We start from the raw sequence: 55,793 nt of genomic DNA on the forward strand, positions 1-55,793 counted from the left end.
CCATTTGACGCAATCGAATTTTGGGCTGAACTGGAGCGGGTAGACGGAATCGAACCGACATAATCTGCTTGGAAGGCAGGGGCTTTACCATTAAGCTATACCCGCTCAGCGTCTGGGCTGATTATTCCATGCGCGTTCGGGCGTCAAGAACGGAAATTCGGTTCTTGCCGCCTTTTCGACCCCGCCGCACACCGGGGCGGCAGTCAGGCGCCTTTTATGCTATGATCCGCACATCCAATTGCCGCCGTGGGCGTCACCGCGCGGCAATTGGTGCATTTTTTACATACGGGGGAAATTCACGATGACGGAATTTGACCTGGGTACCTATTCCCGCAATATCACAACATCCTCATCCGGGGCGAAAAAGGCGTTTGATCAGGGGCTCGTCTGGCTTTTCGGGTTCAACCACGAAGCCGCTGCGGATTGTTTCGAGAAGGCGATTGAACTGGATGCCAATTGCGGCATGGCGCATTGGGGCGTCGCCTTTGCAATCGCCCCCAACTACAACAAACCGTGGGAGTTCTTTGAGCCCGAAGAAAAAGTTTCAATGCTGCAACGTGCCCACCGGTCCGTCACAGATGCCATGGCGTTGCGCGATGCGGTGACACCCCTTGAGGCCGCGTTGATCGAGGCCCTGTCCCACCGCTTCCCAACAGACCCGGAAATCGAAGACTACGGGCCATGGAACGATGCATTCTCCGAATCCATGCGCAAGGTCTATGCCGAACACTCTGCGGATCTGGACGTGGCCTCGATCTTTGCCGAGGCGTTGATGAACCGAACGCCATGGCAACTCTGGGATCTGAAACAGGGCAAACCCGCCGAAGGTGCTTCGACCGAAGAAGCTCAGACCGTTCTGGAAACGGCATTCGATACATTACCGGGTGCCTGGGATCATCCCGGTCTGCTGCACATGTACATTCACCTGATGGAGATGTCGCCCACACCCGAAAAGGCGCTGCGTCATGGCGACCGGCTGGTCGATTTGGTGCCGGACAGTGGCCACCTTGTGCATATGGCGACCCATATCGACGTATTGTGCGGCGACTACCAAAACGTCGTCTGGCGCAATCATCGCGCCGCACAGGTGGACCGGAAATACGAGGCGATGGCGGGTGGTGAGAATTTCTATACCGTCTACCGCGTTCACAACGTGCATTTCGAAGCCTATGGGGCCATGTTCCTTGGCCAGCCGGAAAAGGCCCTTGCCGCGTCCGAGGAACTGATGCGCATGTTGCCCGACAACGTGATCCGCTTTTTCCCGGATCTGTTCGAGTCGTTTTACGGCAAGAAAATCCACGTGATGGTCCGTTTCGGACAATGGGATGAAATCCTGAACGAACCGTTCCCGGAAGATCGCGAACTTTACAGCTATACGTTTGCCGCCATGCGTCAGGCCCGCGCCGTTGCGCTGGCCAATCTGGGTCGCATGGACGAGGCCCACAAAGAACGCGAACTAGCCGTCGAGGCGCGAAAGGCCGTTCCCGAAAGCCGTCTGGTCTTCAACAACACTGCCGAGGACGTGCTGATGATCGGCGAGGCCATGATGGACGGAGAGATCGCGTTTAAATCCGGCGACCGTCAAGGCGGGCTTGGACATCTGCACCGCTCGGTCGAGCTGGATGACAATCTGGTCTATGACGAGCCATGGGGCTGGATGCAGCCGACGCGCCACGCCCTTGGGGCGTTGCTGATGGAAGACCAGCGATTTGACGAGGCCGAGGCGGTCTATCGCGCCGATCTTGGGCTGGACGACACCCTCGCGCGCGCCTGTCAGCATCCGCGCAATATCTGGAGTTTGCACGGCCTGCACGAATGCCTTGTCAGACGAGGTGAGCAAACCGAGGCAAGGCACATCAAGCTGCAGCTGGATCAGGCAGCAGCGCGTGCGACCGTACCGATTCACGCATCGTGCTATTGCCGAAGCAAGGCTAAGGCCGCCTGACGAAACCAACGCTCTGACTCGGGGCGGCCACAGGTCGGATGGCGCTGTGGCCGCGCCCATGTGCATGACGCTTTCGCTAAAAAGTGATTTTGCGGGACTTGCCCCCTGTACTTGTTCCAACTGTCAATTACCTGTCACAAACGCATTCTACACCCTGACAGCACGTTGATTCAGACAGCCAGGAGCCATCCATGAAAGACGCCGACCCCACCAATCTATCCGCAGACGATTGGGACGAGCTGCATTTCCCCCGCCCCGAAGAAAACGACTTTGACCGCGTCGTCGAAAGCGCGATATCGCGTCGTGGATTTCTCGGTGGCGTCCTCGCCTTCGGGTCCGGCGCAGCGGCAATGGGTGCAGGGTTGCTGAGTTCGGGCCCAGCCCAGGCGATCGAAGGCAGGCGCTTTGCCTTCACTCCGATCGCCGCGCAAACCGATGGCACCGTTCATGTTCCCGAAGGGTATTCCTGGAACATGCTGATGCGCTGGGGCGATCCGCTGTTCTCGGATGCTGACGGCTATGACATTACCGATGGCGGTCCCGTCGAAAATTCGGACAAGGTGTTCGGCGAGAACACAGATGGCATGGAGACCTTTTCCTATCAGGGCCACGAACTGATCGCCATCAACCACGAATACCCCAACCGCAAGATCAACCTGCCTGCCGCGCAGGAAGGCAAGCCCGCCAGCGCCGATGACGTGCGCAAGTTCCAGAACATTCAGGGCGTGACTGTGATGGAAATCACCGAAGGTCCCGAAGGCTGGTCGGTGGTGAAGGACAGCCCCTTCAACCGCCGCATCCACCACAACACGCCGATGAAAATCGTCGGCCCCGCTGCCGGTCACGACCTGCTGAAAACCAAGGCCGACCCGACCGGGACAACCTCGCTGGGTACGCTGAACAACTGCGGCGCGGGCAAGACGCCATGGGGCACCTACCTAACCTGCGAAGAAAACTTCAATGGCTATTTCGGCTCGACCGACGAAGGCGCGACCTATGACCAGAAGGTTGCCGACGGCATGAAACGCTATGGTGTGAAAGCCGAAAGCTGGAATGGTTACGAACTGTTCGACCCGCGTTTCGACACCTCGAAAAACCCGAACGAGCCGCACCGCGCGGGCTGGATTGTGGAAATCGATCCGACCAAGCCCGACAGCACCCCGGTCAAACACACCGGTCTGGGCCGCTTCAAGCACGAGAATGCCGAGGTCGCGCTGGCCAGGGACGGTCGCGTGGTTGTCTATATGGGTGACGACGAACGCGGCGAATACCTCTATCGGTTCGTCTCGAACGGCACCTACCAGCCCGGTGGCGAAACCGAAAACCTGCTGAACGACGGCACGCTTTATGTCGCCAAATTCAACGATGACATGACCGGTGAATGGCTGCCGTTGACGCAGGAAACCACCGGCATGGACGCGGCTGAAATCCTGATCTTCACCCGCATGGCGGCCTCGGCCGCGGGCGGCACCACCATGGACCGCCCCGAATGGGTCGCCTCCAGCCCGGTCGCGATCGAGGCGTATTGCTGCCTCACCAACAACAAGAACCGCGGTGTCAAACCGAATGCCGGTGGCGACGACACCCCGGCCAACGGCCCCAACCCGCGCGAGGCCAACAAGTACGGCCAGATCGTCCGCTGGCGCCCGGCAGACGAGGATCACGCCGCCAACGGGTTCGACTGGGATCTTTACGTGATGGCGGGCAACCCGACCGTCCACGACGACGCGCGCGCCGGTTCGGACAACATGAACGAAGGCAACCTTTTTAACTCGCCCGACGGCATGGCAATCGACTCGACCGGTCTGGTCTGGATTCAAACCGACGGCAATGACGACAACGAAGATGACTTTGCTGGCAACGGCAACAACCAGATGCTGGTTGGTGACCCGGTGACTGGCGAGGTTGTGCGGTTCATGACCGGGCCAAATGGCTGCGAAGTTACCGGTCTAGCGTGGTCCAGCGACCTGCGCACCATGTTTGTCGGCATCCAGCACCCCGGCAGCAACTGGCCCGACGGCGGCACCCCGCGTTCGGCGGTTATCACCATCAAGCGTGACGACAACGGACTTGTCGGCTGATCGGAATGACAATCTTCAAACGCCCTCAGGCTGATTGCTTGGGGGCGTTTTTTTGTTCAAGGTTCAGATATCCTCGCCGGGTGGTTCCAGCAAACCACCGGGTTTCAGTAGTTGCCTTTCAGGAAGCCACGGGTTCAGCACAAGTGCATCGGCCAGAGCTGCACGCGCCTCTTCCATCCGCTTCAGCCCCAACAACGAAAGGGCACGACCACTCATCGCCGCGACATGGTTCGGCGACAACTCAAGCGCCCGGTCCAGATCATTCAGGGCCGCCGGGAAATCATGTCTCAGATAATTGACGAAAGCGCGCTGATTGTACCCTTCGGCATAGTCCGGGCAGTATTCGACCAGCGCATTGAACTCCTCAAGCGCGCCGAGCAAATCCCACCCTTCACGCCGTGACATGCCCCGATCCAGAAGGGCCTGTGACCTTGTGTCGGGGGCGTCCATCCACAACTCCCACATGCGCCCTGAAATTCCCCGAGCCTCAACCTCGGTCTCTGCCGACTGAATCTCCCGGATAAGCGCATCCACCCCAGCGATATGATCCGGGGCATCGGGACAGGCCCCGGCCGTACCGGCACCTGCAATCAACACAACGCTTATGGCTATGGCTTTTTTCATACCCCACAAGTGGCGCAATCCCCTGTCCGGTCAACCGAAGTCTTCACCCGGGTTCAGCAGACCGGTCTCTTTCACCGCCTCCATCGCCACAAATGTCGATGTATTCGCCACATGCGGCAGCGAAGAAATCTTCTCGGCTAGAACCGCACGGTATTCTGACATTGAGCGGGTCCGAACCTTGAGGAGATAGTCGAAATTGCTGGCGATCATATGCGCCTGCTCAATCTCGGCGATCCTGCGCACGGCGGCGTTGAATTCCGCCAATGCCTTCTCGCGCGTGTCGGTCAGCCGCACCTCGACAAAGGCCACATGGTCCAGCCCCAGCCGGATCGGGTCTACCATCGCGCGATACCCGGTGATGACGCCTTCGGCCTCAAGCCGTTTCAGGCGGGCCTGCGTCGGCGATTTCGACAACCCGATGCGCCGCGACAGATCGGCAACCGAAATCCGCCCATCCTCGGCGATGACCCTCAGAATGGCCTGATCGAACCGGTCCAGATCAGGAAAGTCCATTTGCATCGTATTTACCCTAATATTTAGTCCATATGCACTTATTACACAAAAATTCAGGAGTTTGTCCTGCATTATTACCACTATGCTAGACAAAAAGCTCGGAGAGACCATGACACACGCCCTGCGCACACTCATCGACAACCAGACCTATGCCGATCAGTCCGCGATCCTTGACGCCCTGACTGCACAGGCCGCGCTGTCCCCTTCGGATCGTCAGGCGATTTGCAATGCAGCCGCCCAGCTGGTGCGCGATATCAGATCCAGCACGTCACCCGGCCTGATGGAGGTGTTTCTGGCTGAATACGGCCTTTCCACCGATGAAGGAGTGGCGCTTATGTGCCTGGCCGAAGCGTTGTTGCGTGTACCCGATGCCGACACGATCGACGCCCTGATCGAGGACAAGATCGCCCCATCCGACTGGGGCAAACACCTTGGGCATTCATCCTCGTCTCTGGTGAACGCTTCAACCTGGGCGCTGATGCTGACCGGCAAGGTTCTGGACGAAGGCAAATCATCCCCCGTAAGCGCCCTGCGCGGCGCGATAAAGCGACTGGGCGAACCGGTGATCCGCACCGCCGTCGGCCGCGCCATGAAAGAGATGGGTCGCCAATTCGTTCTGGGCGAAACCATTCAATCCGCCATGGACCGCGCCAAAGGGATGGAGAGCAAGGGATACACCTACTCCTACGACATGCTGGGTGAAGCCGCCCGGACCGAGGCCGACGCCGCGCGCTATCACCTGTCGTATTCCCGTGCCATCGCAGCCATTGCCGAGGCCTGCACGCATGACGACATTCGTGCCAATCCGGGCATCTCGGTCAAGCTGTCCGCCCTGCACCCGCGCTACGAACTGGCGCAGGAAGAACGGGTCATGGACGAACTGGTTCCGCGTCTGCGCGCGCTGGCCTTGCTGGCCAAGGCGGCGGGCATGGGCCTGAATGTGGACGCAGAAGAGGCTGACCGCCTGTCCCTGTCGCTACAGGTTATCGAGGCCGTCATGGCCGAACCGGCCCTGTCCGGCTGGGACGGTTTCGGTATCGTCGTGCAGGCTTATGGCCCGCGCGCCGGTCTGGTGCTGGACACGCTGTATGACATGGCCCAGCGCCACGATCGCAAGCTGATGGTCCGGCTGGTCAAGGGCGCGTACTGGGATACCGAGATCAAGCGCGCTCAGGTCGAAGGCGTCGATGGGTTTCCCGTTTTCACCAAAAAGGCCGCAACCGACGTCTCGTACATCGCCAATGCCCGCAAGCTGCTGGGCATGACCGACCGGATCTACCCGCAATTTGCCACCCACAACGCCCATACGGTCAGTGCGATCCTGCACATGGCCGATGATCAGCCGTTCGAATTCCAGCGGCTGCATGGCATGGGCGAGACCTTGCACCAGCTGGTGATGGACGGTCAGAAATCACGCTGCCGCATCTATGCCCCGGTCGGGGCCCACCGTGACCTGCTGGCCTATCTGGTGCGCCGCCTTCTGGAAAACGGCGCCAACAGTTCCTTCGTCAACCAGATCGTGGACGAAAATGTACCGCCCGAAGACGTTGCCGCCGATCCGTTCGAAACCGTTCAGGAACCGGCACCGGCCTTGCCGACAGGACCGGAATTGTTTGCACCCGAACGCCCAAATTCGCGTGGCTTCGACCTCAGGCACACGCCGACGCTCGACACCATCGACGCCCAGCGCGATACGTTCCGCGCCTATCACTGGTATGCCCGCCCGCTTTTGTCCGAAGATGCACAACCCGAAGCCGACGAAATGGTCGCCAACCCGGCGCATCCACAGGACAAGCCCGGATCGGTCGCACCCTCAAGTGCTGCGGATGTTGAACTGGCGCTGGCATCGGCATCCATCTGGCGGGCATCTCCGGAAGAAAGGGCTGGAATTCTGAACGCAGCCGCCGACCTTTATGAGGCCAACTACGGCGAACTCTTTGCCCTGCTCGCACGTGAGGCAGGCAAATCCCTGATGGACGCGGTCGCCGAACTGCGCGAGGCGGTGGATTTCCTGCGCTATTACGCGGCCAACATTCCAGACGCCAAACCCGCAGGTACATTCACCTGCATCAGTCCCTGGAATTTCCCGCTGGCAATTTTCACCGGGCAGATATCGGCAGCTTTGGCCACCGGCAACGCGGTGCTGGCCAAACCCGCGCCACAAACCCCGCTGATCGCACACCGCGCCGTTCAGCTGTTGCACGAAGCCGGGGTCCCGCGCGACGTGCTGCAACTGTTGCCCGGCGGTCCGGCGGTCGGCGCCGCGCTGACATCGGACTCGCGGGTTTCGGGCGTAGCCTTCACCGGCTCAACCGCAACCGCGCTCAAAATTCGGGCCGCAATGGCCGAAAACCTGCGCCCGGGCACGCCCCTGATCGCCGAAACCGGTGGCCTGAACGCGATGATCGTAGACAGCACCGCCCTGCCCGAACAGGCCGTGCAATCCGTTGTCGAAAGCGCGTTCCAGTCAGCGGGCCAGCGTTGCTCGGCGCTGCGCTGTCTCTATCTTCAGGAAGATATCGCCGATGACGTTCTGACCATGCTCAAAGGTGCGATGGACGCACTGAGTATCGGCGATCCGTGGCTGATCTCGACCGACAGCGGGCCTGTTATAGACGATCAGGCAAGACAGGGAATTGCCGATCACGTGGCCAAGGCCCGGGCCGAAGGGCGTGTCCTCAAGGAACTCACCCCCCCGCCCGAGGGCACGTTCATCGCGCCCACTCTGATCGAAATCCCGGGCATCGCCGCGCTGGAGCGCGAGATTTTCGGCCCTGTCCTGCATGTCGCCCGCTTCAAATCACAGGAAATCGATCAGGTGATCGCCGACATAAACGCTACGGGCTATGGCCTGACATTTGGCCTGCACACCCGGATCGACGACCGCGTGCAACACGTGACCGAGGCAGTCCATGCGGGCAACATCTATGTCAACCGCAACCAGATCGGAGCCATTGTCGGCTCGCAGCCGTTCGGGGGCGAGGGCTTGTCCGGCACAGGGCCCAAGGCGGGCGGTCCAAACTATATGGCCCGCTTTTGCGTCCCGGACCGGCAGACAAGTCAGGACACTTGGGACACGGTGATGACCGGCCTTCCCGCCAGCGAAGGTGACCCGGCCCCGGCGCAAACCCACTCCCTGCCCGGCCCGACCGGCGAATCCAACCGTCTCAGCGAAATTCCCCGCGCGCCGCTGCTGTGCATGGGTCCGGGCGACCAGGCCGCAGGCGCGCAGGCCGACGCGGTGAAGGCACTGGGTGGAACCGCAATCCGGGCAACCGGAAATCTGGATCTGCACCGGCTTGAGAACATCGAAGGCATTTCCGGCGTTCTGTGGTGGGGGGACGAAGAGACCGCCCGCGAAATCGAACGTCACCTTGCACGGCGCTCCGGGCCGATCGCACCGATGATCCCCGGTCGACCGGACCGTGCAAGGGTGCTGGGTGAACGCCATGTCTGCGTCGATACCACTGCCGCCGGCGGCAACGCGGCCCTGCTGGGTGGTGCGGCATAAGTGACCTTGACGCTGGGCGCGCAAAAGCCCAGCGTCGCCCCATGTTTCCGATACGCGATCACAACCCGTCGGGCCGCACGCCCTACGTCGTCTATGCCCTGATAGCCGCCAATATCCTGATTTTCCTGAGCTATGTGGGGATCATGGAGGATGCGCGCCTGATCAACCGGTTCTTTTTCGACTACGCCGTCATCCCGGCGCGGATCTCGGACGGGTTCGGGTTCGAAACGCTGGTGACGTCGATGTTCCTGCATGGTGGCTGGATGCATCTGGCCGGGAACATGCTGTTCCTGTGGATCTTCGGCGACAACCTCGAAGATGAGATGGGCCATCTGCCGTTTCTGCTGTTTTATCTGGTCAGCGGCATCGGCGCGGGGCTGATCCATGTCGCCACTGCCCCGGGTTCGGTCGTGCCCACCGTGGGCGCATCCGGGGCCATCGCGGGTGTCATGGGTGGCTATCTGTTGATGTTTCCCAAGGCGCGCGTCGATATCCTGCTGATCCTGATCGTCTATTTCCGGGTCTTTTCCGTTTCCGCCTTCATCATGCTGGGCGTCTGGCTGGGAATGCAGTTCCTTGGCAGCTTCAGCGCCAATCCCGACGAAGGCGGCGTTGCCTATTGGGCCCATACCGGCGGGTTCTTTGTGGGGTTGATACTGTGCATACCCCTTTGGCTGAAACGCGGCGGCCCGCAATTCTGGAATCGCACACACGGGCACCCGCCGCATCCCGAACACAAATACAAACTCTCTCAATCCCGCATTCCAAGGGTTCCGCGCAAATGAACCGTATGAAAGCCACCTGCCACTGCGGCGCGGTCGAGATCGAGGCCGATTTTCCACAGGGCCTCGCCTCGGCTGCGCGCTGTGATTGTTCGTTCTGCATCCGCCATGGCGCGGCTGCCGTCACGGCCACGACAGCCTCACTGAAAGTCCTGAAAGGGGCAGACAACCTTGGCCTCTACAGCTGGGGCACAAAAACGGCCAAACACTATTTCTGCAGGACTTGCGGGATTTATGTCTATCACCAGCGCCGCTCGGACCCGGCGGAATGCGGCGTCAATCTAGGCTGCATCGAAGGCGGCAATCCGCGAACCCATGGGGACATCCCGTGGAACGACGGCGTCAATCACCCATCTGACAGGTCCGGCACCTGACCGCCGCTCAGGCGCGTGATCTCCAAAGCGGCTTCTGATACCAGATTGCCAAGCTCTGCTGCGCGCGCATCACCGAACCTTACCGTCGGTCCGGAAACCGATATCCCGGCACAGGGTTCGCGCCGCTCGTTAAAGATGACCGCACCAATGCAGGACATACCCACGTATCGTTCCTCGCGGTCATGAGACCAGCCGCGTTCCCGCGTCTCCGCCAAATCCGCCAGCAACCTGTTTTCGGGCAACAGGGTGCAATCCGTAAAGCCCTCTAACTCTGTCGCTGCCAGCACCTTTTGCAGCGCCTCCTCAGACATCGCCGCCAGTATCGCTTTGCCCGTGCCCGAGGCATACATCGGCGTACGTGCACCCGGCGGGAAAAACGCCCGGATCGGATTTGCGGTTTCGACCTGACCGACAAACACGACCTCGTTGCCATCCGGAACCGCCAGATTGGCCGTTTCCCCACTCTCCTGCATCAACCGCCGCAGTATTGGGCGTCCAATTTCCAGCACACTATTGCGTTTGAGAAAGGACGCACCGGTCCGATACGCCTCGATCCCGATCATCCATTCCTGCCGCTCGTCGTCGAATGCCACGTATCCATGCTTTTGCATCGTGGTCAGAATGCGATGCGTCGTGGCCGTGGGTACCCCAACCTCACGCGACAGATCGCTGAGGGTCGAGCGTTCGTAACGCGCCACAGAAGTCAAAACGCCAAGCGCCCGATCCAGCGACTGCATGGTTCCTGCTGAGCTTTCCTTGAACAGGGACTTGGGCCTGCCGCGCGGTCGTTTCTGAGTCTCCATTCCGTCAAACTCCTGCTGTCCGAGGCCCTACTTCGAATAATTAATTTGGCCCCGGTTTCATTTCCACCAAAATCAATAAAATGAAAATCCATTAATTATAATGCGTTATGTATTTTATGACAAAAATGAAAATGCTTTTCAAGAAAATTGCACCCGTTGCTGTTTTTCGCAAGAATTTCCTTCAAAGCGGAGGACACAGCGATGTCAAACCAGAACCCGGTCTTTATTCCCGGACCCACAAACATCCCGGATCGGCTTCGCCTTGCGATGCAGGTTCAGACACAGGATCACCGCGCGCCAGATTTCGTGGAAACCTTTGCGCCGGTTCTTGAGGACACCAAAAAGGTATTCGGCACCACACAGGGTCAGGTCGTGACCTTTCCGGCCAGCGGCACCGGCGGCTGGGAGGCCGCGATCACCAACACACTCAGCCCCGGCGACAAGATCCTCGTCGCGCGTTACGGCGTGTTCAGCCATCGCTGGATCGACCTGTGCCAGCGTCATGGGCTGGATGTGCAGATTATCGACTGCCCGTGGGGCAGCGGTGCGCCAGCGGACAGGTTTCAGGAAATCCTGTCATCGGACAAGACCCATGAAATCCGCGCCGTTCTGGCCACGCACAATGAAACGGCAACCGGCGTGCGCTCGGACATCGCGGCGCTGCGCCGCGCGATGGATGCGGCCGATCACCCGGCCATGCTGTTCGTGGATTGCGTCAGCTCACTGGCTTCCATGGATTTCCAGTTCGACCGTTGGGGCGTGGATATCGCCGTATCGGGCTCGCAAAAGGGGTTCATGCTGGCAACGGGCATGGCGATCCTGTGTGTCAGCCCCAAGGCACTGGACGCGATGGGTTCGGCAAGGCTGCCGCGCACCTTCTTCGATTTCCGCGACATGATGGATGCAAATGCGTCCGGCGGATTTCCGTACACGCCACCACTTCAACTGATCTATGGCATGCGGGAAAGCCTGAAGATGCTGTTCGAAGAGGGGCTGGAGAACGTCTATGCCCGCCACTTCCGGCTGGCCGAGGGCGTGCGCCGCGCTGTCGATGCATGGGGGCTGAAACTTGTCGCCCAATCCCCAGATCTGTATTCTGACACGGTCAGTGCGATTTACGTCCCGGACGGCTTCGACAGCAATGCCCTGACGGATCACGCCTTCAACGCCTATGGTGTTTCATTCGGGATCGGCCTTGGGCAGATGAACGGCAAAGCCTTCCGTATTGGCCATCTGGGCAGCCTGACGGATGTGATGGTGTTGTCGGGTCTGGCCACCATCGAAATGGCCATGGCTGACCTGAACTATCCGATCAAACTTGGCAGCGGCGTGGCTGCGGCGCAGGACTATTTCCGTGCCACCCACGCAGGCAGTGCCAAAGCAGCCGCATGAGGAGGCCCGCAATGCTGGATCAAATAACGGCGGCAGAACTGACAATCGACGATATGCGCGCGGCCCACGCACGGATCAAACCGCATATCCGGCGCACGCCAGTCATGACCTCGGACTATCTGAACGAGGTGTCCGGTGCCGAGCTGTTCTTCAAATGTGAGAACTTTCAGGAGGCCGGCGCCTTCAAAGTGCGCGGTGCGTGCAACGCGGTCTTTGGACTCAGCGATGAGATGGCCGAAAAAGGTGTCTGCACGCACTCGTCGGGCAACCATGCCCTGTCGCTGTCCTACGCGGCGGGCCGTCGGGGCATTCCCTGCAATGTCGTGATGCCCCGTACCGCGCCTCAGGCCAAAAAGGACGCGGTGCGCCGCTATGGTGGCACAATCACCGAATGCGAGCCCTCAACCTCGTCCCGCGAGGCCACTTTTGCAGAGGTTCAGGCACGCACAGGCGGCGAGTTCGTGCACCCCTACAACGACCTGCGTGTGATCGCCGGTCAGGCCACTTGTTCAGCAGAACTGCTGGAACAGACCGATGGGTTGGATGCCGTCGTGGCTCCGATCGGCGGCGGCGGGATGATCTCGGGCACTTGCCTGACCGTTTCGAACCTCGCCCCGGAAACAGGCATCTACGCCGCCGAGCCCGAGCAGGCCGACGACGCCTACCGTTCATTCAAGGCTGGTCACATCATCGCCGATGATGCACCCAAAACGGTCGCCGACGGCCTTTTGGTTCCACTCAAGGAAAACACCTGGCACTTCGTCTCGAACCACGTGACCGACATCTTCACTGCGTCCGAGCAAGAGATCATCGATGCGATGAAACTCACCTGGAAATACCTGCGCGTGGTGATGGAGCCATCTTCGGCCGTGCCGCTCGCGACCATTCTGAAAAACCCGGACACGTTCAAAGGCAAGCGCGTTGGCGTGATCGTCACCGGCGGCAACGTGGATCTGGACAAACTGCCCTGGCTCAAAGGGTAAGAGAGGAAGAACAATGAACAAACCCGTCAACATCGAAGAACTGGATGTCGGCTTTGATATCCCGGCCGCAATCGGCATGGATGAAAGCGAAATTCAGACACCCTGCCTGATCCTCGATCTGGACGCGCTTGAGCGCAACATTAAGAAGATGGGCGACTATGCCAAGGCGCACGGAATGCGCCACCGCGTTCACGGCAAGATGCACAAATCCGTGGACGTGGCGAAGCTGCAGGAACAACTGGGCGGCGCCGTGGGCGTCTGCTGCCAGAAAGTCTCCGAGGCCGAGGTTTTTGCCCGCGGCGGCATCAAGGATGTCCTCGTCTCGAACCAGGTGCGCGACCCGGCCAAGATCGACCGTCTGGCGCAACTGCCCAACTTTGGCGCCCGGACCATCGTGTGCGTGGACGACATCGACAACGTTGCAGACCTGTCGGCAGCCGCGCAAAAACACGGCACAACGCTGGAGGTGTTTGTCGAAATCGATTGCGGCGCAGGCCGCTGCGGAGTCGGCTCGACCGAGGATGTGATTGCCATCGCCAAGGCCGTTCAGGCAGCCCCAAACCTGAAATTCACCGGTATTCAGGCCTATCAGGGCGCGATGCAGCATCTGGACACTTACGAGGCGCGCAAAGAAAAACTCGATATCGCCATAGCCATGGTCAGGGACGCTGTGGACGGCCTCAAGGCTGAAGGGATCGAGTGTGAACTCGTCTCGGGCGGCGGAACCGGCTCGTATTACTTCGAAGCGAACTCGGGTGTTTATAACGAGCTGCAATGCGGCTCCTACGCCTTCATGGATGCCGATTACGGGCGCATTCTGGACAAGGATGGCAACCGCATCGATCAGGGCGAATGGGAAAATGCGCTGTTCCTTCTGACCAGCGTCATGAGCCACGCCAAGACGGACAAGGCGATCTGCGACGCGGGCCTCAAGGCGCAGTCCGTCGACAGCGGCCTGCCCTTCATCTACGGGCGCGACGATGTGGAATACCTGAAATGTTCGGATGAACACGGCGTGATCGGTGATCCCGACGGTGTGCTCAAGGTGAACGATAAACTGCGTCTCGTCCCCGGTCACTGTGATCCGACCTGCAATGTGCATGACTGGTATGTCGGCGTCCGCGACGGCAAGGTCGAAGCGCTGTGGCCGGTTTCTGCCCGCGGCAAGGCGTACTGAGATGCGGGACGGAGAAATCATGAACACCACGACTGACGGTCTGCTGATCATTAACGAGGATCTCTGCGAGAAACTTGTCGGGCGCAAGGAAGCCTTCGACGCGGTTGAGGCGGTTTTTGCCGCCATGGCCCGCAAGGACGCCTATAATTTCCCGGTCATCCGCGAGGCGATCGGCCATGCCGATGCACTTTACGGTTTCAAATCCGGTTTCGACCGGGCCGGAAAGGTGCTGGGCGTCAAATCGGGCGGATACTGGCCGGGAAATGCAGACAAGGGTCTGACCAACCACCAATCCACGGTCTTTCTGTTCGACCCGGACACCGGCAAGTTGTCCGCCCTCGTGGGCGGCAACTACCTGACTGCGGTTCGCACGGCCGCGTCCTCGGCAGTCTCCATCGCCCATCTGGCAAGACAGGATGCAAAAGTTCTGGGCATGGTGGGCGCTGGCCACCAGTCCGCCTTTCAGTTGCGGGCCGCAGCCGAGCAGCGCAGTTTCGAAAAGGTCGTGGCCTGGAACCCGCACCCGGAAATGCTGCCGCGGCTGGCCAAAGTGGCCGAGGAACTGGGGTTGGAGTTCCAGCCCGTGTCGCAACAGGAACTGGGCGCGCAGGCGGATGTCATCATCACCATCACTTCGGCTTTTGAACCGCTGCTGATGAAAGACTGGATCAAACCCGGCACCCATCTGGCCTGCATGGGCACCGACACCAAAGGCAAACAGGAAGTGGACGCCGATCTTGTCGCCACCGCCACCGTATTCACGGACGAAGTTGCCCAGTCCGTTTCAATCGGCGAGGCACAGCATGCGGTGGCCTCCGGTGCTCTGGCGGAAACGGCAATCACACCGATTGGTGCGGTCATCAACGGTGATCATGCCGGACGCAGCAGCGACAGCGAAATCACCCTGTTTGACGGAACCGGGGTCGGGCTTCAGGATCTGGCCGTCGCTTCAGTGGCCGCGCGACTGGCGGATGAGGCCGGGCTGGCGCAACGCGCCGCGCTCTGATCCAACCAAGCAAAACAAAGCCCGGCTGAGTTTGGCACAGCCGGGCAACTTCTTCTTGTGACAAATACGGCCGCCGGAGGCTCCGGCGCTTTGCGCCGGATTGGGGCTCAGCCTCGGATGACCTTGGCGAAATTGTCAAAGATCGGTTCGTTGGCGCAGACCACTTCGCCATCTGACAGCACACTGCCCTCAGGGTTCAGCGGCTGCACAAAGCCGCCCGCCTCTTTCACGATAATGATCCCGGCCGCAACATCCCACGCGTTCAGGCGCCGTTCCCAGAACCCTTCGTAACGGCCAGCAGCAACGTAGGCCATATCAAGCGCTGCGGATCCCCAGCGACGCACACCCGCACACATCGGCATCAGACGCGCCAGATCCTGCAGGGTGGCGGGCAGGTCGGACCGGCCGCCAAAGGGCAGCCCGGTGGCGAAAATCGACTCGATCATCCGGTGACGTCCCGAAACGCGGATGCGGGTATCGTTCATCCACGCGCCTTCACCTTTTTCGGCAAAGAACATCTCGTCCTTGGCGGCGTCATAGATCACGCCCGCAACGATCTTGCCCTTATGCTCCAGCGCGATCGAGACCGCCCAGTGCGGCAGCCCGTGCAGAAAGTTCGTCGTTCCGTCCAGCGGATCGACGATCCAACGGCGGGTGGGGTCCTCACCGTCGATCGCGCCGCCTTCTTCCGCCAGCCAGCCATAGGTCGGGCGCGCGCCCAGCAGTTCCTCTTTCAGGATCGCCTCGGCAGCGATGTCGGCCTTGGACACAAAGTCGCCCGCCCCCTTCATCGATACCTGCAGGTTCTCGACCTCACGAAAATCCTTGACCAGAGAACGCCCCGCCTTGCGCGCGGCCTTGATCATGATGTTGAGATTTGCACTGCCAACCATTGTCAAAAGGCTCCTGTCCGGTCAAACCGCGCGTATACTGGCGCAAGGCGACATTGCCAAGAGGAATGATGCGCATAGCAGCCTTCCTCTCAGCGCCGGGTCAGATTTCATTGCGCCTGCAACTTCTTGGCCTCGACGCGCGCCAGCTTGACCAGTTCCTGAACGAACGGTTTTTCCAGATCCTCTGACCGGACAGCGGCATAAAGCCGGCGCGTGATACCCGCCTGCGTCAATGGCCGCGTTACATAGTCCGAGTTGTATTTGACCTCGCGCACAACCCAGTCCGGCAACACCGAAACGCCGCGGTTCGAGGCGACCAGCAACAGGATCACTGCCGTCAGTTCCACCTGACGGATCGCCGCCGGTTCCACGCGCGCGGGGATCAGCAACTGGCTGAACACATCCAGCCGCGTCCGTTCCACCGGGTACGTGATCAGAGTCTGCCCCCGGAAATCCTCGGCTTCGATAAAATCCTTCTGCGCCAGCGGATGCGAAGACGCCGCGACAAACACTGCGTTATAATCGAAAAGCTCGACAAATTCGACGCCCGGCAGGTCTTCTGGGTCTGATGAGACTACCAGATCGACCTCCTCCTTTTGCAAGGCAGGCAGGGCATCAAATGCCAGCCCCGGCCGGATATCGACATCCACATCCGGCCACGACTTGCGGAACGATTCCAGCACCGGAAACAGCCACTCAAAACAGGCATGGCACTCAATGGCGATATGCATCCGCCCGGTGCGTCCCTCCCTGAGAGAGGTAAATTCGGCCTGCATCGCCTCGACCTGGGGCAGAATCTGTTCGGCCAGCCGCAACAGGCGCAACCCTGCTGCCGACAGCTTCATCGGCTTGGACCGGCGCAGAAACAGTTCGACCCCTGCCTGATCCTCCAACCCCTTGATCTGATGGCTAAGAGCGGATTGCGTGATGTTCAGCTGATCCGCCGCGCGGGCCAGCCCCCCGCATTCATGGATTGCCTTAATGGTGCGCAGGTGGCGAAACTCGATATGCATCCGCAAATACCGCTCATGTTGTTCTTGAGAATTATGAGTTTGTCTCACAATTCCTAAAATGTAACAAGAGGGCAGAAAAAGTGAGATGACAGCCGATGAACACGCCAGAAGTATCCTTTGAGTTCTTTCCGCCACAGAACCTTGAGGCGTCGTTCCGTCTTTGGGACACGGTGCATACGCTAACGCCCCTTGCCCCACGTTTTGTATCGGTCACTTACGGTGCGGGCGGCACGACTCGCGAACTGACCCGCGAAGCCGTGGCAACGCTTCATAAAACCTCGGGCTTGAATGTCGCGGCGCATCTGACCTGTGTGCAGGCAACCCGCGAAGAAACGCTTGCCATCGCAGACACCTTTGCCGATGCCGGCGTGAGCGAGATTGTGGCCCTGCGCGGCGATCCACCCAAGGGACAAGGCCGGTTTCAGCCCCACCCCGGCGGATTCGCGAACTCCGTCGAGCTGATCGAGGCGCTTTCTGATACGGGCAAGTTCACCATTCGTGTGGGCGCCTATCCCGACATTCACCCCGAGGCGCCCAATTCCGCCTCGGATGTCGACTGGCTCAAGGCCAAGCTGGACGCTGGAGCCGACGAAGCGCTGACACAGTTCTTTTTCGAGGCCGAGACGTTTTTCCGCTTCCGCGACGCCTGCGAAAAGGCCGGGATAGACAAACCGATCACGCCCGGAATTCTGCCAATCGAGAACTGGAAGGGCGCGCGCAACTTTGCCAGACGCTGCGGCACACACATCCCCGATTGGGTCGAAAACGCATTCTCAAAAGCGCAGCGTGACGACCGCGAAGATCTGCTTGCCACCGCTCTTTGCACCGAGCTTTGCACGGATCTGATTGAGGGCGGTGTCGACAAGCTGCATTTCTATACGCTCAACCGGCCGGAACTGACGCGCGACGTCTGTTTTGCGCTGGGGGTCACGCCAAAGGTCGATCTGCAGAACGTCGCCTGACACCTGCCCCTTGTTTAATGCGCGATAACGCGTTGCCGATGCCCGCGAATCCCGGTCACGGGCTATGACAGCCCCGGCAAACCCCTGACGGTGAAATTTCACGCCTCCGACATGGATTGAACCAAGCCACGGGAACAAAACCGGCGGCACCCATGGATTGTTTGCCCCACAGGTTCAAAAACCCTTCAAATTTGACAAAACCATGGCGGGGGCCAAGGGTAATAACTGTAAGTGTTTAAAGAGTATTTTGGTATGGAGCCAGTTGACAGAATCCAAGCCCGGGCGGCTGCGCTCAGGGATCTTGGTGTCGCACAAACTGCAAGTTCAGACGAAATCCGCGAGGCGTGGAGGCGAGTGGCATTTCGGGCGCACCCGGATCATGCCGGTGGTGACCACGTTGATTTTGCCCGTGCGAAAGCAGCCTTTGATCTGTTGCGCGAGGACGGCCTGACGAAAAACGGCCGGTCCGACCCGGAGGGGCCGCCAAAGCCGCGGCGACCAAAACTCAGATCGCGCATTGTAGACCTGAGCCCGCAAGAGGTTGAGGCCTGCCGAGGCCAGCTTGCCGCAGATATGGACGACGCAACCCCGGACAAACCCGCGGAACACATTCCTGACGCCGTGGGCTGCCATGGCCGTCATCTGACTTATTTTGTCACCACGTCGGTCTGCGAAGGCGGCAACCGGGTGGCGTTGCCGACGTCTATTCTGGATGCGTCCCGCAGATTGACGACCGAGGTGCTGTCCTTTCAGTCAAAAAGCGCAGGCGCAGGCGAAATCATCGTCCCCGACGGGATTCGCGAACGCAAGTTTCCTGGCGCCAAAAGCGTGAAGGTCCGGTTCCAAGCCAGCCACGAGAACCGCCGCGAATTCATGACCTGACACATTAAGTGTGTTCATGAAAAAAACCCGGGTCACTGGTGACCCGGGCAATATTCAATTTCAGCGAACCGATCAGTTGGAAACCGGGCCTTCCGATGTCCATTTCGGGATGACGCTGGTCGATGCGTCGTCCGGCTCGATGCCCGGCCAGTTGCCGCCCGCCAGATCGATATTACCGGGAACATCCTCTTCCCAGAAGCCGACAACCACATCCGTGATGTTCAGATACAGCTTGTCATCCACAATCCGCCACAGGTTCGGATTGGCAGGTACCTTGCCGCCACGCGAAACGCCATAAGCACAGTGACCGTCGAATTGCGGCGCATAATATTCCGGGTTTTCGAGAAACTTGTCGCGATTTTCCTCGGTCGCGAACGCCCAGGTCGATCCGTTATACTCAGCCGTGATGTCGGCGCGACCGCGAACACCTTCGGGCTGGGTCTGCCCTACTGGCACCTGATCCAGACTGCGATAGGCAACGACATCATAGCCGGACACGGCAAAGCCGGTGCCGTCGACATATTGAGGCCCGGCAAATGCCGGGACGGCCATAACCATGGCTGCAGCAAAGCTAAAAGCAAATCGTTTCATTAGGCGGTTCCTTTTCGGATCGACAGTTTCTCAGATGCCTGTTCGGCGGGACTGACCAGACAATAGGCGATTCTGAAATCTTGCGAAGACCTGCTCGCGCCCCTGTGACGATCCACGAGGATATGTGAGGTGATTTCCGGAAATGTTTCAGTACCGATCCGAATTCCGGGGGTTGGACTTTGCCGTTTGCAACATTAGCTCTGGTCACGGGTGCCTAACCCGCATGTGACCAGAAAGGCGTGATATGAGCGAACAATCCACCTATTACCCACCCAAGGTCTGGACCTGGGACAGCGAAAGCGGCGGCCGCTTCGCAAATATCAACAGGCCCATTGCCGGGGCGACACACGACCGTGATCTGCCGATCGGCAAGCACCCGCTGCAGCTGTATTCGCTGGCCACCCCCAACGGGGTGAAGGTCACCATCATGCTCGAAGAGCTTCTGGCGCTGGGACACGTAGGCGCGGAATATAATGCCTGGCTGGTCAATATCGGTGAAGGCGACCAGTTTTCGTCCGGTTTTGTTGAGGCCAACCCCAACTCGAAAATCCCCGCGCTGTGGGACCGGTCGGGGGACGAACCGGTTCGCATCTTTGAAAGCGCTTCGATCCTGTTCCACCTGGCCGAAAAGTTCGATGCGTTCCTGCCCGGCGAAGGCCCGGCGCGGACCGAGGTCATGAACTGGGTGTTCTGGCAAATGGGCAGCGCCCCCTATCTGGGTGGCGGCTTTGGCCATTTCTACGCCTACGCCCCGGAAAAGTGGCAGTACCCCATTGACCGCTTTGCCATGGAAGCCAAGCGCCAACTGGACGTGTTGGACAGAGAACTGGCAGACAAGACCTATATCGCGGGCGAAGAGTACACGATCGCGGACATGGCGATCTGGCCTTGGTATGGCCAACTGGTGCTGGGCCGTCTTTATGACGCTGCCGAGTTTCTGGATGTGACGTCCTACAAGAACGTCCTGCGTTGGGCCAAGGCCATCGACGAACGCCCCGCCGTCAGCCGCGGCCGCATGGTCAACCGCGCATTTGGCGAACTGCATACGCAACTGCACGAACGCCACGACGCAAGCGATTTCGAAACACGCACGCAGGACAAACTGGAACCCGCCGCCGAATAACCCGGCACCACCAGATCGGGCCACGGATGCGGTGAACGGGCCGCTCCGTGGCCTTTGCTATTTCAGAATCGGCGGCTTTTCCGGATCACTTCCCGGTGCGGCCCGCACGATGTCCGGTTGTTCAGGCTGGGGCAGATCGAACCGCAACCCGACCCTGGCCATCATCGCGGCGGCAGGATCATCCGCTGAAAAGAAACCCACATCCATCTCTCCGGCCTCAATGCCCGAGAATGTCAGCGCCTCGGACGCAGCCTTGGCCAGCGCGCCTTCGGCCCCGGCGACGGCATCGACAAAACCCAGCATGTGCCCCTGCCCGCCCCGGTCGTCCCGGGTACCGACCAGATAAGCGGTTTGCGCCAGTCCGCCTGCCGTAGCCAGCTTGGCGTCCAGCGCCGTCAGCAAGCGTTCCGGCAAACCTTCGGGCGGCCGAAACTCTGCCAGCGCCGCCTGAACTTCCTGCGGGGCATGATCCAGCGTCTCATGCAGCCATGCCAAAGCCTCGGCCGGGATCAGAAACGACGACGGAGCAACCTCGAGGTTCAGACCAAGACCGATCCCCTGCCCGGACAGCATCGACGCCAGAACCCGCCCCGACAAAGCGGCGTAGGGCGCCGGATGCCCCGTGAACCGGGCCAACCGTTCCTCGCGGTCAAAGGCCAGAACAAACCTGCCATCCGCCACATCGAACACTTCCGGAGACAGGTTTTCGTCCCGCGCCTCTTCAGTCAGCAGCAGGAACAACTCGCTATCCGCCAGACGTTCGAAAAACCGCAATCGGGCGGCGTCGTCATGCGGTGCGGCCTGCATCGCACCATGGGCATCGTCCAGCGCCGTCGCTTCAGTCATTCAACACCTCTTGCACCCGCGCGCGCAGCACCGGCAAAAGCTCGGCCTCGAACCACGGGTTCTTCTTCAGCCATCCCGTATTGCGCCACGACGGATGAGGCAAGGCAAAGACCCGCGGCGCATGGTCCCGCCAGCTGCGCACCGTTTCGGTGACAGGTGTCTGCGCGCCAAGATGGTATTTATGCGCATGCCCCCCGACAAGAACCGTCAGGGGGACCTCTCCCAGTTCCTGCATCACCCTGCCATGCCATGTCCGCCCGCAGATCGGCGGCGGCGGCAGATCGGCCTTGCGATCGTTGTAGCCCGGAAAGCAAAAAGCCATCGGAACCACGGCAACACGGCTCAGATCGTAAAATGTGCTCTCGTCGATGCCCAGCCATGCGCGCAGTCGGTCACCGGACGGATCGGTAAACGGCCGCCCCGAGGCATGCACCCGCGCGCCCGGTGCCTGCCCTGCGATCAAAAGGCGCGCACCGGGGCGGAACCAGACAACCGGTCTTGGTTCGTGCGCAGTCGCCGTATCTGCGAATTTCTCAGCGCACAACCGGCACCCCCGTATTTCATCTGCGAGAGAGGTCATCGGCGCGCAAAGTTCCGTCTGCTGGGGTTGAACAGGCCATCCCGGAAAGATAGGCATCACGGGCCCGGCGTCCAGATGTACCTGCCCGCGCTTGGTGCCGGCATGTCACCACCAAAAAATCCTAATCGCGGACGCATTGAACATTTGTTTCATATTTCGACATAATGTGGCCAACATGGACCGGTATCAGGCACAACCCTTTCAAACCGGGACAGACACATCGGGACCCGCCCTTCACAAGTGTAAGGCAGCACATGCTGGAGTTTGAAAATGTCAGCAAATCCTTCTGGACCGGGACGCGCCGCAAGGTGATCCTGGACCGGGTCTCGTTCCGCGTTGAACTCGGCACTTCGCTTGGGGTTCTTGCCCCGAACGGCACCGGGAAAACCACGCTTATCAACATGATGGCGGGGCTTGAAAAACCGGACGAGGGCGTGATCCGCCGCGACTGCAAGGTTTCGTTCCCCATGGGGTTCACCGGCGGCGTATCAAACAAACTCTCGGCTCTGGAAAACTCGCGCTACATCGCCAAGATTTACGGGCTGGACCCGGATTATGTCGAAGCCTACTGCATGTGGCTGTGTAATCTGGGCGAATACTTCAATCAGCCGCTGGCCACCTATTCCTCGGGCATGAGGGCGCGATTCACCTTTGCTCTCATGCTGGCGCTCGATTTCGACATGTACCTGATCGACGAAGGAATGCCGGCGACGACGGATGTTGAATTCAACAGGAAAGCAGGCTCGATCCTGCAGGAGCGGTTGCGGACAACCACACTTGTCATCGTTTCCCATAACCCTGCAACACTGGAAAAATTTGCGCGCAAGGCGGCTGTCCTGATGGATGGGCAGCTTTATATGTTTGAATCCTTGGAAGAGGCGAAGCAGTTGTATGACTACCAAACCCAGGGCTAGGAAATACCGGGTTCCCCAACCCGATGGTGCGAAAGGCGACGGTGACGGCCTGTCACGTTCACAGGCCATCGAAACCATTCGCCGTGCGACCCAACCGCAGAACCCCGAAGAAAACCAGACGGCGGCAGGCACTGAACTGGACGCGATCAAACGCGAGGGGCTGACAGGACGACAGTTGCGGATGGCGCGCCGCCTTGCCCAAAAGCACAATCTGGCCGCAACCTCGGACTATGACGCGGTGCGGCTGCTGCGGCAGTCCGGAATCGATCCGTTTCAGAAATCGAACCTGCTTGATCTGGTGGCATCAGAAAATACCGGCGACGGACAGAACGCCGATGGGCAGGACCCAAAGAAAGTCCAGCTGCCGCAAACCCTCAAAGCAAAGGGTGAGTCGCTACCTTCGCCAGAGCTGAACCCGTCCCAGCGTCGCGACATCGAAATCGGCCAGATTCAGAAAGACATCGCAAAACGCCGCCGCCGCAAGCTCATGGGGTTGTTTGCACGGCTGGCCGTATTCGTGCTGCTGCCGACAATCATTGTCGGGTATTACTTCTACCGCATCGCGACCCCGCTTTATGCCAGTAATTCAGAGTTTCTGATCCTGCAGGCCGATGGCGGGCCGGGCAGCATCGGCGGTTTGTTCGCCGGAACTCAGTTCGCGACAACCCAGGATTCCATAGCAGCGCAATCCTATCTCGAGTCGAAGGAAATCATGCTGAAACTCGACCAAGAGACAGGTTTTGCCGACCATTTCAAACAGGACTGGATCGACCCCATATTGCGCCTGGCTCCGGACGCGACGACCGAAGACATCTACAAGGTTTACAAGCGTGTTGTCACAATCGGCTATGACCCGACAGAGGGTGTGATCCGCATGGAGGTCGTGGCCGCAGATCCGGAAACCTCAACAGTCTTTTCAGAGAAACTGATCGAATATTCTGAGGATCGCATTAACAACCTGTCCGAGCAAAAGCGCGAGGATCAGATGCGCGAAGCCCTCCAAAGCTTTGAAAATGCGCAGCAAGAGCGTCGCAATGCGCAGGAAAATCTGGTGGACCTGCAGCTAAAAGGCGCCGTTCTTGATCCCGAAGGCGTCATTGCCAGCCTGCGGGCGCGGATCAATCAGGTTGAAGTCCAGTTGCAGGAAAAAGAGCTTCAGCTTGCGGCACTGCTGGATAACGCACGCCCCAACAAAGCAAAGGTCGAGGGTGCGCGCAGCGATATCGAACGGCTAGAGGCGGTGCTGGCCGACCTCAATAATGAGATGGTCGATGCATCCAACGGCGAAAACTCGCTGGCCCGGCTGAGTGTCAGGATTCAGATGGCTCAGGCAGACCTCGTGACACGGGACATGATGTTGCAGACGGCCTTGCAGCAAATGGAAACGACCCGGCTGGAGGCGAACCGTCAGGTCCGTTATCTGACCGTATCCGTGAACCCCGTGCCCAGCCAGGAACCAAGCTATCCGCGCAAGTTCGAAAATACGATTTTGGCTTTCCTGCTTTTTGCTGGTATCTACCTCATGATCTCGCTTACCGCGTCGGTCCTTCGTGAACAGGTATCTTCATAAGTCCCATGAAACATATAAAAATCGCCGATCTGACGGTCGGCAACGACCTTCCGCTTACCATCATCGCCGGCCCCTGCCAGCTTGAAACCGCCGATCACGCCCAGATGATCGCCGGTGTCATGAAAGAGGCCTGCGAAGCAGTGGGCGCGCAATACGTTTTCAAAGCCTCCTACGACAAGGCCAACCGCACATCGCTAAGCGGCGCGCGCGGGATGGGAATTGACGCCGGTCTCAAGGTGCTGGACGACATCCGCAAGACTATGGGTGTGCCTGTCCTGACCGATGTGCATTCCGAGGCGCAGTGCGCCATCGCTGCCGAGGCGGTGGATGTGCTGCAAATCCCCGCTTTCCTGTGCCGCCAGACCGACATGCTGCTGGCCGCGGGGAACACCGGTGCGGTGCTCAACGTCAAAAAGGGGCAGTTCCTCGCCCCGTGGGAAATGCAGAATATCGTCACCAAGATCGAAAGCACCGGAAACCACAACATCCTGCTGACCGAACGTGGTGCCTCTTTCGGTTACAACACCCTTGTCGCCGACATGCGTTCCCTGCCGATCATGGCACAGACGGGATACCCCGTGGTGATGGATGCCACCCACTCGGTGCAGCAGCCCGGCGGTCGTGGCGGCTCGTCCGGCGGCCAGCGGGAATTCGCTCCAGTCATGGCGCGCGCGGCGGTTGCCGTGGGAACTGCGGCGGTGTTCATGGAAACCCATCAGGACCCGGACAATGCCCCCTGTGACGGCCCGAACATGATCTACCTCGATCAGATGCCCAAACTGATCGAAACCCTGATGCGCCTTGACGAGCTGGCGAAGGCCAACCCAATTCAGATTTGAACCAACGGAATTTGACATGACCAAACCCCTTGCCGAGGTGACCCCGAACACCTGGAGTTTTCTGCGCGACGCGATGATCAAGCCCACGGGCTTTCGCGAGTATGACGCACGCTGGAAGTACCCCGACGAGATCAATCTGCCGGGCATGACCGCCCTTGGGCTTGGTCTGGGCACCCAGATGCACAAGCGCGGGATCGAACCCGTTATCGCGGTCGGCAACGACTATCGCGACTATTCTCTGGCGATCAAGAACGCGCTGATCCTCGGTCTCATGCAGGCCGGTATTCAGGTCAAGGATATCGGCCCCGCGCTTAGCCCGATGGCCTATTTCGCCCAGTTCCACCTTGATGTGCCCGCGGTTGCGATGGTCACAGCCAGCCACAATCCCAACGGTTGGACCGGCGTCAAGATGGGCTTTGACCGCCCCCTGACCCATGGCCCCGACGAAATGGCCGAACTGCGCGATATCGTTCTGAACGGTGAAGGCGTGGCGCGGCCCGGCGGGTCCTATGAATTCGTCGATGGCGTGAAAGAAGCCTATATCGACGATCTGGTGGGTGATTTCAGAATGTCCCGCCCGCTCAAGGTTGTCTGCGCCACCGGCAACGGCACCGCTTCGGCCTTTGCGCCCGAGATTTTCGAACGCATGGGGGTCGAGGTCGTGCCCAGCCATAACCGGCTGGATTACACCTTCCCCAACTACAACCCCAACCCTGAAGCGATGGAGATGCTGCACGACATGGCCGACACGGTCAGGTCCAGCGGTGCCGATCTGGCGCTGGGTTTTGACGGCGACGGCGACCGCTGCGGCGTTGTCGATGATGAGGGCGAGGAAATCTTTGCCGACAAGGTCGGCGTCATCATGGCGCGCGATCTGGCCAAACTGTACCCCGGCGCGACCTTTGTGGCCGACGTGAAGTCCACCGGCCTGTTCGCCAGCGATCCTGAACTCCAGGCCCACGGTGTCAAAGCCGACTACTGGAAGACCGGCCACAGCCACATGAAGCGCCGCGTCAAGGAAATCGACGCACTGGCGGGGTTCGAAAAGTCGGGTCACTACTTCCTCGCCGAACCCATCGGTCGCGGTTACGACTGCGGGATGCGGGTCGCTGTGGAAATCTGCAAGCTGATGGACCGCAATCCGGACAAAAGCATGTCGGACCTGCGCAAGGCTCTGCCGAAAACCTGGTCGACACCGACCATGTCACCCTACGCGTCGGACACGGAAAAATACGAAATCCTGTCCCGACTGGTGGACAAGCTGGTTGCCAAAGCCGAAGCGTCGGAACCCCTTGCGGGCCGCGCGATCAAAGAGGTCGTCACCGTCAACGGCGCACGGGTCATTCTGGACAACGGCAGCTGGGGACTGGTGCGCGCCTCGTCCAATACGCCCAATCTGGTTGTCGTCTGCGAAAGCAGCGAAAGCGAGGATGAGATGCGGGCGATCTTCCGGGACATCGACGCCGTCATTCAGACCGAGCCGGGCGTCGGAGAATACGATCAGACCATCTAATCCGGACCAGAACGCCGCAAGGTTCAGCCCCTTACAGTAAGTGGTACAGGTGAATGATAGTGAGGCTCGGAACTTAATGTCTGTTCCGAGCCCAAAGTAACAGGTGCTGCGGTCTGCACGAAGGTCCTAAATCTCAAACTTTGGGGCTATATGGGATGCGCCCCGTCTTCCCATGCAGACAAGCCCGCGCGAGCAACTTGTTCTCCGTTGGTCTCCTGAACGAAGTGACCTGCGTCTGGCAGCATCAGTGGCGGGCGAACTACGCCCAATATTTCGTGCATGCGTTTCATCAGCCTCGGAGGGATCAGAACATCTGCTTCTCCAATCGCCATGAAGCTGTCGCCAGACCAGTCAGTTTTCCACCATGCCGCTGCGCGTCGCGACACATCAACGCCCTCCATGTCGGGTTCAGTCATCACCAGCGACGGGAACTTCCGCACCCCGCCCCGATAACGCGCGTCCGGGAAAGGGGCGGCGTAAGCAGCCGCAACTTCATCGCTCATGCCGGGCACGTACTTTTGAAACAATGCGGCCACGTCATAGTCCGGGTGGGTTCGGTGGAACTCCCGCCAGGCATCGAATCCTTCGCTGCTACCGCCACCCAAGCCGAGAACCGTGTTCATAACCAATAGCCGATTGAAGCGATCAGGCATGTCCGGTGGAATAGTAAGACCAAGAAGCCCACCCCAATCCTGTACAACGAGTGTAATTCCTTTTAGGTCGAGCGTTTCAATCAACCCAATCAAGCTCTGACGGTGAAATGTGAATGTGTAGCAATTGTCTTGGATAGGTTTGTCGGACCGGCCGAAACCGAACAGGTCAGGAACGACAACTCGGGCACCAGTCTCTAGAAAGACCGGGATCATATGCCGATACAAAAATCCCCAAGACGGCTGCCCATGTAGGCACAAGAACACCCGCTCTGCATCCTGTGGACCTTCGTCTATTCTTGCCATCCGCAGACCTTCATACCCGGCCAACTGATCTTCGTATTGAGGATGCCAGACGAAATCAGGCAAGTTCAGAAAACGGTCGTCTGGCGTACGTACAGCTTCGATAGGTGACAATCCTGCCCCCTGCATTTTTGTTTCTGTTGGCTAAATTTGCATCTTTCAGAGTTTTCTCACAAGCGGACATTCGCAATTCACGATTGAATGGCAACTTCGTCCGCTGACCAGGCCTCAAAACTCTGCGCCCGAAGAAACCCCCGGGAGGTTTTGCTCGACATAGAATAACAAGCCCACAGACCCGTGGCCGCGCGTGCAACAATTACTGCAAAGGGCCGGCCGCAAGGCGCCTATTTTTGGTGGACGGTGTTGCAAACGGCCCTTAATCGCCCAGCAGTTTCAGCAAGCCCTTTTTGACTTCGTCCTCCAGCTTGTCCTTGACCGCTTCTTCTATCTGCTCGGTTTCGGTGATCGTGGTGTTCAGCTCTTCGCCCACTTTCTCGAAAACCTTCTGCTTGGCGTCATCCTCCAGTTCCTTGACCTTGACCTCGGTCGCGGCCTCGATCGCCTTGGTCAGATCCGGTTTGATCGACGGATCGCTCCACGGTCCCACGATCCGCACCGGTACCGCGATCCCTTTGCCGGAATTCGCGCGTAAGGCGACAGGCGTGAACAGATAATCGATGTTGCGCTTGCCGATACCGATACGCCCGGTTCCATCCGCGCGATAGTTGTCCAGCAACATCAGCAGATCCTTGTTTTTCAGATTGCCGTTCTTCATCGTGAAGCTGGCGCTGAGACTGTTGAAAACGGTTGTCCCACCGCTCCCTTTGCCCTTGCCCATCAGCCGGTCCAGATCGACGCCCGAGATGACACCGCCATCCATGTCGATGCGACCCTTGCCACTGAGCGAGCGCATGATCCGATTTTCGGTCTGACCCACTCCCAGAAATTCCAGCGACCCCGACGCCTTGCCTGACAGACGCTCAATGCCTCCCAGCGTGGTCAGGGCCTGCTTCAGATCGACGCCATCGGCCTTCAGCTTGCCGCCGACCGACAACCCGTTTCGGTTATTCGCAACAACCTGCCCGGAAATCTGACCCGAAAACAATCTGGCGGGGTTCATCTTGACCACAGCCCGCGAGTTTTCCAGTTTCAGTGTCAGTTTGCTTTTGCCGAATTGCAGCCCCGCAACCGAAATGGCGTTTGCGTTCAGCCGGATCAACCCGTTTGCCAGCGCCAGCGCCGACGCATCGATTGGGTCCTTTGACCAGCCGTCGCCCTGACCAGCCTGGCCAGATTGACCGCCCCCCGACGTGTTTGAAGAATTCGTTGCAGCGCCCGTTTCCTCTTCTGTCCCGATCACTTTGGACAGATCCAGATGGTCCGTCGACAGCCGGGCCGTAATGCGCGGCGGGTCTGCGACAACGATATCTGCCTCACCCTCAAACCGGTTGTTGTCTAGCTTCGAAACCATCTCGCGTAGGGACAGGCGCCCGTCACTGGTATATGTCATCCGGGTCGAAATATCGGCCGCCTGCCCCAGACCGTAGGGCACATGAATGCCGCTTTGGCCAAGTGCGGCAAACATCCGCTTCGAATTCCCGGCCTTGATCTGCGCGGTTCCGTCCAACTCACCAGCAATATTCACGCGGCCCGCAAAACCGATCTGCCCCCCCGGCGCAGTCAATTTCATCTCCATCCCGGTTGCGGCACCCGATGAAAATTCGGGCAGATCGGGGATTTTCAGATCAACGTCGACTGGCCCCTCTCCGATATTCAACTGCGCCTGCATTTCCATCGGCGCATCCGGTGATGGCCAGCTGGCCTCCAGATCGACATTATCAAAATCAAAGGTGGCCTGACCGTTTTCCACATAGACGAGGCGCGCGTTTGACAGCTTCAGCATATCCAGCGTTACGCTGGGTACATCTGCCGCCACCGCATCCGTTCCACCACCAGCGGCCGAGGGCTGGGTTGCTGAGCCCGCCGCGGGCGACGGGGCGCTGAATTCCCAGTTTCCTTTACCATCCGAGATTTCAAGGCGCAGCACCGGGTTTTCGGCAAGGATGCGGCGGATGGCCAGTTCACCGGCAAACAACGCTGCGGCGTCGACACCAACCGCCAGACTGTCCGCCTCCAGCATGGGCTGCGGCCCCGCCCAGGCGGCATTACCAAAGGTGACGGCCTCTGTCTCCAATCCCAGAACCGGCCAGAAGGACAGCCGCACATCGCCTGTCAGGGTCAACTCCCGACCTGTCTGCGCCTTGACCTGCTCGGCCAGTATCGCGCCCAGCTTGTCGCCCGGCATCAGCAACAATGCGCCGATGACCAGCCCGATCACCGCGATCAGAATGAATACGATCCGTAACAACCAGCCCATGTTTCTGCTCCCTGCCTGTTCGGTCTTGTGGGTTTGGTGCAAGTCAGCCCTGCGCGGACAACATTTGCAAGGGGAGAAGTTCCCCACTATATGCCGCGCCATGACCACGAACCCGCCAAACCTCCGCCCCGACCTGGCGCCCGCCGCCCGGATCACCGAGACGCCTCGCATCAACCAGCCGACCATCGGCATGGTCTCGCTGGGATGTCCCAAGGCACTTGTCGACAGCGAACGCATCTTGACGCGCCTTCGGGCCGAAGGATACGGCATTTCGCCCGACTATTCCGGTGCCGATGCCGTGATCGTGAACACCTGCGGGTTCCTCGACAGCGCCAAGGCGGAATCGCTGGAAGCGATCGGCGAGGCGCTGGTGGAAAACGGCAAGGTCATCGTCACGGGCTGTCTGGGGGCAGAACCGGATTACATTCGCGAACATCACCCCCGCATTCTGGCCGTGACCGGCCCGCATCAGTACGAACAGGTGCTGGACGCGGTGCATGTCGCCGTGCCGCCTGATCCGGACCCGTTCGTGGACCTGTTGCCCGCATCCGGCGTTAAACTGACACCGCGCCATTACAGCTATCTCAAGATTTCCGAGGGCTGCAACCACAGCTGCAAGTTCTGCATTATCCCCGATATGCGCGGCAAACTGGCCAGCCGCCCGGCCCATGCCGTCCTACGCGAGGCGGAAAAGCTGGTCGACAACGGCGTGCGTGAGTTGCTGGTCATCTCTCAGGACACCTCGGCCTATGGGCTGGACCGCAAATATGACGTGAATCCGTGGAAAGACCGCGAAGTGCGCAGCCACATCACCGATCTGGCGCGCGAGTTGGGTCAGCTGGATGCCTGGGTGCGGCTGCATTACGTCTATCCCTACCCCCATGTGCGCGATCTGATCCCGCTTATGGCGGATGCGGGGTGCAATGTGCTGCCCTACCTCGACATCCCGTTCCAGCACGCCCATCCAGACGTCCTGAAACGCATGGCCCGCCCGGCCGCTGCCGCCAAGACACTGGACGAGATCGCCGCCTGGCGCGCGACATGCCCCGACATAACCCTGCGCTCGACCTTTATCGTCGGCTATCCCGGCGAGACCGAGGCCGAATTCCAGACCCTGCTCGACTGGATGGACGAGGCGCAACTGGATCGTGTCGGCTGCTTCCAGTACGAAAACGTCGACGGCGCGCGGTCGAACGACCTGCCCGATCACGTACCTGCCGAGGTCAAACAGGAACGCTGGGAGCGGTTCATGGAAAAGGCACAAGCCATCTCCGAGGCCAAACTGGCCGCCAAGGTCGGTCAGACCATCGACGTGATCGTGGATGAGGTCGACGACGAAGCCGCCACCTGCCGAACCAAATCCGACGCCCCCGAGATCGACGGGAACCTGTTCATTGACGAGGGGTTCGACGGGTTGAAACCTGGCGACATCCTTTCCGTTGAAGTTGAAGAAGCCGGGGAGTATGACCTGTGGGGAAAACAGGCGTAACCCTCTGATTCAGCTTGGCATATCTCGACCTCCATAGAGTATGGAATGAGATTCCGGGCGCCCCGGGGAAATCGTCTCGCCGCCTGACGGGCAAAAGCGCGAGAGGAATGTGTGTTTTAAATTACACAGCCCCAATGTATCCCTATAAGGGAGGACAGCCCCCAATTGATTGCCCCTGGTTGAACACATAGCAAGCGCCCGGATAATAAATCAGATAAGCACTGACTAAGGGCTCCTAATGAAATTCACTACAATAACAATCGCATCGCTGGCTTTGTTTTGCGCAGGCTGCGCAACGAAGCAGGAAAAAATCCTCAAGTCTAAGGACGGTGCTACTAACGTCGAGTTCGTATCAAAAAGCGCGCAAGACTCCGTTCTCGGCTTTAAGGCGACCAGCGTGCGTGTGGAGCGGTACGAAAACTCAAGAACAACGGCAAACTGCAACCTTGTTGGTGAAGGTTTCAAGGCAGCTTTCACTGCACCAGCGGTCGTAAACCTTCCAAGTTACGGAAAACAGACCAAGCCCATTCAAGTAAACTGTTCAGTCAAAAACGAAAACGTCTCTGAAACGATCAAGCCAGCAAACCTCTCGGCTGAAAACCGTAGGGCAAACGCAGTTGGCGCAGGAATCTTACTTGGAGGAATAGTTGGAGGTGCTGTCGCAGGAAGCGTCACCGGTGAAAAAGAAGAAGACGCTTACAGCTACAAACCGATCATACTAAAGCTAAAGTGATCTGATTTCGCCCTCCAGCAAGTCAACGATCACCCGTATCAGCCCGTGATTCACTCATGGGCTGATTTGTCTTTATATCCTTGATAGAAAATACATTTTCTGAGCCGAACACGCCCGCTACGCCAACGAAACCAAAACCACCACCCAGGCCACGCCCGCCGCCACGGCCGTCAACGCCACAGCCGCACTTGCCGCATCCTTGGCCTGCCCCGCCAGTTTGTGGTGATCGGTCGAGGTGTGATCCACCGCCCGCTCGATGGCGGTGTTGAACAGTTCGGCCACCAGCACCAGTATCCCCAGCGCAAGGATCAGTGCGCGCTCTGCCGTACTAAGCGGCAGCCACAAGGCCAGCGCGCCCGAGATCAGATTGGCCCAGACCCACACGCGAAAGGAATACTCGGCGCGCCAGGTAACAACCAGACCTTGCCAGCTCCAGCGGGTGCGATCCCTTAGACGTTCGAAAAAGTTGCGCATGAGGGCTCCGGTCGTTTCAGGATAAGGATCGAAAATCCTGCCCGGCGGACAAGAAAAAACCGCCCCAAGGGCGGCGCGGTCTCTAAAGGAATACAGGCGGCCCCCAATAGGACCGCCTGTGGAATTCTTATTGTGCGACCGGGTTACAGACGGTCTGACCTGCTTCGGTGGTGGCCAGTTCATAGCCTGCCGAGCAGCTCGGGGTGCCGTACTTGTCATAGTCGGGCTGGATGTAAACCGGGGTCGGCTCTTCCTGCTGCGAGCACGCGGTCAAAACAACTGCGACGGCACTGAGAGCAGCGAGTTTAAGTTTCATGTCCATCATTCCTCTAATACTTTTCTGATATTGCCCAACTATTCGGGGCTTTGCATAGGATACGTGGTTGTTCACGATCTGGCAACCGAATCCGCCCGTCGGTTCGAAGATGAGGCGAAACTATGCCGTAATATCAATCTTGTCGGATGAATCAGGCGGTATCGGCTGCTCATTTTCGCTTGCGCGGGCGCAAAGCCGCCTTGCGCTTCGCAAAACCGCTCAAATCGCCCGGTTGACCTATCGCAGGCCGTTCAGCACATCGGCGTTCGCACAGAAGTCCGGCGCCGCATCAGCCCTGGTCTGCTTGCACGCCAGCCACAACGCGCACTTCTCATGGCAATGCGCCGCACGGCATCCGGTGATCAGTTCGGCGAATTGGTGCGACGACATACGGCCTTCGGCCATGGCTTCGGTAAACGATACCCCCATGCAGCGGGCGACCGAGCGTGTAAGCCAAAAGTGCTTCTCGATATCTCCAATCGGGACCTGCGCCATCATCATTCCTCTGTGCGTCCGTTCCGAAGCTCGGAAAAACGGGCCCGGTTCGGGCAGGTCTCTGGCGCTTCGGCTACGCTCTGGTTTTCATCCAGCCACGCGGGACAGCGCCCGGCCCATTCGCAACTTCGGCACGACTGCACCATCCCAGCCCACTCATCCTGACTCAGCCGCCCGCTTCGGTGCTCGGACACGATGTCCACACCGGTTGCCTTGCCCATTCTCAACACCAATCGAAGGTGCTTCATGATATCTCCAAGACGAGGCATTGCAGGGTCCACCGTTCAGGGGTTGAGACGTTCGAAAAGCTCCTGATTTCTGCAGTATTCCGGGGTGATCGGAGAGTGCTGGTTTTCCGAAAGGAACCGTGCGCAATGTCCTGGGTTCGGGCAATCACTGCACCTCAGCACCGCGTCCGAGATCTCATCGACGGAAACCTGGCCGCCAATAGCAGACTCCTGCAGGTCGATACCGAGGGTTCCGGCCATTCTGTCAACCAGTTCAGCATGATGGCGGAGCGTTTTCGGGTCGGACATCGTCGGTTCCTTTCTGTTGCGCTGTACAGTGGATACCGCAGCGCGGGCGCCCTGCCCTTGATACAGGTCAAGACCCCGAACCGATGCTTTCCAGATAGGCACGCGTCGCGTCCTGAACGCGGCGAAAGCGATCTCCGCCCAGTTTTTTGCCGCCATACCAGCGCGTAACGACAATGACATGATCGCGCAGTTCCGCCCGTTCGATCATGCGCAGAATCACCATACCGGCCCCGGACTCACCGTCATCGGCCTTCAGGCCGCCGGTTGGCAGCATGGCCGCCCACGTGTTGTGCGTTGCCTTCGCATAGGCGCGATCGGATTTCAGCTCGGTCAGAACCGCATCCACCTCAGCGCGGCTTGAAACCTTTGCACCGCTCACGGCGTATTTCGAACCACGGTCGGTCAGAACCACACCCAGCTTTGTCAGCGCGGTCATTGCACCAGCCCCAACCGGGCAGCGGTCTGGTTTACGATCTGGACACGCTGGGCGTTGGGGGGATGCGTTCCCAGAAACCGGTCGCCCGGATCGGGGATGCGCTCAAAGAACTTGACGCCGATAAGGGGATTGTAACCCGCCTTGTAGGTGATGATCGTCCCAAGCTGATCCGCCTCCAACTCGAATTCCTTGGAATAGCTGCGCGCGCCAACAACTGCGCCCAGTTTTTGCGCCGATTCGATGCCCGCCGCATCACTTCCCAGCAAAACAGCCAGCCCGCCCAAAGCCACCGCGCCAGCCTCGGCATTCGCGGATTGCCGGGCGAGATGTCCGCGAATGTGGTGCGCGGCCTCATGCCCCATGACAAAAGCCAGTTCATCGCCGTTGCGCGCAGACTTTATCATCGACTGGGTGAAGATGATGACCGGGCGCCCCTCTTTGTCGAGTGTCTGATACGCATTGACCTGCGCGCGCGGATTTGGATCAACAACGATCTTGAAATCGCAGTTTCCGCCGCTGGTCCGGCGCCGGCATTCGGACCGTGCCTGCGCCCCGATGTTCCGGCTGATCGCATTGAAATCCTTGGGCGCAGCCTGCGCATTGACCGTGGCAGGCCCCCCTTGCGGCTCGGGATAGGCAATGGGCGCGGGTGCTGTCGCCGTACATCCGGCAATCGCAAGAACCAGCAAAAGAACAATCCGGCGCATCATGGGCCCCTTTAACGGTCAGAACGGACAGAAAGAATAGCCCGGGCAATCAGCCACTTCCACTGTCGGTTTTTCTTTCAGCGGGTTGCCAAGCCCCGATTTGCCCTGCAGTCTACCGATATGTTTTCGATTGAGCATGAATTCGACTCGACCGTCATCACTCTGGTGGACGAAGGTGACGCACCCCTGCAAGAGGACGTGATCATCAACAGTTTTGCCGAATGCGTGACGCTGGAACAACTGGACCCCAGAACGCAGCAGGTACAGAAAATCACTCTGTCGCCTGAACAGGTGCGTGATCTGGCCGCCGCACTGGACCTGCCCGAGGGGGTGTACCAGATTCGGGAAACGCCGCCTCAGGAAACCTGAAGCAGCACAGACATCGGGCGCAGGTTTCCGCCGCCGCGAACACTGGCGGGCATCCCGGTTCAGAAAGTTGAAAAATCGCACTTTTCCCCTTGAATCAGAGGCGTCCCTGCCCGAGATACAGATGGCTTATGTAAAAAGGCTTCACATATGACGCTCAAAAACCCCGCCGCGCTGGAATTCCTGCTGTCCCGGCGTTCGCGCCCTGCCAAAACGCTGATCGCCCCCGCCCCCACGCGGGAAGAACTGATGCCGCTGCTGACCGCCGCGGCGCGCTGTCCGGATCATGGCAAGCTTGAGCCATGGCGGTTCATCGTTCTGGAAAAAGGCGCAATGCCGCGCCTTGCGGACCTGACCGGATCGCGCGGCGAGGCGCTGGGAAAAACGCCGGAAGATATCGCCAAGGCCAAAAACCAGTTCGAGCTGGGACAATTGGCCGTTGCCGTGATCGAGGTGCAAAAGCCATCCGAAAAGATCCCGGCACTCGAACAGACCTATTCAGCCGGTGCCGTGTGCCTGTCGCTGCTGAACGCGGCACTGGCGGCCGGATGGGGGGCGAACTGGCTGTCTGGCTGGCAGACCCACGACCGGGAATTCTGCGAACAGGCATTCGGGCTTGCGTCAAACGAACGTGTCGCCGGGCTGATTCACATCGCGACCGAAGGGTCTGCACCGCCCGAACGGCCCCGGCCGGACATTGATGCGATCACCCAATGGGTGAAGGAATGATCATCCTCAATTCCTTCTTCATGGCGCTTGGCCAGATCGGCGATCCGAGGTTTCGAAAGGTGCTGCTGCTGGGCGTCGGCCTGACATTTGCCCTTCTGGTCGCCGCCTATGCCGGTTTCCTGTGGTTTCTCAATACGCTGGTCGGCGAACAGGTCACCCTGCCGATACTGGGCGAGGTGACGTGGCTGAACGACCTGCTCAGCGTGTCGTCGTTTCTGCTGATGATGGTCCTGTCGGTTTTTCTGATGGTGCCGGTGGCGTCGGCCATCACTTCGATGTTTCTGGACGAAGTCGCTCAGGCGGTCGAGGACAAGCATTACCCGGCCCTACCGGCCGTTCCTCATGTCCCGATCTGGGATTCCTTGCGCGACACGCTCAGCTTTCTGGGCGTCCTGATCGTCGCGAACCTGCTGGCCCTTATATTATACGCGATGTTCACGCCGCTGGCGCCGTTCATATTCTGGGCCATGAACGGGTTTCTTCTGGGACGGGAATATTTCACGCTGGCCGCTATGCGGCGTCTGGGCCGCGAAGGGGCGCGCAAACTTCGTGCGCAGCATATGCCAACGATCTGGATCGCTGGGACGTTGATGGCCATTCCGTTGTCGATACCGCTGATCAACCTGCTGATCCCGATTATCGGCGCGGCGACCTTTACCCATATCTATCACGGGGTGGCAGCCACCAGCCGGTGACCGCCACGCCGTTTTCTACAGCGTTTTGGCTCTATTCAAGCGGTGGCAGCTGGTTGAACCAGTCGATATCGCGCACCGTGATCAGGCCGGAAATGATGATGCCCGCGATGATCGCCCACAGCACCACGGAAACCGCCGTGGTGATCCACATCTTCTTTTTCAGATGATGCTCTTCGGGTGCGCCCGCATGGGTGCCCGGCACGATCTCGCCCACGTCACCTTGGGTCTTGATCCTGATGGGCAGGATCACCAGCAACGTCATGAACCAGATGACGGCAAACAGAACTATGGCTGCAGTGATGGTCATGCGTCAGCCTCCGGGTTTATGCGCTCAGACCTGCTCAAGCTCGACAAGGCAGCCGTTGAAATCCTTCGGGTGCAGGAACAGCACCGGCTTGCCATGCGCCCCGATCTTGGGTTCGCCCGAGCCCAGCACCCGCGCGCCGGTCTCTTTCAGATGATCGCGCGCGGCGATGATATCTTCTACCTCATAGCAGACATGATGGATACCGCCCGAGGGGTTCTTGTCCAGAAACCCCTTGATCGGGCTGTCATCACCCAGCGGATACAGCAGTTCGATCTTGGTATTGGGCAGCTCGATGAACACCACGGTGACACCATGATCGGGCTCGTCCTGCGGTGCGCCGACCTTGGCGCCCAGCGCGCTGCGATATTGCTCGGACGCCGCCTCCAGATCCGGAACAGCAATTGCGACGTGGTTCAGCCTGCCGATCATGACAATCTCCTCTTATCTCCGTTGGCGCGGTTATGCGGGCAGACCCGTCAAAGGGCAAGTGCGCCAAATCGCATTACTGCGTTTTGCGTTTTATCCCAGGCATATTCATCGGAATGCGCGTTCGACCGAAGGGAGAGGCAGCGCATTCCGATTCAAGTCAAACGTAAAACGCATTAACCCTGTGTTAGCCGGATTTTCCTAACGTGAAGCACCCGCTGTTAAGGAGGTCTGCAATGAACGATTCGGTTCCTTCCACCACGTCGCACGCGTTTCCCGGCACCATGCGCCCACTGCTGGGCCAAACCATTCTTGTCGTCGAAGACAGCCGGTATGCCTGCGATGCCATGCGGTTGATGTGCTTGCGCAGCGGGGCCAGAATGCGTCGCGCAGATTGCCTGAAATCCGCGCACCGCCATCTCAGACTCTACCGTCCTTCTGTGATCGTAGTGGATTTGGGTCTGCCCGACGGCAACGGCGCGGACCTGATTGCCGAACTCTCCCAAAACAGCCCCCGGATCGGTGTGATTCTGGGAACCTCCGGCGATGACAGCGCCGGCACCACCGCCCTCGACGCCGGGGCGGACGGGTTTCTGGCGAAACCGCTGACCTCGCTGGCCGAGTTCCAGACTGCCATTCTTGACCTGCTGCCCGCAGACAGGCGCCCTGCCGTCCCGGTCGATCAGCATGATCAGGTGATCTGCCCCGATCCATTGGCCTATCAGGACGACATCACTCATATTGCTGAGCTTCTGACCGAGCCGAGTGATGACCGGGTTCTGGGCTACGCCGCCCAGTTCATCGGGGGCATCGCCCGTGCAGCCGGGGATCACGTACTGGAAGACGCCGCACGCGATCTGACTGCCTCGCGCTCTCGGGGGGCACCTGTCACGGCACAGACCGCGCGGCTGGTCGGGCTGGTGCAGAACAGATTGCAACAGCGCGAGGCGATCTGAGATGGTGACGGCCTATTTCATCACGGCAACATGCCTGTGCCTCTGGCTCTACTGGCAGACCCGATCGGCCGCACGCTCCATTCGCGACGGCCGCACTCATGATGCCGATCTGCTGGGTCACGTGATCCCCGATGCAGCCTCGCGGAAATAGTGAACTGATCGTTAAGACTGCATTGCCGAAGCAAACGGTGGGGACGTTAACCCATCGCCGATGCAGTTTTCAGGACCTTGAATAGTTGTACAAACCGGAAGATTGGCCGGTTTCAACTGGTACAAATCCACACTTTTCCGCCACCAGCGGCAAAAGGCGCCGCCCGCGCCAGACGCGGGCGGGTAGTCTTACTCCTGCGGAATGACCCGCAGACCAAGCTCCATCAACTGGTCCGAAGTCGGCTCTGACGGCGCTGCCATCATCAGATCTTCGGCGCGCTGGTTCATCGGGAACATGATGACTTCGCGGATATTCACGGTGTCGGCCAGCAGCATGACGATCCGGTCGATACCGGCAGCACAGCCACCATGCGGCGGAGCGCCGTACTGGAACGCGTTGACCATTCCACCAAAGCGCTTACGCACTTCGTCCTCGCCATAACCGGCGATTTCAAAGGCCTTGAACATGATCTCGGGCTTGTGGTTCCGGATCGCGCCCGACAGGATCTCATAACCGTTGCAGGCCAGATCGTACTGATATCCCAACACCTTAAGCGGATCGCCATTCAGCGCCTCCATGCCCCCCTGAGGCATCGAGAACGGGTTGTGCTCAAAGTCGATCTTGCCGGTTTCCTCGTCCTGTTCGTAGATCGGGAAATCCACGATCCAGGCAAAGGCAAAGCGGTCTTTCTCGGTCAGACCCAGCTCTTCGCCGATGACGTCACGCGCTTTTCCTGCAACCTTTTCAAAGGCTTTCGGCTTTCCACCCAAAAAGAACGCCGCATCACCAACGCCCAGACCCAACTGCTGACGGATCGCCTCAGTCCGTTCGGGGCCGATGTTCTTGGCCAGCGGACCCGCGGCCTCCATCCCCTCGCCCTGATCGCGCCAGAAGATGTAGCCCATACCGGGCAGGCCTTCTTTCTGGGCAAAGGCATTCATGCGGTCACAGAACTTGCGGCTGCCCCCGGTAGGCGCCGGGATCGCACGAATCTCGGTGCCTTCCTGTTCCAGCAGCTTGGCAAAAATCGCAAAGCCGGAACCGCGGAAGTGTTCGGACACACTTTGCATCTTGATGGGGTTACGCAGGTCAGGCTTGTCGCTGCCATACCACAGCGCTGCATCCTTGTAGGAAATCTGTGGCCACTCCTGATCGACCTTGTGGCCCTCTCCGAACTCTTCGAACACGCCTGTCAGGACAGGCTGAATCGTGTCGAACACGTCCTGCTGTTCGACAAACGACATCTCAAGGTCCAGCTGGTAAAAGTCCGTAGGCGACCGGTCGGCACGCGGATCTTCGTCACGGAAACACGGTGCGATCTGGAAATATTTGTCGAAGCCCGAGACCATGATCAGCTGTTTGAACTGCTGCGGAGCCTGCGGCAGGGCATAGAATTTACCCGGATGCAGCCGCGAAGGCACCAGAAAGTCACGCGCGCCCTCGGGAGAGGATGCCGTGATGATCGGCGTCTGAAATTCACGGAAGCCCTGATCCCACATACGGCGACGCATCGAGGCCACAACGTCCGAGCGCAAGGTCATGTTGCGCTGCATCGCCTCGCGGCGCAGGTCCAGGTAACGATAGCGCAGGCGCGTTTCCTCGGGGTACTCCTGATCTCCGAACACCATCAGTGGCAGCTCTGCGGCTGATCCCAGAACTTCCAGTTCGCGGACATACACCTCGACCTCGCCGGTAGGCAGCTTGGGGTTCACCAGTTCCGGGGCACGCGCCTTGACGGTGCCATCAATGCGGATACACCATTCGGACCGGACATTTTCCAGCTCGGCAAAAGCTGCGCTGTCGCCGTCGCACAGAACCTGAGTTACGCCAAAATGGTCGCGCAGGTCGATGAACAACACACCGCCATGATCGCGCACGCGATGAACCCAGCCGGACAGGCGAACGGTTTCACCGACATTGGCGGCAGTCAGATCGGCGCAGGTGTGGCTGCGGTAGGCGTGCATCAGTCATATCCCTTCGGGCGGAGAATTCGTCGCGCCGATACACCGCGATAGCCACAGGAAGTCAAGGGTTCCGCGCCCAACCAGACCCGGTGTCACGCAAATGCAAGACAAAACCTGTTTTTGCCATATGTTATAAGTACAATGAATTCGGATAGTTGAGCCCGTTTATCGGGTGCCAGGCCAATTTCTGAAAGGAGGATGACGGCTCATGTGGCAGGCTATTTTTCACAGATTGCTGACAGAATTTATCATCCGGGGCTCGCTCGGGGTGACATATCCAGACGGTTCCGAACATGTATACGGGGACGGAACCGGTCTGAACGCCGCAATTCACATCCATGACAAAGCCCTGTTGCCGCGACTGTGCCGCAATATCGAACTGGCCTTTGGCGAGGGGTACATGGACGGGAAATTGACGATCACAACCGGTGGGCTGGAAGACGTCATGCGCATAGCGATTCGCAATATCGTGGGCGGTCACCTGCCGAAGGCGCACAAGTGGCTCGCAAGAGGGCAGTTCCTGTTACGCCCCATCCTGCAAAGGAACTCGCTTCGTTCAGCGCGCCGTAACGTTGCCCACCATTACGATATTTCGGACGATTTCTATCGGCTGATGCTGGATCGGGATATGCAGTACAGCTGCGCCTACTTCGACTCCCCCAACCGAACACTGGAACAGGCCCAGATCGCAAAAAAAGACCATATCGCGCGCAAGCTGTGTCTGGAGCCCGGCATGAAGGTTCTGGATATCGGGTGCGGCTGGGGTGGATTGTCCCTTACATTGGCGCGGGATTACGGTGTTCAGGTTACCGGCCTGACTTTGTCGGACAACCAACACGCAACGGCTCGTCAGCGCGTTCAGCAGGCGGGATTGCAAAACAGCGTCGAAATAAGGCTGCAGGATTACCGCGAACTTGATGGCAAATTCGACCGCATCGTTTCCGTGGGTATGCTGGAACATGTCGGGGTGCCGCATTACCCCGAATATTTCGGCAAGGTCTCGGACCTGCTTGATCCGGATGGCGTAGCCCTGATTCATACGATCGGACGGAACGGACCGCCCAAGAATCAGTCTCCGTTTTTGAACAAATACATATTCCCGGGCGGTTACGTGCCTTCATTGTCCGAGTTGATCGAACCGCTTGCGCATACAGGAATGTGGTTTTTGGATATCGAGAGTCTGCGGTTGCATTATGCCAAGACCCTGCGGTGCTGGCGCGACCGGTTCGAGGCGAACCTCGACAAAGTGCGCGCCATGTATGACGAGCGGTTTATCCGAATGTGGCGGTTCTATCTGACGGCCTGTATTCTGGTTTTTGAGGAACGCGATCAGACAGTGTTTCAGTTACAGCTCGGACACCGTAGTGACGCAGTACCGCTGACACGGGGTTACCTGTATCGCCCCGATGCCCACCTGCGCGACGCGGCAGAGTAATCCGTTAGAATGGCCTTTGCACGTTGCCCGAATAGAAATAGACACCCAGCCCGGCGGCGAAAATGATGTTGCCAGCAATGGCGTGCAACAACACCGCATAGAAGAAAGAGCCGCGTTTTCTGTAAGCCCACGCAAACAGAAGACCGCCGGCAAAGGTCATCGCGGCGACGATCCAGCTCCAGTACATGAGGTGCGCAAAGGAAAAGATTGCCGAGTTCAGGACATAGGATGCGCGTCCATCCGGCAGAATTGCATGATAACGCCGGAAGTACAGCGGCCGAAACAGCAACTCCTGCGGCAGGGCCGAGGCCAGAGGATAGCCGATCCAGATGATCAGCAAAAACTCCGGCCTATTTAGCAAAAGGAAATATGCAACGTCAGGCCGCGTGATCTGGATGAGAACCGAGCAGAACACCACCATCCCAAGCGTAAACAGAACGACCTCGCGCCAGGACCAGTTTCGCCAGCCATATCGCAATTCCGCCCAAGCAAATCCGGGCGTCCGATGCAGCAGGACGACACCGATCGCAGTGAAGGTGAACAGGGCCGGGAACATCCAGTCTGGCGGCAACAGCACGGCAATTAGCAGCGGCGCTGCCAGGAAAAACAGAGCAAACTCTATGCGCAGACGCAGATGTGTCGGGAATGATAATGTCGAAGTTCTGTCACTGCTCACGTCAACACCAACTCGGCCCGGATCAGCCCACGTAACGAATTACCCACCTGCACCTTTCGTGCATTCTTCAGATCGGTCAAGGTCACTCTTGCCTCTGATATGTCACCGTTTTCAAGCAGTTCCTGACGCAGGACACCCGGCAGCAAGCCGGATGACAATGGTGGTGTCAGATGGCGGCCATCCTGCGTTTCGATGAAAAGGTTGGTGATGGTGCCTTCGCAAAGTTCGCCACGTTCGTTCAGAAACAGCAACTCATCCACGCCGACCGCCATACCCTTGCGGGCCGTATCGTAAACTTCGCGCCGGGTTGTTTTGTGCCGCAGCCAGAAATCCGAGGACTTCAGCCGGTTTTCTGAAATGGCAACGGCCCAGGCCGGCGGGTTGTCGGCCAACGGCCCGGTTGTCAGTTCCAATCCGCCGGATGCATCCAGTGTCAGCCTACATCGCAACGCGGTATCATTCGATATACCGCCCAGCATCTGCAAAGCCTTATCTCGGTCAAACGGCACAGCCAGAGCATCGGCAGATCGGGCCATCCGATCCAGATGCAGGTTCCCACGAATGACACCCTGTCCCGGACGAAAACCCAGCGTTTCGATCAGGCGGAAATTAGGCTCAACTGGTGAGCAAAGCGGGCTTTCCATAGCGCTTCCTCATATTCCGACGAGGCGGTACTGTCCCAAACCACGCCGCCGCCGACGTTCAGTTTTGCCGTGTCACCGTCAACCATCATGGTCCGGATCGCGACATTGAACTCGGATCGCCCATCAGGGGCGGCCCAGCCAATCGTGCCACAGTAGATATCCCGCGGCCATGGCTCCAGTTCAGCCAGAATCTCCATCGCTCTGATCTTGGGTGCACCGGTGATCGATCCGCAGGGAAACAGCGCAGTCATGATATCGGACAAACCTGCATCGCCGCGAAGCTGCGCCCGAACCAGCGAGACCATCTGATGCACCGTGGCATAGGTTTCTACTTTGAACAGTTCCGGCACCTTGACCGACCCCGGCACCGCCACCCGGCTGATATCGTTGCGCAGCAAGTCAACGATCATCAGGTTTTCGGCCCGGTTCTTCTCATCAGACGACAAAAACGCCCGACGGCGCGCATCTTCGTTTGCATCCGGACTGCGGGGCTGGGTGCCCTTCATCGGGCGGGTTTCGATTGTCCCCGATGCATCCGTGCGAAAGAACAACTCGGGCGAACGGCTCAGCAGGTCTGGCAGGCCTGCCTGTTCCACCAACGCGCCAAACCCCACGCGCTGACGCTCTGCAAGAGCTGTGTATAACGACGCGCTGCTTCCTTCGACGCCAAGATCAATGGGAAAGGTCAGATTGGCCTGATAAATATCCCCCGCCCCGATTGCCTCATGCACCTTTCGGAAGGCACGGGCATAGCGATCCTCATCCCAACGGGGTTCGAACCGGGTAATCCCACCCCGCCCTTCGGGCAAATCAGTAGTGTCAGGTGCGTCGTAAACCCCAAAACACATCAGCGGCAAACGCCGGTTCGCGGGCATTCGCGATGCAAGACGGGGTTCCAGCGCGTATCCCATTTCATAACTGGCATATCCGGCAAGCCAGAAGCCCTCGGCCCGCGCGTCATCGAGCGCCGCCAAAGCCTGCGGCACTTCATGCGCGAAATCCGCGCGGATCATCCGGACTGGTCGGTCAAAACGCGTTCCCGGCCCGGCTGGTCCCTGATCAAAGCGAATACGCAATTGCATCCCCATTTGCCGTATTGCGCGATATAGAGATATCAGGGATGAGCGAAAGGGGGAAAGCGGCATTTTCATCTCTGTTTCCGATCCCCCTTGAACCTTTTCGCGTGGTCCCTATAACGCACGACAATTTGGGCGCTTGGGCGGTGCCCCTGACTCGCGGAAAATCGAAGGAACAAGGCCATGCCGAAGAGAACCGACATCCAGTCGATCATGATCATCGGGGCGGGGCCCATTGTTATCGGTCAGGCTTGTGAATTTGACTATTCCGGTGCTCAGGCGTGCAAGGCACTGCGCGAGGAAGGTTACCGGGTCATTCTGGTGAACTCGAACCCGGCCACGATCATGACCGATCCCGGGCTGGCCGACGCCACCTATATCGAACCAATCACGCCCGAGGTGGTTGCCAAGATCATCGAAAAGGAACGCCCCGACGCCCTGCTGCCCACGATGGGTGGACAAACCGGGCTGAACACCTCGCTAGCGCTGGAAGAGATGGGTGTGCTCGAACAATTCGGTGTCGAGATGATCGGCGCCAAGCGTGACGCCATCGAAATGGCCGAAGACCGCGCCCTGTTCCGCGAGGCGATGGACCGGCTGGGTCTTGAGAACCCCAAGGCAACCATCGTGACCGCCCCCAAGCGCGAGGACGGCTCTACCGATCTGGATGCAGGCGTGCAGATGGCTTTGGATGAGCTTGAGGAAATCGGCCTTCCCGCCATCATCCGCCCTGCCTTTACACTGGGCGGCACCGGCGGAGGTGTGGCCTATAACCGCGAGGACTATATACATTTTTGCCGCTCGGGCATGGATGCCTCGCCGGTCAATCAGATCCTCGTCGATGAAAGCCTGCTGGGCTGGAAAGAATACGAGATGGAGGTGGTCCGCGACACCGCCGACAACGCCATCATCGTCTGCTCCATCGAAAACGTCGACCCGATGGGCGTTCACACCGGTGACTCGATCACCGTGGCCCCTGCCCTGACGCTGACCGACAAGGAATACCAGATCATGCGCAACGGCTCGATCGCCGTTCTGCGTGAGATCGGCGTCGAAACCGGTGGCTCGAACGTGCAGTGGGCAATCAACCCCGATGACGGCCGTATGGTCGTGATCGAAATGAACCCGCGCGTGTCGCGGTCCTCGGCGCTGGCCTCAAAAGCGACCGGTTTCCCGATTGCCAAGATCGCGGCGAAACTGGCGATTGGCTACACGCTGGACGAGCTGGACAATGACATCACCAAGGTGACCCCGGCCTCGTTCGAGCCGACCATCGACTATGTTGTCACCAAGATCCCGAAATTCGCATTCGAGAAATTCCCCGGCTCGGAACCCTATCTGACCACCGCAATGAAGTCGGTGGGTGAGGCGATGTCCATCGGCCGCACGATCCACGAATCGATGCAAAAGGCACTGGCGTCGATGGAATCGGGCCTGACCGGGTTTGATGAGATCGAAATTCCGGGCCTGAACGTGGGTGTCTGGGACGAGGCCGACGACAAGGCCGCCGTGATCAAGGCGATCAGCCAGCAGACGCCCGACCGTCTGCGCACCATCGCGCAGGCTATGCGTCACGGTCTGTCCGATGATGAGATTTTCGGCGTCACCAAATTTGACCCATGGTTCCTGGCCCGCATCCGCGAGATCGTCGATGCCGAGCGTCAGGTGCGCAAGGACGGACTGCCCCTGACCGAGGAAGGCATCCGCAAACTCAAAATGCTGGGCTTCACCGACGCGCGTCTGGGCAACCTGACTGGCCGTGACGAAGACAACGTCCGCCGCGCCCGCCGCAATCTGGGCGTAGCGGCTGTGTTCAAGCGCATCGACACCTGCGCCGCCGAGTTCGAGGCGCAGACGCCCTATATGTACTCGACCTATGAGGCCCCGATGATGGGTGAGGTCGAATGCGAGGCACGGCCCAGTGATCGCAAAAAGGTCGTCATCCTTGGCGGTGGTCCAAACCGGATCGGCCAGGGGATCGAGTTCGACTATTGCTGCTGTCATGCCTGTTTCGCGCTGACCGAGGCGGGTTATGAGACCATCATGGTCAACTGCAACCCCGAGACGGTTTCAACCGACTATGACACCTCGGACCGCCTGTATTTCGAGCCGCTGACCTTTGAACACGTGATGGAAATCCTGACGAAAGAGCAGGAAAACGGCACCCTACACGGTGTTATCGTACAGTTCGGTGGCCAGACGCCGCTGAAACTGGCCAACGCGCTTGAGGCCGAAGGCATTCCGATCCTCGGCACCACGCCGGACGCCATCGATCTGGCCGAAGACCGCGAGCGGTTCCAGGCGCTGGTCAACGATCTGGGTCTGAAACAACCCAATAACGGTATTGCCTCGACCGACGAACAGGCGCTGGAAATTGCCGAAGACATCGGCTTCCCGCTGGTGATCCGCCCCTCCTATGTGCTGGGTGGCCGCGCGATGGAAATCGTGCGCGATATGGACCAGCTGAAACGCTATATCAACGAGGCCGTGGTGGTTTCGGGTGACAGCCCGGTTCTGCTGGACAGCTATCTGGCCGGAGCGGTCGAACTGGACGTGGATGCGCTGTGCGATGGCACCGACGTGCACGTAGCCGGTATCATGCAGCATATCGAAGAGGCAGGCGTGCACTCGGGTGACTCGGCCTGTTCGCTGCCGCCCTATTCGCTCTCGAAAGAGATCCTCGACCAGATCAAGGATCAGGCGTTCAAACTGGCCAAGGCGCTGAACGTCGTGGGCCTGATGAACGTGCAGTTCGCCATCAAGGATGATGAGATCTATCTAATCGAAGTGAACCCACGCGCCAGCCGCACCGTGCCTTTCGTTGCCAAGGCGACGGACAGCGCGATTGCCTCAATCGCGGCGCGGGTTATGGCCGGGGAAAAGCTGTCGAACTTCCCGATGCGCCCGCCTTATCAGGAAGGCAAGGACACCAAGATCGCAGATCAGATGACGCTGGCCGATCCGAACATGCCGTGGTTCTCGGTAAAAGAGGCCGTGCTGCCCTTTGCCCGTTTCCCCGGCGTCGATACTATTCTGGGTCCGGAAATGCGTTCGACCGGCGAGGTCATGGGCTGGGATCGCGACTTCCCGCGCGCTTTCCTCAAGGCGCAGATGGGGGCAGGTATGGTGCTGCCGTCATCGGGCCGGGCCTTTGTCTCGATCAAAGATGCCGACAAGGGTGCTGCAATGCTGGAGGCCGCGCAGGTGCTGGTAGCACAGGGCTTCAAACTGGTTGCAACGCGAGGCACGCAAAGCTGGCTGGAGGGGCACGGAGTTCCCTGTGATGTTGTCAACAAGGTGTATGAAGGTCGTCCCGACGTGGTCGACATGCTCAAAGACGGGCAGGTACAGCTGTTGATGAACACAACTGAAGGCGCGCAGGCTGTCGAGGATAGCAAAGCAATTCGCTCGATCGCGCTCTATGACAAAATCCCCTACTTCACGACCGCCGCGGCCAGCCACGCAGCCGCGCTGGCGATCAAGGCGCAAGCCGAAGGGGATGTCGAAGTCAAATCCCTGCAGGGATAAAACACCCCGAACATTGGCGGGACCGGTTTTAGCCGGTTTTGCCAATGTTTCTATTCCCTCCGCAAAAAATGACGACCGATCACCCGGGTTGTTTCAAACCGCCACGCAAATGGCGGAAAACCACCTGTGGGCGTGCATTCCCTCGGGTAAGCCACCCTTGATCCGGTGCGGTACTGACTGCATTTTGTGCAAATCCAAAAATATTCAGGACCCGCCATGTACACGCCCGCCATAACCGGAACCGGTGTCTTTACGCCCGATAACGTCATCACGAATGCCGAACTGGTCGTGGCCTTCAATGCCTATGCCGACAAGAAGAATGCCGAGAACGCCGAAGCGATTGCTGCGGGTCGGATGGAGCCGATCCAGTACTCTTCGGAAGAGTTCATCGTAAAGGCATCAGGGATCGAGAACCGGTACGTCATGGACAAGACCGGCATTCTGAACCCGAACATCATGCACCCGATCCTGCGTCAGCGCAGCGATGACGAGCCGGGCATAATGACCGAGATGGCCGTTGATGCCTGCAACAAGGCACTGGCACAGGCTGGTCGAACAGCCGAAGACATTGATCTGGTGATCTGTGCCGCTTCGAACCATGAACGCGCCTATCCGGCTGTTGCGGTCGAGATTCAGCAAGCTCTGGGCGTCAGGGGCTTCGGATTCGACATGAATGTCGCCTGCTCCTCTGCAACGTTTGGCATTCAGGCGGCGGCCGATATGGTGCGGTCCGGTTCGGTCAGGGCAGCGATTGTTGTGAACCCCGAAATCTGTTCGGGACATCTGGAATGGCGGGACAGGGATTGCCATTTCATTTTTGGCGATGTGGCCACCGCAACCGTGATTGAGCGAGTCGAAGATGCAAAGGGGCCGCATTTCGAGATTCTGTCGACCCGTTGTGCTACGGAATTTTCCAACAATATCCGAAACAACAATGGCTTTCTGCGACGGGCCCGCCCGGATGGTCTGGCGGACCGTCGCGACATGCAGTTCATGCAAAACGGGCGCAAGGTGTTCAAGGAAGTGCTGCCGATGGTCAGCCAGCACATCACGGATCACATGGATGCCGAAGGGCTGAGCAGCAGTGATCTGAAACGCCTTTGGCTGCATCAGGCCAACAAGACCATGAACGATTTCATTGGCAAAAAAGTGCTGGGCCGAGAGCCGGAACCGGATGAACAGCCCAATATCCTTCAGGACTATGCAAACACCTCATCCGCAGGATCAATCATCGCGTTTTCCAAGCATTCGGATGATCTGAACAGTGGCGACGTGGGGCTGATCTGTTCGTTTGGCGCTGGATATTCAGTGGGGTCGGTGATCGTCCGCCGGCACGCCTGACCTGTACAGGACGTTACCACCAACCAGCCCAAGTAGCTCAGCTTACGCTTTCCTCTTCAAGGTGAAGCTTCATCTCGATCAACACCTGCTGCAACAGGCTGGTTTCTTTCAGCAGACGCTTGGCCTCGTTCACAGTGATAATGCCGTCCTCGATAGCGGACTGGTATTCGGTCATCAGCATTGCAAACCGCTGGCTGAGCGCGATCACATCGGAATTCACACCTCCGGTGCGGGGCGCGTCGGTGTTCCGGTCGCCATACGACAAGGTGATGCTTTTCAGATCGGCCAGCGCCGAGGTCACATGCGGAAAGGTTGCAGCGTTCTCCAGTTTCGCGACAGCATCCACCGGCATAAACCGGTCGGCATGTTCCGCGTTATCTGAATAATATCGCCCCAGCGTTGCCTTGGATTTACCGGTAATCTCGCACGCGGCTTCGATTCCGACGTCCTTAACCAAAGCTTCGGTATGTTTCTTGAGATATGTACCGATTTCGGCCATTTTTTTACCTTCGCTACCTGCGCTCACCCCTTCCCGATCATGTCTGCCGGGGAAAGGGCCGGAAATTTTCCCATTCAAGACTAATAAGTCAAATGTCATACCTTGGCTATCCCTCAGATTTACGGGGGATTTTGTGAGTGAGTGGCGGCAGTTCATGCCGGTAAAGAGTGACGTGAAGGCAACATTTATCGCCTTACGCTGGTTTGGTCGCATGTTGACCAACGGCGTCGCTGTTGCGGAAGCGGGGTTTCCATCCCCTAAGAGCATCTGCTCAGCCTCTGCAACCGCAACGGTGGCGTCGTTTGCTTTGGTTTGACTTGCCCGCCCGAAAAAGTCGTTCTAGACCCGGCGCATGGCAAAGCTCTACTTCAACTACTCCACCATGAATGCAGGCAAATCCACGGTATTGCTGCAGGCCTCTCACAACTACCGCGAGCGTGGGATGGAAACCTATCTTCTGACCGCCGCCATTGATGGGCGTGCTGGCAATGGCCAGATTGCATCGCGAATCGGAATCTCGGCCGAAGCCGACACATTCAGCCCGGTAGACGATGTTTTCAGCATGATTGAGCGCCGCCTGAATCAGGGACCTGTGGCCTGTGTATTCGTGGACGAGGCGCAGTTTTTGTCTGAAGATCAGGTCTGGCAACTGGCACGGGCCGTTGATGATCTGAAGGTGCCGGTTCTGGCCTATGGCTTGCGGGTCGACTTTCAGGGACGGCTTTTTCCGGGCTCTGCCACACTGTTGGCCCTGGCGGATGAGATGCGCGAAGTTCGAACCATCTGCGAATGCGGACGCAAGGCGACAATGGTGATTCGCCGGGATGAGGACGGGAACGCCATCACCGAAGGCGCACAGGTACAGATCGGCGGGAACGAGACCTATGTCTCGCTCTGCCGCAAGCACTGGCGTGAAGCCGTCGGAATGTGACCTCAGACCGCGTTGGGAAGTGGGCGCCCTTCTACGAAGGCTGCGACGTTGTCCAACGCCATATGCCCCATATCCGTCCGCACTTCTTCGGTTGCCGTCCCCAGATGCGGCAGCAAGGTCACGTTTTCCATCTTGCAAAGAGCATCCGGCACCGCTGGTTCGAATTCATACACGTCCAGACCCGCGCCTGCGATCTGACCGTCTTGTAAAGCGGTGATCAGGGCAGATTCGTCGATAACCTCACCCCGTGCGATGTTCACTAGGTTTGCCGACGGATTCATTGCAGCCAAAACACCGGCGTTGATCAGATGCCGGGTTTCAGGACCACCGGGAACGGCCAGCACCAGAAAATCGACCGATGCGGCCAAAGCATCAAGATCAGCAATGTACTCCGCAGGAAAATCGAGTTCTTTCCGGCTGCGGGCCAGATAGGAAACCTGCATCCCGAATCCGAAATGGCAGCGCCGGGCGATAGCCTGCCCAATACGCCCCATGCCGACAATTCCGACCCGTTTACCCGTCACGTGGTGACCCAGCATCTGCGTCGGATGCCATCCCTGCCAGTTACCGGAACGAACCAGCCTCTCCCCCTCGCCCGCGCGGCGGGCCGTGGTCAGGATCAGCGTCATCGCAATATCCGCGGTCGCATCGGTGACAGCTCCGGGTGTGTTCGACACCTTTAAGCCCGCCGATTGCGCAGCAGCCACGTCGATGTGGTTATATCCGACACCGAAATTGGCCAGCAATTTGCAACGCGGGTTCGGAACCTGAGAAAACACAGCAGCCGAGAACAGATCACCCAATGTGGGTACCACCACGTCAAACTCGGCAAGCGCCCGCAGCATCTCGCCCTCATCAAGGGGCAGGTTGCTGGAACGGATTTCAGCGTTGAACGTGTCACGCGCGCGCGCTTCGACTGCGGGCGGCATGGGGCGTGTGATCCACAGTTTCATCAGTGCATCCTGCCGCCAACAGGCACCTTGCCATCGGGGCCGATCAAAACGATTTCGCCGCTATCGTCGGGCAATCCAAGCACCAAGACTTCGGACATGAACTTACCGATTTGGCGCGGTGGAAAGTTGACTACAGCCATCACTTGCTTGCCCACCAAAGCGGACGGATCGTAATGCGCCGTGATCTGGGCAGAGGTTTTGCGTTCACCGATTTCGCCACCAAAATCGATCCACAGTTTAATCGCGGGTTTGCGGGCTTCTGGGTAATCTTCGGCCCGAATGACCTCGCCCACACGGATGTCGACCTTGAGAAAGTCGTCAAAAGAAATCTCACTCACGCGACAACTCCTTTGAGCGTTCAGTGGCGGCGTTCACGGCCCGGTGCAACAGGTCGGGGAAACCTGTCTCTTCATGCATCAGAATCTCAAGCGCGGCCTGTGTCGTGCCGTTGGGTGAGGTGACGTTGACGCGCAACTGCGAAGGATGATCATCCGCTGCGACGGCCAGAGCCCCCGCGCCGGCCACGGTGGATTTGGCCAGCTTCATCGCTAGTTCGTGCGGCAGGCCGTGCGCCTCGCCAGCTGCGGCCAGGGTTTCGATCAGATGGAATACGTATGCCGGGCCAGAACCGCTGACGCCGGTCACGGCGTCCATCTGCGCCTCATTTTCAAGCCGCACGGTTTCGCCAACGGCGGATAACAGATTCTCCGCCAGCGTCAGGTGCGCATCCCCTGCATGAGCGTTCCCGATCAACGCGGTGATGCCCTGACGGATTGCGGCAGGCGTGTTGGGCATCGCACGAACGATAGGAGTTCCGCCGCCAAGAACCTTTTCGAACGTCTCAAGCGAAGTACCGGCAGCAACCGAGACGAATAAGCTGCCACCCCCACCCAGAGCCTGAATCGCCGGCAGCGCCTCGCCCATCATCTGTGGTTTTACTGCCACCAGCACCACTGCTGGCGCTTCGGGCAAAGGTGTGTTGATGTTGACGCCCTGCGCCTTCAGCCAATCTGACGGATACGGGTCGACGACCCAGACCGAAGACGCGGGAAGGCCATGCTCCAGCCAACCTGCAAGCATGGCCGATCCCATTTTCCCGCAGCCCAAAAGCACCAGCCCCTGATCCGCGACGTGCGACATGTCCATGATTGCCCCTCCCCAATGTCTTCAGGTTCGGGGCAAAGCTTTACGCGCGGCCATAGGCCTCTGCAATGGCGACTTGCATCGCATCCGACGGGGTACGGTTGCCCCATGTCACCAGCTGGATGGCCGGATAGTACCTCTCGGCGCTCAGAACCGCCGCGGTGATCATCGTGTCAATCTGCTCCGGGCTGGCCGACTGGCCACCCGCAAGAACCAGACCATAGCGGTAAACCATCAGTTTCTGGTTTGCCCAGTACGTAAAGGCACCCGCCCAGCATTGATCATTCATGGCGTTGAGCAGTTCGTACAGTTCCGGAACCCGCTCCTGCGGCGGCTCCATCTCGAACGAACAGACCATCCGCAGCGTTTCGTCAAAGCCGGACCAAGCCAGAGTGATTGAATATGTACGCCACTGACCTTCGACCGCCATGGCAATCTGATCGTCACCGATGCGATCGAAATCCCAATCGTGATGTTCGGCGAGATGCTCAACAATGTCGATCGGATGAATGTCTTCTTCGAGGTACTGTTCGGAAAGGGCCATAATACCACCTCACTAATTTCTAGCTGGTTGGGGCTGGCAGCGCCCCAGCGCTAGTTGCCTGCTCTACAAGCCGGGCTTCCCCCTTTGGCCTGTACTAAATATGGTGCGATGTGGCAGGTACCCTGACAACCCCTATTTTTGGGGATAACAGCAATAAGTTGTGGACAGCTGGCAACGCCGCCCAAAATATTGGCGCCAGACACAGCTTTTTCTTGAAATAATTCTGCAGCGCGTCAAAATACCCCGAGCCGCGCAAACCGACACCGGATTGCACGGTGGGATAGTTTTACCCCAAATATTGGAGAATCCCGGGCCTAGTCGCCCAGCTTGGCCTCAAGTGCCGCTATGCGTGCTTCGAGGGCCGCGTTTTCCTCGCGCGCTTTCTGCGCCATCGCCCGCACGGCGTCGAACTCTTCGCGGGTGACGAAATCGCGATCAGCCAGCCAGCGGTCGATCATCGACTTCATGGCATTCTCGGCCTCTTCCCGCGCGCCCTGCGCCACGCCCATGGCGTTGGTCATAAGTTGGGAAACGTCGTCCAGGATCTTGTTGCGGGTTTGCATGTCTTTACTCCGGTGTCGCGGTTACCCCCTATATGGGCAAGGAAAGGCCCGGGCTCAAGGTTGACTTGCCCCACAAACCCCGGGCAATGAGACGCACATGCAGGCAGTTTTGAATTTCCCCGACCTTTCGCCCGAACTTTTCTCGATCTCACTATTCGGGATAGAGTTCGCCCTGCGGTGGTACGCCTTGTCCTACATCGCCGGTATTCTCATCGCGTGGCGTTTGGCGATTGTCGCCCTGCGCCGCCCTGCCCTATGGCACGACAACTCTCCGCCCCTGACGACACAGCAATTCGAAGACCTGCTGACCTGGATCATCGTTGGCATCATACTTGGCGGACGGCTGGGTTTCGTGCTGTTCTATCAACCGGCCTATTATCTTCAGAACCCGATCGAGATTCTCAAGGTCTGGCAAGGTGGCATGGCCTTTCACGGCGGATTGATCGGTGTGGTTCTGGCCTCATTGATCTTTGCGCAACGGCACGGAATACCCAAACTGCCGCTGGCCGATCTTGTGGCCCACGGCGTCCCGCCCGGGCTGTTGCTGGGTCGGCTGGCCAACTTTGTGAATGCCGAACTGTGGGGCCGCCCCAGCGAGTTGCCCTGGGCGGTTATCTTTCCCGGTGCAGCCGCACAGGACTGCCCCGATGTCATTGGGCTGTGTGCCCGCCATCCCTCGCAACTTTATGAAGCGGCGCTTGAGGGTCTGTTGCTTGGCCTGTTGCTGCTGTGGCTGGTTTATCGTCGTGGCGGGTTTCACAGGCCCGGGCTGATCACCGGGGTCTTCCTTGCAGGTTATGGCCTGTCACGTTTTATCGTTGAGTTCTTTCGGCAACCGGATGCGCAGTTTGTATCGCCGGGGAACCCTCTGGGACTGGCGTGGCATATCGACGGCTATGGTCTGACAATGGGCCAGCTTTTGTCCCTGCCGATGATTGCCCTGGGTCTGTGGTTCGTATTGCGATCCGGACGGACGAAAGGATGAGCCTTAGGGAACAGCTGATCGAGCGCATTAGCCAGAACGGTCCGTTGACCATTGCGGATTACATGGCGGAGTGCTTGCTGCATCCCGTTCATGGTTACTATACAACGCGGAACCCTTTTGGTTCTGCCGGGGATTTCACCACTGCACCGGAAATCAGCCAGATGTTCGGAGAGCTGACAGGCCTTGCACTGGCGCAATGCTGGCTGGATCAAGGGCGGCCATCGTCGTTTACCCTAGCCGAACTAGGTCCGGGCCGGGGAACCCTGATGGCGGATATTCTGCGCGCAACCCGCGGCATTCCGGGTTTCCACGAAGCCGCGCAGATTTTTTTGGTCGAAGCCTCGGCAGCGCTGCGCAAGATACAGGCGAAAACGCTGGCGGGTTACGCACCGATCTGGGCAGATTCCATTGAGGACCTGCCCAAGGCCCCGGTTTTTCTAATCGCCAA

General features: G+C 59.0%; 58 protein-coding genes and 1 tRNA gene (1 of these 59 only partly in view). 29 read left to right on the forward strand and 30 right to left on the reverse strand.

What is annotated here, in order from left to right; all coding sequences use genetic code 11:
* Positions 1–31: 31 nt before the first annotated feature.
* A tRNA-Gly gene (locus tag ACR0D6_RS03280) sits at positions 32–105 on the reverse strand.
* A 196-nt stretch (positions 106–301) separates the two neighbouring features.
* Here ACR0D6_RS03280 and ACR0D6_RS03285 point away from each other — a divergent pair.
* Both ACR0D6_RS03285 and ACR0D6_RS03290 read left to right on the forward strand, forming a co-directional pair.
* Positions 302–1,945, forward strand: a complete 1,644-nt coding sequence (locus ACR0D6_RS03285) for a tetratricopeptide repeat protein (protein WP_480764448.1) — start codon at positions 302–304, stop codon at positions 1,943–1,945.
* Between the two features lie 191 nt (positions 1,946–2,136).
* A complete protein-coding gene (locus ACR0D6_RS03290; RefSeq protein WP_480764449.1) occupies positions 2,137–4,026 on the forward strand; it encodes a PhoX family protein in 1,890 nt (629 codons plus the stop codon).
* A gap of 63 nt (positions 4,027–4,089) precedes the next feature.
* Here ACR0D6_RS03290 and ACR0D6_RS03295 read toward each other — a convergent pair whose 3' ends face one another.
* Both ACR0D6_RS03295 and ACR0D6_RS03300 read right to left on the reverse strand, forming a co-directional pair.
* Entirely contained in the window at positions 4,090–4,650 is a 561-nt protein-coding gene (locus ACR0D6_RS03295; RefSeq protein ID WP_480764450.1) for a tetratricopeptide repeat protein, read from the reverse strand.
* Between the two features lie 30 nt (positions 4,651–4,680).
* On the reverse strand, positions 4,681–5,169 hold the full coding sequence (locus ACR0D6_RS03300; protein ID WP_480448717.1) for an Lrp/AsnC family transcriptional regulator: 489 nt from the start codon (positions 5,167–5,169) through the stop codon (positions 4,681–4,683).
* Positions 5,170–5,272: 103 nt separating this feature from the next.
* Between ACR0D6_RS03300 and putA the strand changes: the two genes are divergently transcribed.
* From putA to ACR0D6_RS03315, 3 genes are read left to right on the forward strand one after another with little or no spacing between them, the layout of a single operon-like run.
* Positions 5,273–8,674: a bifunctional proline dehydrogenase/L-glutamate gamma-semialdehyde dehydrogenase PutA gene (gene putA / locus ACR0D6_RS03305; RefSeq protein WP_480764451.1), complete on the forward strand. Its 3,402-nt coding sequence runs from the start codon at positions 5,273–5,275 to the stop codon at positions 8,672–8,674.
* Positions 8,675–8,715: 41 nt separating this feature from the next.
* Complete coding sequence (locus ACR0D6_RS03310) at positions 8,716–9,459, forward strand: rhomboid family intramembrane serine protease (protein ID WP_170650926.1); 744 nt, start codon at positions 8,716–8,718, stop codon at positions 9,457–9,459.
* A 5-nt stretch (positions 9,460–9,464) separates the two neighbouring features.
* Positions 9,465–9,830 carry a GFA family protein gene (locus ACR0D6_RS03315; protein ID WP_480764732.1) on the forward strand — a complete coding sequence of 122 codons (366 nt, stop codon included), beginning with the start codon at positions 9,465–9,467 and terminating at the stop codon, positions 9,828–9,830.
* On the opposite strand, the gene ACR0D6_RS03320 is transcribed toward ACR0D6_RS03315, so the two are convergent.
* Complete coding sequence (locus tag ACR0D6_RS03320) at positions 9,803–10,633, reverse strand: IclR family transcriptional regulator (RefSeq protein ID WP_480764452.1); 831 nt, start codon at positions 10,631–10,633, stop codon at positions 9,803–9,805. The genes ACR0D6_RS03315 and ACR0D6_RS03320 overlap by 28 nt on opposite strands.
* A gap of 201 nt (positions 10,634–10,834) precedes the next feature.
* Between ACR0D6_RS03320 and bhcA the strand changes: the two genes are divergently transcribed.
* From bhcA to bhcD, 4 genes are read left to right on the forward strand one after another with little or no spacing between them, the layout of a single operon-like run.
* Entirely contained in the window at positions 10,835–12,025 is a 1,191-nt protein-coding gene (gene bhcA / locus ACR0D6_RS03325; RefSeq protein WP_480764453.1) for an L-aspartate--glyoxylate aminotransferase BhcA, read from the forward strand.
* An 11-nt stretch (positions 12,026–12,036) separates the two neighbouring features.
* Complete coding sequence (bhcB, locus tag ACR0D6_RS03330) at positions 12,037–13,008, forward strand: beta-hydroxyaspartate dehydratase BhcB (protein WP_480448711.1); 972 nt, start codon at positions 12,037–12,039, stop codon at positions 13,006–13,008.
* Between the two features lie 13 nt (positions 13,009–13,021).
* The gene (gene bhcC / locus ACR0D6_RS03335; RefSeq protein WP_480727482.1) at positions 13,022–14,185 is read left to right on the forward strand and encodes a 3-hydroxy-D-aspartate aldolase BhcC; all 1,164 of its coding nucleotides are present in this window, start codon (positions 13,022–13,024) and stop codon (positions 14,183–14,185) included.
* A 19-nt stretch (positions 14,186–14,204) separates the two neighbouring features.
* A complete protein-coding gene (gene bhcD, locus ACR0D6_RS03340; protein WP_480764454.1) occupies positions 14,205–15,191 on the forward strand; it encodes an iminosuccinate reductase BhcD in 987 nt (328 codons plus the stop codon).
* A 107-nt stretch (positions 15,192–15,298) separates the two neighbouring features.
* Here the strand turns inward: bhcD and ACR0D6_RS03345 are convergent, their stop codons facing one another.
* The gene (locus ACR0D6_RS03345; protein WP_480764455.1) at positions 15,299–16,084 is read right to left on the reverse strand and encodes an inositol monophosphatase family protein; all 786 of its coding nucleotides are present in this window, start codon (positions 16,082–16,084) and stop codon (positions 15,299–15,301) included.
* Positions 16,085–16,191: 107 nt separating this feature from the next.
* On the reverse strand, positions 16,192–17,097 hold the full coding sequence (locus tag ACR0D6_RS03350) for a LysR family transcriptional regulator (RefSeq protein ID WP_480764456.1): 906 nt from the start codon (positions 17,095–17,097) through the stop codon (positions 16,192–16,194).
* 95 nt (positions 17,098–17,192) lie between these two features.
* Here ACR0D6_RS03350 and metF point away from each other — a divergent pair, with 95 nt between their 5' ends.
* Positions 17,193–18,059, forward strand: coding sequence for a methylenetetrahydrofolate reductase [NAD(P)H] (gene metF / locus ACR0D6_RS03355; RefSeq protein ID WP_480727486.1), 867 nt, complete (start codon positions 17,193–17,195; stop codon positions 18,057–18,059).
* A 252-nt stretch (positions 18,060–18,311) separates the two neighbouring features.
* Positions 18,312–18,941, forward strand: coding sequence for a DnaJ domain-containing protein (locus tag ACR0D6_RS03360; RefSeq protein WP_480764457.1), 630 nt, complete (start codon positions 18,312–18,314; stop codon positions 18,939–18,941).
* A 72-nt stretch (positions 18,942–19,013) separates the two neighbouring features.
* On the opposite strand, the gene ACR0D6_RS03365 is transcribed toward ACR0D6_RS03360, so the two are convergent.
* Entirely contained in the window at positions 19,014–19,532 is a 519-nt protein-coding gene (locus ACR0D6_RS03365) for a YHS domain-containing (seleno)protein (RefSeq protein ID WP_480764458.1), read from the reverse strand.
* Positions 19,533–19,776: 244 nt separating this feature from the next.
* Here ACR0D6_RS03365 and yghU point away from each other — a divergent pair, with 244 nt between their 5' ends.
* Positions 19,777–20,655 (forward strand): glutathione-dependent disulfide-bond oxidoreductase, encoded by an 879-nt coding sequence (gene yghU / locus ACR0D6_RS03370; RefSeq protein WP_480764459.1) that lies wholly within the window; start codon positions 19,777–19,779, stop codon positions 20,653–20,655.
* 57 nt (positions 20,656–20,712) lie between these two features.
* On the opposite strand, the gene ACR0D6_RS03375 is transcribed toward yghU, so the two are convergent.
* Both ACR0D6_RS03375 and ACR0D6_RS03380 read right to left on the reverse strand, forming a co-directional pair.
* Positions 20,713–21,501, reverse strand: a complete 789-nt coding sequence (locus tag ACR0D6_RS03375) for an SseB family protein (protein ID WP_480764460.1) — start codon at positions 21,499–21,501, stop codon at positions 20,713–20,715.
* Positions 21,494–22,081, reverse strand: coding sequence for a uracil-DNA glycosylase family protein (locus tag ACR0D6_RS03380; protein WP_480764461.1), 588 nt, complete (start codon positions 22,079–22,081; stop codon positions 21,494–21,496). The genes ACR0D6_RS03375 and ACR0D6_RS03380 overlap by 8 nt, the downstream gene beginning before the upstream one ends.
* Before the next feature lie 254 nt (positions 22,082–22,335).
* On the opposite strand from ACR0D6_RS03380, the gene ACR0D6_RS03385 reads away from it, so the two are divergent.
* The 4 genes from ACR0D6_RS03385 to ACR0D6_RS03400 are packed head-to-tail and all read left to right on the forward strand — an operon-like array spanning position 22,336 to position 26,917.
* The gene (locus ACR0D6_RS03385; RefSeq protein WP_170650940.1) at positions 22,336–22,995 is read left to right on the forward strand and encodes an ATP-binding cassette domain-containing protein; all 660 of its coding nucleotides are present in this window, start codon (positions 22,336–22,338) and stop codon (positions 22,993–22,995) included.
* Positions 22,973–24,565 (forward strand): KpsE/RkpR family capsule polysaccharide export protein, encoded by a 1,593-nt coding sequence (locus ACR0D6_RS03390; RefSeq protein ID WP_480764462.1) that lies wholly within the window; start codon positions 22,973–22,975, stop codon positions 24,563–24,565. The genes ACR0D6_RS03385 and ACR0D6_RS03390 overlap by 23 nt, the downstream gene beginning before the upstream one ends.
* Positions 24,566–24,570: 5 nt before the next feature.
* A complete protein-coding gene (gene kdsA, locus ACR0D6_RS03395; protein ID WP_170650942.1) occupies positions 24,571–25,404 on the forward strand; it encodes a 3-deoxy-8-phosphooctulonate synthase in 834 nt (277 codons plus the stop codon).
* A 16-nt stretch (positions 25,405–25,420) separates the two neighbouring features.
* Positions 25,421–26,917 (forward strand): phosphomannomutase/phosphoglucomutase, encoded by a 1,497-nt coding sequence (locus ACR0D6_RS03400; protein ID WP_480764463.1) that lies wholly within the window; start codon positions 25,421–25,423, stop codon positions 26,915–26,917.
* Positions 26,918–27,063: 146 nt separating this feature from the next.
* On the opposite strand, the gene ACR0D6_RS03405 is transcribed toward ACR0D6_RS03400, so the two are convergent.
* Complete coding sequence (locus tag ACR0D6_RS03405) at positions 27,064–27,984, reverse strand: haloalkane dehalogenase (RefSeq protein ID WP_480764464.1); 921 nt, start codon at positions 27,982–27,984, stop codon at positions 27,064–27,066.
* Between the two features lie 262 nt (positions 27,985–28,246).
* Complete coding sequence (locus ACR0D6_RS03410; protein WP_480764465.1) at positions 28,247–30,247, reverse strand: AsmA family protein; 2,001 nt, start codon at positions 30,245–30,247, stop codon at positions 28,247–28,249.
* 100 nt (positions 30,248–30,347) lie between these two features.
* On the opposite strand from ACR0D6_RS03410, the gene rimO reads away from it, so the two are divergent.
* Positions 30,348–31,736 carry a 30S ribosomal protein S12 methylthiotransferase RimO gene (gene rimO / locus ACR0D6_RS03415; RefSeq protein WP_480764466.1) on the forward strand — a complete coding sequence of 463 codons (1,389 nt, stop codon included), beginning with the start codon at positions 30,348–30,350 and terminating at the stop codon, positions 31,734–31,736.
* A gap of 238 nt (positions 31,737–31,974) precedes the next feature.
* Positions 31,975–32,469 carry a hypothetical protein gene (locus ACR0D6_RS03420; protein ID WP_480764467.1) on the forward strand — a complete coding sequence of 165 codons (495 nt, stop codon included), beginning with the start codon at positions 31,975–31,977 and terminating at the stop codon, positions 32,467–32,469.
* 117 nt (positions 32,470–32,586) lie between these two features.
* Here ACR0D6_RS03420 and ACR0D6_RS03425 read toward each other — a convergent pair whose 3' ends face one another.
* From ACR0D6_RS03425 to ACR0D6_RS03455, 7 genes are all read right to left on the reverse strand, one after another.
* Complete coding sequence (locus ACR0D6_RS03425; protein ID WP_480764468.1) at positions 32,587–32,943, reverse strand: diacylglycerol kinase; 357 nt, start codon at positions 32,941–32,943, stop codon at positions 32,587–32,589.
* 127 nt (positions 32,944–33,070) lie between these two features.
* Entirely contained in the window at positions 33,071–33,259 is a 189-nt protein-coding gene (locus ACR0D6_RS03430; RefSeq protein ID WP_480448691.1) for a hypothetical protein, read from the reverse strand.
* Positions 33,260–33,496: 237 nt separating this feature from the next.
* On the reverse strand, positions 33,497–33,757 hold the full coding sequence (locus ACR0D6_RS03435) for a DUF6455 family protein (RefSeq protein WP_480764469.1): 261 nt from the start codon (positions 33,755–33,757) through the stop codon (positions 33,497–33,499).
* Positions 33,757–34,023 (reverse strand): DUF6455 family protein, encoded by a 267-nt coding sequence (locus tag ACR0D6_RS03440; RefSeq protein ID WP_480764470.1) that lies wholly within the window; start codon positions 34,021–34,023, stop codon positions 33,757–33,759. Before ACR0D6_RS03440 ends, ACR0D6_RS03435 begins: the two co-directional genes overlap by 1 nt.
* A gap of 15 nt (positions 34,024–34,038) precedes the next feature.
* The gene (locus ACR0D6_RS03445) at positions 34,039–34,290 is read right to left on the reverse strand and encodes a DUF6455 family protein (RefSeq protein ID WP_170650951.1); all 252 of its coding nucleotides are present in this window, start codon (positions 34,288–34,290) and stop codon (positions 34,039–34,041) included.
* A gap of 67 nt (positions 34,291–34,357) precedes the next feature.
* Positions 34,358–34,726 (reverse strand): YigZ family protein, encoded by a 369-nt coding sequence (locus ACR0D6_RS03450; protein WP_170650952.1) that lies wholly within the window; start codon positions 34,724–34,726, stop codon positions 34,358–34,360.
* Positions 34,723–35,433, reverse strand: coding sequence for a M48 family metalloprotease (locus tag ACR0D6_RS03455; protein WP_480448688.1), 711 nt, complete (start codon positions 35,431–35,433; stop codon positions 34,723–34,725). The genes ACR0D6_RS03450 and ACR0D6_RS03455 overlap by 4 nt, the downstream gene beginning before the upstream one ends.
* Positions 35,434–35,553: 120 nt before the next feature.
* Here ACR0D6_RS03455 and ACR0D6_RS03460 point away from each other — a divergent pair, with 120 nt between their 5' ends.
* From ACR0D6_RS03460 to ACR0D6_RS03470, 3 genes are all read left to right on the forward strand, one after another.
* Complete coding sequence (locus tag ACR0D6_RS03460) at positions 35,554–35,802, forward strand: hypothetical protein (RefSeq protein WP_170650954.1); 249 nt, start codon at positions 35,554–35,556, stop codon at positions 35,800–35,802.
* 147 nt (positions 35,803–35,949) lie between these two features.
* A complete protein-coding gene (locus ACR0D6_RS03465) occupies positions 35,950–36,528 on the forward strand; it encodes a nitroreductase family protein (RefSeq protein ID WP_480727528.1) in 579 nt (192 codons plus the stop codon).
* On the forward strand, positions 36,525–37,223 hold the full coding sequence (locus ACR0D6_RS03470; protein WP_170650956.1) for an EI24 domain-containing protein: 699 nt from the start codon (positions 36,525–36,527) through the stop codon (positions 37,221–37,223). Before ACR0D6_RS03465 ends, ACR0D6_RS03470 begins: the two co-directional genes overlap by 4 nt.
* 31 nt (positions 37,224–37,254) lie before the next feature.
* Here ACR0D6_RS03470 and ACR0D6_RS03475 read toward each other — a convergent pair whose 3' ends face one another.
* Complete coding sequence (locus ACR0D6_RS03475; protein WP_170650957.1) at positions 37,255–37,530, reverse strand: DUF1467 family protein; 276 nt, start codon at positions 37,528–37,530, stop codon at positions 37,255–37,257.
* Positions 37,531–37,554: 24 nt separating this feature from the next.
* Positions 37,555–37,959 (reverse strand): methylmalonyl-CoA epimerase, encoded by a 405-nt coding sequence (mce, locus tag ACR0D6_RS03480; RefSeq protein ID WP_480448686.1) that lies wholly within the window; start codon positions 37,957–37,959, stop codon positions 37,555–37,557.
* 233 nt (positions 37,960–38,192) lie between these two features.
* Here mce and ACR0D6_RS03485 point away from each other — a divergent pair, with 233 nt between their 5' ends.
* Together ACR0D6_RS03485 and ACR0D6_RS03490 are read left to right on the forward strand one after the other, a co-directional pair.
* A complete protein-coding gene (locus ACR0D6_RS03485; protein ID WP_170650959.1) occupies positions 38,193–38,912 on the forward strand; it encodes a response regulator in 720 nt (239 codons plus the stop codon).
* 1 nt (position 38,913) lies between these two features.
* Complete coding sequence (locus ACR0D6_RS03490; protein ID WP_170650960.1) at positions 38,914–39,063, forward strand: hypothetical protein; 150 nt, start codon at positions 38,914–38,916, stop codon at positions 39,061–39,063.
* A 188-nt stretch (positions 39,064–39,251) separates the two neighbouring features.
* Here the strand turns inward: ACR0D6_RS03490 and aspS are convergent, their stop codons facing one another.
* Entirely contained in the window at positions 39,252–41,027 is a 1,776-nt protein-coding gene (aspS, locus tag ACR0D6_RS03495) for an aspartate--tRNA ligase (RefSeq protein WP_480764471.1), read from the reverse strand.
* Between the two features lie 208 nt (positions 41,028–41,235).
* Between aspS and ACR0D6_RS03500 the strand changes: the two genes are divergently transcribed.
* Complete coding sequence (locus ACR0D6_RS03500) at positions 41,236–42,462, forward strand: class I SAM-dependent methyltransferase (protein WP_480764472.1); 1,227 nt, start codon at positions 41,236–41,238, stop codon at positions 42,460–42,462.
* Positions 42,463–42,466: 4 nt separating this feature from the next.
* Here ACR0D6_RS03500 and ACR0D6_RS03505 read toward each other — a convergent pair whose 3' ends face one another.
* From ACR0D6_RS03505 to ACR0D6_RS03515, 3 genes are read right to left on the reverse strand one after another with little or no spacing between them, the layout of a single operon-like run.
* Entirely contained in the window at positions 42,467–43,138 is a 672-nt protein-coding gene (locus ACR0D6_RS03505) for a CPBP family intramembrane glutamic endopeptidase (protein WP_480764473.1), read from the reverse strand.
* Positions 43,135–43,782: an aminotransferase class IV family protein gene (locus tag ACR0D6_RS03510; protein WP_480764474.1), complete on the reverse strand. Its 648-nt coding sequence runs from the start codon at positions 43,780–43,782 to the stop codon at positions 43,135–43,137. The genes ACR0D6_RS03505 and ACR0D6_RS03510 overlap by 4 nt, the downstream gene beginning before the upstream one ends.
* Complete coding sequence (locus ACR0D6_RS03515; protein ID WP_480764733.1) at positions 43,737–44,864, reverse strand: aminodeoxychorismate synthase component I; 1,128 nt, start codon at positions 44,862–44,864, stop codon at positions 43,737–43,739. The genes ACR0D6_RS03510 and ACR0D6_RS03515 overlap by 46 nt, the downstream gene beginning before the upstream one ends.
* Before the next feature lie 177 nt (positions 44,865–45,041).
* Between ACR0D6_RS03515 and carB the strand changes: the two genes are divergently transcribed.
* Together carB and ACR0D6_RS03525 are read left to right on the forward strand one after the other, a co-directional pair.
* A complete protein-coding gene (gene carB, locus ACR0D6_RS03520; RefSeq protein ID WP_480764475.1) occupies positions 45,042–48,386 on the forward strand; it encodes a carbamoyl-phosphate synthase large subunit in 3,345 nt (1,114 codons plus the stop codon).
* A 216-nt stretch (positions 48,387–48,602) separates the two neighbouring features.
* Positions 48,603–49,727, forward strand: a complete 1,125-nt coding sequence (locus ACR0D6_RS03525) for a beta-ketoacyl-ACP synthase III (protein WP_170650965.1) — start codon at positions 48,603–48,605, stop codon at positions 49,725–49,727.
* Positions 49,728–49,764: 37 nt separating this feature from the next.
* Here the strand turns inward: ACR0D6_RS03525 and ACR0D6_RS03530 are convergent, their stop codons facing one another.
* Positions 49,765–50,226: a hypothetical protein gene (locus tag ACR0D6_RS03530; protein WP_480448677.1), complete on the reverse strand. Its 462-nt coding sequence runs from the start codon at positions 50,224–50,226 to the stop codon at positions 49,765–49,767.
* A 352-nt stretch (positions 50,227–50,578) separates the two neighbouring features.
* Between ACR0D6_RS03530 and ACR0D6_RS03535 the strand changes: the two genes are divergently transcribed.
* Positions 50,579–51,157 carry a thymidine kinase gene (locus ACR0D6_RS03535; RefSeq protein ID WP_170650967.1) on the forward strand — a complete coding sequence of 193 codons (579 nt, stop codon included), beginning with the start codon at positions 50,579–50,581 and terminating at the stop codon, positions 51,155–51,157.
* A gap of 2 nt (positions 51,158–51,159) precedes the next feature.
* Here the strand turns inward: ACR0D6_RS03535 and ACR0D6_RS03540 are convergent, their stop codons facing one another.
* The 5 genes from ACR0D6_RS03540 to ACR0D6_RS03560 form a co-directional block, all read right to left on the reverse strand.
* Positions 51,160–52,110: a 2-hydroxyacid dehydrogenase gene (locus tag ACR0D6_RS03540; RefSeq protein WP_480764476.1), complete on the reverse strand. Its 951-nt coding sequence runs from the start codon at positions 52,108–52,110 to the stop codon at positions 51,160–51,162.
* A complete protein-coding gene (locus tag ACR0D6_RS03545; RefSeq protein WP_480764477.1) occupies positions 52,110–52,448 on the reverse strand; it encodes a tRNA-binding protein in 339 nt (112 codons plus the stop codon). Before ACR0D6_RS03545 ends, ACR0D6_RS03540 begins: the two co-directional genes overlap by 1 nt.
* Entirely contained in the window at positions 52,441–53,256 is an 816-nt protein-coding gene (gene proC, locus ACR0D6_RS03550) for a pyrroline-5-carboxylate reductase (protein ID WP_480764478.1), read from the reverse strand. Before proC ends, ACR0D6_RS03545 begins: the two co-directional genes overlap by 8 nt.
* 40 nt (positions 53,257–53,296) lie before the next feature.
* The gene (locus ACR0D6_RS03555) at positions 53,297–53,797 is read right to left on the reverse strand and encodes a YbjN domain-containing protein (protein ID WP_170650971.1); all 501 of its coding nucleotides are present in this window, start codon (positions 53,795–53,797) and stop codon (positions 53,297–53,299) included.
* Positions 53,798–54,111: 314 nt separating this feature from the next.
* Positions 54,112–54,360: an accessory factor UbiK family protein gene (locus tag ACR0D6_RS03560; RefSeq protein WP_170650972.1), complete on the reverse strand. Its 249-nt coding sequence runs from the start codon at positions 54,358–54,360 to the stop codon at positions 54,112–54,114.
* 97 nt (positions 54,361–54,457) lie between these two features.
* Here ACR0D6_RS03560 and lgt point away from each other — a divergent pair, with 97 nt between their 5' ends.
* Both lgt and ACR0D6_RS03570 read left to right on the forward strand, forming a co-directional pair.
* Positions 54,458–55,345 carry a prolipoprotein diacylglyceryl transferase gene (gene lgt / locus ACR0D6_RS03565; protein ID WP_480764479.1) on the forward strand — a complete coding sequence of 296 codons (888 nt, stop codon included), beginning with the start codon at positions 54,458–54,460 and terminating at the stop codon, positions 55,343–55,345.
* Positions 55,342–55,793, forward strand: the start of a protein-coding gene (locus tag ACR0D6_RS03570) for a class I SAM-dependent methyltransferase (RefSeq protein ID WP_480764480.1). The gene runs 616 nt beyond the window's last position; only the first 452 of its 1,068 coding nucleotides appear in the window; its start codon is at positions 55,342–55,344; its stop codon lies off the right edge, out of view. The genes lgt and ACR0D6_RS03570 overlap by 4 nt, the downstream gene beginning before the upstream one ends.

The sequence above is a fragment of the Ruegeria sp. BJ6 genome (genome assembly GCF_056537885.1).

Coding starts and splice junctions, on each gene's coding strand:
- yghU (WP_480764459.1), top strand. CDS start 19,777: ATGAGCGAACAATCCACCTATTACCCACCCAAGGTCTGGACCTGGGAC.
- ACR0D6_RS03300 (WP_480448717.1), bottom strand. CDS start 5,169: ATGCAAATGGACTTTCCTGATCTGGACCGGTTCGATCAGGCCATTCTG.
- ACR0D6_RS03465 (WP_480727528.1), top strand. CDS start 35,950: ATGACGCTCAAAAACCCCGCCGCGCTGGAATTCCTGCTGTCCCGGCGT.
- ACR0D6_RS03345 (WP_480764455.1), bottom strand. CDS start 16,084: ATGGTTGGCAGTGCAAATCTCAACATCATGATCAAGGCCGCGCGCAAG.
- ACR0D6_RS03310 (WP_170650926.1), top strand. CDS start 8,716: ATGTTTCCGATACGCGATCACAACCCGTCGGGCCGCACGCCCTACGTC.
- ACR0D6_RS03365 (WP_480764458.1), bottom strand. CDS start 19,532: ATGAAACGATTTGCTTTTAGCTTTGCTGCAGCCATGGTTATGGCCGTC.
- mce (WP_480448686.1), bottom strand. CDS start 37,959: ATGATCGGCAGGCTGAACCACGTCGCAATTGCTGTTCCGGATCTGGAG.
- lgt (WP_480764479.1), top strand. CDS start 54,458: ATGCAGGCAGTTTTGAATTTCCCCGACCTTTCGCCCGAACTTTTCTCG.
- ACR0D6_RS03385 (WP_170650940.1), top strand. CDS start 22,336: ATGCTGGAGTTTGAAAATGTCAGCAAATCCTTCTGGACCGGGACGCGC.
- ACR0D6_RS03435 (WP_480764469.1), bottom strand. CDS start 33,757: ATGATGGCGCAGGTCCCGATTGGAGATATCGAGAAGCACTTTTGGCTT.
- ACR0D6_RS03315 (WP_480764732.1), top strand. CDS start 9,465: ATGAAAGCCACCTGCCACTGCGGCGCGGTCGAGATCGAGGCCGATTTT.
- ACR0D6_RS03510 (WP_480764474.1), bottom strand. CDS start 43,782: ATGGAAAGCCCGCTTTGCTCACCAGTTGAGCCTAATTTCCGCCTGATC.
- ACR0D6_RS03455 (WP_480448688.1), bottom strand. CDS start 35,433: ATGCGCCGGATTGTTCTTTTGCTGGTTCTTGCGATTGCCGGATGTACG.
- bhcD (WP_480764454.1), top strand. CDS start 14,205: ATGAACACCACGACTGACGGTCTGCTGATCATTAACGAGGATCTCTGC.
- ACR0D6_RS03470 (WP_170650956.1), top strand. CDS start 36,525: ATGATCATCCTCAATTCCTTCTTCATGGCGCTTGGCCAGATCGGCGAT.
- ACR0D6_RS03400 (WP_480764463.1), top strand. CDS start 25,421: ATGACCAAACCCCTTGCCGAGGTGACCCCGAACACCTGGAGTTTTCTG.
- aspS (WP_480764471.1), bottom strand. CDS start 41,027: ATGCACGCCTACCGCAGCCACACCTGCGCCGATCTGACTGCCGCCAAT.
- ACR0D6_RS03410 (WP_480764465.1), bottom strand. CDS start 30,247: ATGGGCTGGTTGTTACGGATCGTATTCATTCTGATCGCGGTGATCGGG.
- ACR0D6_RS03515 (WP_480764733.1), bottom strand. CDS start 44,864: ATGCAATTGCGTATTCGCTTTGATCAGGGACCAGCCGGGCCGGGAACG.
- metF (WP_480727486.1), top strand. CDS start 17,193: ATGAACACGCCAGAAGTATCCTTTGAGTTCTTTCCGCCACAGAACCTT.
- bhcB (WP_480448711.1), top strand. CDS start 12,037: ATGCTGGATCAAATAACGGCGGCAGAACTGACAATCGACGATATGCGC.
- bhcC (WP_480727482.1), top strand. CDS start 13,022: ATGAACAAACCCGTCAACATCGAAGAACTGGATGTCGGCTTTGATATC.
- ACR0D6_RS03375 (WP_480764460.1), bottom strand. CDS start 21,501: ATGACTGAAGCGACGGCGCTGGACGATGCCCATGGTGCGATGCAGGCC.
- ACR0D6_RS03530 (WP_480448677.1), bottom strand. CDS start 50,226: ATGGCCGAAATCGGTACATATCTCAAGAAACATACCGAAGCTTTGGTT.
- proC (WP_480764478.1), bottom strand. CDS start 53,256: ATGGACATGTCGCACGTCGCGGATCAGGGGCTGGTGCTTTTGGGCTGC.
- ACR0D6_RS03295 (WP_480764450.1), bottom strand. CDS start 4,650: ATGAAAAAAGCCATAGCCATAAGCGTTGTGTTGATTGCAGGTGCCGGT.
- ACR0D6_RS03320 (WP_480764452.1), bottom strand. CDS start 10,633: ATGGAGACTCAGAAACGACCGCGCGGCAGGCCCAAGTCCCTGTTCAAG.
- carB (WP_480764475.1), top strand. CDS start 45,042: ATGCCGAAGAGAACCGACATCCAGTCGATCATGATCATCGGGGCGGGG.
- ACR0D6_RS03475 (WP_170650957.1), bottom strand. CDS start 37,530: ATGACCATCACTGCAGCCATAGTTCTGTTTGCCGTCATCTGGTTCATG.
- ACR0D6_RS03525 (WP_170650965.1), top strand. CDS start 48,603: ATGTACACGCCCGCCATAACCGGAACCGGTGTCTTTACGCCCGATAAC.
- ACR0D6_RS03540 (WP_480764476.1), bottom strand. CDS start 52,110: ATGAAACTGTGGATCACACGCCCCATGCCGCCCGCAGTCGAAGCGCGC.
- ACR0D6_RS03555 (WP_170650971.1), bottom strand. CDS start 53,797: ATGGCCCTTTCCGAACAGTACCTCGAAGAAGACATTCATCCGATCGAC.
- ACR0D6_RS03290 (WP_480764449.1), top strand. CDS start 2,137: ATGAAAGACGCCGACCCCACCAATCTATCCGCAGACGATTGGGACGAG.
- ACR0D6_RS03560 (WP_170650972.1), bottom strand. CDS start 54,360: ATGCAAACCCGCAACAAGATCCTGGACGACGTTTCCCAACTTATGACC.
- ACR0D6_RS03485 (WP_170650959.1), top strand. CDS start 38,193: ATGAACGATTCGGTTCCTTCCACCACGTCGCACGCGTTTCCCGGCACC.
- putA (WP_480764451.1), top strand. CDS start 5,273: ATGACACACGCCCTGCGCACACTCATCGACAACCAGACCTATGCCGAT.
- ACR0D6_RS03390 (WP_480764462.1), top strand. CDS start 22,973: ATGACTACCAAACCCAGGGCTAGGAAATACCGGGTTCCCCAACCCGAT.
- ACR0D6_RS03350 (WP_480764456.1), bottom strand. CDS start 17,097: ATGCATATCGAGTTTCGCCACCTGCGCACCATTAAGGCAATCCATGAA.
- ACR0D6_RS03535 (WP_170650967.1), top strand. CDS start 50,579: ATGGCAAAGCTCTACTTCAACTACTCCACCATGAATGCAGGCAAATCC.
- rimO (WP_480764466.1), top strand. CDS start 30,348: ATGACCACGAACCCGCCAAACCTCCGCCCCGACCTGGCGCCCGCCGCC.
- ACR0D6_RS03460 (WP_170650954.1), top strand. CDS start 35,554: ATGTTTTCGATTGAGCATGAATTCGACTCGACCGTCATCACTCTGGTG.
- ACR0D6_RS03490 (WP_170650960.1), top strand. CDS start 38,914: ATGGTGACGGCCTATTTCATCACGGCAACATGCCTGTGCCTCTGGCTC.
- ACR0D6_RS03420 (WP_480764467.1), top strand. CDS start 31,975: ATGAAATTCACTACAATAACAATCGCATCGCTGGCTTTGTTTTGCGCA.
- kdsA (WP_170650942.1), top strand. CDS start 24,571: ATGAAACATATAAAAATCGCCGATCTGACGGTCGGCAACGACCTTCCG.
- bhcA (WP_480764453.1), top strand. CDS start 10,835: ATGTCAAACCAGAACCCGGTCTTTATTCCCGGACCCACAAACATCCCG.
- ACR0D6_RS03430 (WP_480448691.1), bottom strand. CDS start 33,259: ATGAAACTTAAACTCGCTGCTCTCAGTGCCGTCGCAGTTGTTTTGACC.
- ACR0D6_RS03500 (WP_480764472.1), top strand. CDS start 41,236: ATGTGGCAGGCTATTTTTCACAGATTGCTGACAGAATTTATCATCCGG.
- ACR0D6_RS03285 (WP_480764448.1), top strand. CDS start 302: ATGACGGAATTTGACCTGGGTACCTATTCCCGCAATATCACAACATCC.
- ACR0D6_RS03425 (WP_480764468.1), bottom strand. CDS start 32,943: ATGCGCAACTTTTTCGAACGTCTAAGGGATCGCACCCGCTGGAGCTGG.
- ACR0D6_RS03360 (WP_480764457.1), top strand. CDS start 18,312: ATGGAGCCAGTTGACAGAATCCAAGCCCGGGCGGCTGCGCTCAGGGAT.
- ACR0D6_RS03440 (WP_480764470.1), bottom strand. CDS start 34,023: ATGCCTCGTCTTGGAGATATCATGAAGCACCTTCGATTGGTGTTGAGA.
- ACR0D6_RS03380 (WP_480764461.1), bottom strand. CDS start 22,081: ATGACCTCTCTCGCAGATGAAATACGGGGGTGCCGGTTGTGCGCTGAG.
- ACR0D6_RS03445 (WP_170650951.1), bottom strand. CDS start 34,290: ATGTCCGACCCGAAAACGCTCCGCCATCATGCTGAACTGGTTGACAGA.
- ACR0D6_RS03450 (WP_170650952.1), bottom strand. CDS start 34,726: ATGACCGCGCTGACAAAGCTGGGTGTGGTTCTGACCGACCGTGGTTCG.